The 57,671-nt window shown below is 42.5% G+C and carries 41 protein-coding genes, 6 rRNA genes and 2 pseudogenes (2 of these 49 cut by a window edge); 29 read left to right on the top strand and 20 right to left on the bottom strand.

What is annotated here, in order from left to right; translation table 11 throughout:
- Positions 1-60 carry the 5' portion of a response regulator transcription factor gene (locus RCG21_RS30600; RefSeq protein ID WP_308914195.1) on the bottom strand. 621 nt of this gene lie to the left of the window's left edge, so only the first 60 of its 681 coding nucleotides appear in the window; the start codon lies at positions 58-60; the stop codon falls past the left edge of the window.
- 157 nt (positions 61-217) lie between these two features.
- Between RCG21_RS30600 and RCG21_RS30595 the strand changes: the two genes are divergently transcribed.
- Both RCG21_RS30595 and RCG21_RS30590 read left to right on the top strand, forming a co-directional pair.
- Positions 218-1,231, top strand: a complete 1,014-nt coding sequence (locus RCG21_RS30595) for an ATP-binding cassette domain-containing protein (RefSeq protein ID WP_133340009.1) — start codon at positions 218-220, stop codon at positions 1,229-1,231.
- On the top strand, positions 1,228-2,040 hold the full coding sequence (locus tag RCG21_RS30590) for an ABC transporter permease (protein ID WP_133340011.1): 813 nt from the start codon (positions 1,228-1,230) through the stop codon (positions 2,038-2,040). Before RCG21_RS30595 ends, RCG21_RS30590 begins: the two co-directional genes overlap by 4 nt.
- 123 nt (positions 2,041-2,163) lie before the next feature.
- Here RCG21_RS30590 and RCG21_RS30585 read toward each other — a convergent pair whose 3' ends face one another.
- Positions 2,164-3,033, bottom strand: a complete 870-nt coding sequence (locus RCG21_RS30585) for a 3D domain-containing protein (protein ID WP_133340013.1) — start codon at positions 3,031-3,033, stop codon at positions 2,164-2,166.
- Between the two features lie 456 nt (positions 3,034-3,489).
- Positions 3,490-3,807, bottom strand: a complete 318-nt coding sequence (locus RCG21_RS30580) for a hypothetical protein (protein WP_133340015.1) — start codon at positions 3,805-3,807, stop codon at positions 3,490-3,492.
- 441 nt (positions 3,808-4,248) lie between these two features.
- On the opposite strand from RCG21_RS30580, the gene RCG21_RS30575 reads away from it, so the two are divergent.
- From RCG21_RS30575 to RCG21_RS30545, 7 genes are all read left to right on the top strand, one after another.
- Positions 4,249-5,797: ribosomal RNA gene (locus tag RCG21_RS30575) — 16S ribosomal RNA — on the top strand.
- 190 nt (positions 5,798-5,987) lie between these two features.
- Positions 5,988-8,923: ribosomal RNA gene (locus RCG21_RS30570) — 23S ribosomal RNA — on the top strand.
- Positions 8,924-9,003: 80 nt separating this feature from the next.
- Positions 9,004-9,120, top strand: a 5S ribosomal RNA gene (gene rrf / locus RCG21_RS30565).
- Between the two features lie 317 nt (positions 9,121-9,437).
- Positions 9,438-10,986: ribosomal RNA gene (locus RCG21_RS30560) — 16S ribosomal RNA — on the top strand.
- 301 nt (positions 10,987-11,287) lie between these two features.
- Positions 11,288-14,225, top strand: a 23S ribosomal RNA gene (locus RCG21_RS30555).
- Positions 14,226-14,305: 80 nt separating this feature from the next.
- Positions 14,306-14,422: ribosomal RNA gene (rrf, locus tag RCG21_RS30550) — 5S ribosomal RNA — on the top strand.
- Together the 16S, 23S and 5S rRNA genes form the textbook arrangement of a ribosomal RNA operon.
- 353 nt (positions 14,423-14,775) lie before the next feature.
- Positions 14,776-14,919 carry a hypothetical protein gene (locus RCG21_RS30545; protein WP_308914194.1) on the top strand — a complete coding sequence of 48 codons (144 nt, stop codon included), beginning with the start codon at positions 14,776-14,778 and terminating at the stop codon, positions 14,917-14,919.
- 151 nt (positions 14,920-15,070) lie between these two features.
- Here RCG21_RS30545 and RCG21_RS33785 read toward each other — a convergent pair whose 3' ends face one another.
- Both RCG21_RS33785 and RCG21_RS30530 read right to left on the bottom strand, forming a co-directional pair.
- A complete protein-coding gene (locus tag RCG21_RS33785) occupies positions 15,071-16,063 on the bottom strand; it encodes a DUF3231 family protein (RefSeq protein WP_504928518.1) in 993 nt (330 codons plus the stop codon).
- Between the two features lie 181 nt (positions 16,064-16,244).
- Positions 16,245-18,155, bottom strand: coding sequence for a BglG family transcription antiterminator (locus tag RCG21_RS30530; protein WP_308914192.1), 1,911 nt, complete (start codon positions 18,153-18,155; stop codon positions 16,245-16,247).
- Between the two features lie 190 nt (positions 18,156-18,345).
- Between RCG21_RS30530 and RCG21_RS30525 the strand changes: the two genes are divergently transcribed.
- From RCG21_RS30525 to RCG21_RS30510, 4 genes are all read left to right on the top strand, one after another.
- On the top strand, positions 18,346-18,657 hold the full coding sequence (locus RCG21_RS30525; protein ID WP_308914191.1) for a PTS sugar transporter subunit IIB: 312 nt from the start codon (positions 18,346-18,348) through the stop codon (positions 18,655-18,657).
- A gap of 27 nt (positions 18,658-18,684) precedes the next feature.
- Positions 18,685-19,926, top strand: coding sequence for a PTS sugar transporter subunit IIC (locus RCG21_RS30520; protein WP_308914190.1), 1,242 nt, complete (start codon positions 18,685-18,687; stop codon positions 19,924-19,926).
- Positions 19,927-19,947: 21 nt separating this feature from the next.
- Complete coding sequence (locus RCG21_RS30515) at positions 19,948-20,304, top strand: PTS sugar transporter subunit IIA (RefSeq protein WP_308914189.1); 357 nt, start codon at positions 19,948-19,950, stop codon at positions 20,302-20,304.
- Positions 20,305-20,402: 98 nt separating this feature from the next.
- Positions 20,403-21,827, top strand: coding sequence for a glycoside hydrolase family 1 protein (locus tag RCG21_RS30510; protein WP_308914188.1), 1,425 nt, complete (start codon positions 20,403-20,405; stop codon positions 21,825-21,827).
- A gap of 206 nt (positions 21,828-22,033) precedes the next feature.
- Here RCG21_RS30510 and RCG21_RS30505 read toward each other — a convergent pair whose 3' ends face one another.
- Complete coding sequence (locus tag RCG21_RS30505; protein WP_308914187.1) at positions 22,034-22,933, bottom strand: VanW family protein; 900 nt, start codon at positions 22,931-22,933, stop codon at positions 22,034-22,036.
- 487 nt (positions 22,934-23,420) lie between these two features.
- Here RCG21_RS30505 and RCG21_RS30500 point away from each other — a divergent pair, with 487 nt between their 5' ends.
- The 8 genes from RCG21_RS30500 (at position 23,421) to RCG21_RS30465 (ending at position 31,182) form a co-directional block, all read left to right on the top strand.
- A complete protein-coding gene (locus RCG21_RS30500) occupies positions 23,421-24,860 on the top strand; it encodes a GntP family permease (protein ID WP_133339955.1) in 1,440 nt (479 codons plus the stop codon).
- 40 nt (positions 24,861-24,900) lie between these two features.
- A complete protein-coding gene (locus RCG21_RS30495) occupies positions 24,901-25,686 on the top strand; it encodes a 3-hydroxybutyrate dehydrogenase (protein ID WP_308914186.1) in 786 nt (261 codons plus the stop codon).
- Positions 25,687-25,811: 125 nt separating this feature from the next.
- The gene (locus RCG21_RS30490) at positions 25,812-27,233 is read left to right on the top strand and encodes a sigma-54 interaction domain-containing protein (protein ID WP_308914185.1); all 1,422 of its coding nucleotides are present in this window, start codon (positions 25,812-25,814) and stop codon (positions 27,231-27,233) included.
- Positions 27,234-27,275: 42 nt separating this feature from the next.
- A complete protein-coding gene (locus RCG21_RS30485) occupies positions 27,276-28,232 on the top strand; it encodes a 3-hydroxyacyl-CoA dehydrogenase family protein (RefSeq protein ID WP_308914184.1) in 957 nt (318 codons plus the stop codon).
- Between the two features lie 196 nt (positions 28,233-28,428).
- Positions 28,429-29,130 (top strand): CoA transferase subunit A, encoded by a 702-nt coding sequence (locus tag RCG21_RS30480; RefSeq protein ID WP_133339947.1) that lies wholly within the window; start codon positions 28,429-28,431, stop codon positions 29,128-29,130.
- Positions 29,131-29,157: 27 nt separating this feature from the next.
- Positions 29,158-29,811, top strand: a complete 654-nt coding sequence (locus tag RCG21_RS30475) for a CoA transferase subunit B (RefSeq protein WP_133339945.1) — start codon at positions 29,158-29,160, stop codon at positions 29,809-29,811.
- Between the two features lie 204 nt (positions 29,812-30,015).
- Positions 30,016-30,270, top strand: a complete 255-nt coding sequence (locus tag RCG21_RS30470; protein WP_133339943.1) for a hypothetical protein — start codon at positions 30,016-30,018, stop codon at positions 30,268-30,270.
- Between the two features lie 369 nt (positions 30,271-30,639).
- Positions 30,640-31,182, top strand: a complete 543-nt coding sequence (locus tag RCG21_RS30465) for a hypothetical protein (RefSeq protein ID WP_308914183.1) — start codon at positions 30,640-30,642, stop codon at positions 31,180-31,182.
- A 350-nt stretch (positions 31,183-31,532) separates the two neighbouring features.
- Here the strand turns inward: RCG21_RS30465 and RCG21_RS30460 are convergent, their stop codons facing one another.
- Positions 31,533-32,222 (bottom strand): response regulator, encoded by a 690-nt coding sequence (locus RCG21_RS30460; RefSeq protein ID WP_308914182.1) that lies wholly within the window; start codon positions 32,220-32,222, stop codon positions 31,533-31,535.
- A gap of 2 nt (positions 32,223-32,224) precedes the next feature.
- Positions 32,225-33,811: an ATP-binding protein gene (locus RCG21_RS30455; protein WP_308914318.1), complete on the bottom strand. Its 1,587-nt coding sequence runs from the start codon at positions 33,809-33,811 to the stop codon at positions 32,225-32,227.
- Between the two features lie 280 nt (positions 33,812-34,091).
- Here RCG21_RS30455 and RCG21_RS30450 point away from each other — a divergent pair, with 280 nt between their 5' ends.
- The 4 genes from RCG21_RS30450 (at position 34,092) to RCG21_RS30435 (ending at position 38,017) form a co-directional block, all read left to right on the top strand.
- A complete protein-coding gene (locus RCG21_RS30450) occupies positions 34,092-34,919 on the top strand; it encodes an ABC transporter ATP-binding protein (RefSeq protein WP_133339967.1) in 828 nt (275 codons plus the stop codon).
- Positions 34,882-35,739, top strand: coding sequence for an ABC transporter permease (locus tag RCG21_RS30445; protein ID WP_133339935.1), 858 nt, complete (start codon positions 34,882-34,884; stop codon positions 35,737-35,739). Before RCG21_RS30450 ends, RCG21_RS30445 begins: the two co-directional genes overlap by 38 nt.
- A 56-nt stretch (positions 35,740-35,795) precedes the next feature.
- Positions 35,796-36,851, top strand: coding sequence for an ABC transporter substrate-binding protein (locus RCG21_RS30440; protein ID WP_308914181.1), 1,056 nt, complete (start codon positions 35,796-35,798; stop codon positions 36,849-36,851).
- Positions 36,852-37,288: 437 nt separating this feature from the next.
- Positions 37,289-38,017 carry a YwaF family protein gene (locus tag RCG21_RS30435; RefSeq protein WP_308914180.1) on the top strand — a complete coding sequence of 243 codons (729 nt, stop codon included), beginning with the start codon at positions 37,289-37,291 and terminating at the stop codon, positions 38,015-38,017.
- Between the two features lie 179 nt (positions 38,018-38,196).
- Here RCG21_RS30435 and sstT read toward each other — a convergent pair whose 3' ends face one another.
- The 4 genes and pseudogenes from sstT to RCG21_RS30410 all read right to left on the bottom strand — a co-directional run bounded on the left by sstT (position 38,197) and on the right by RCG21_RS30410 (position 43,783).
- The gene (gene sstT / locus RCG21_RS30430) at positions 38,197-39,435 is read right to left on the bottom strand and encodes a serine/threonine transporter SstT (protein WP_308914179.1); all 1,239 of its coding nucleotides are present in this window, start codon (positions 39,433-39,435) and stop codon (positions 38,197-38,199) included.
- 538 nt (positions 39,436-39,973) lie between these two features.
- Positions 39,974-41,139, bottom strand: a pseudogene (locus tag RCG21_RS30425) (Ger(x)C family spore germination protein).
- 4 nt (positions 41,140-41,143) lie between these two features.
- Positions 41,144-42,244 (bottom strand): GerAB/ArcD/ProY family transporter, encoded by a 1,101-nt coding sequence (locus RCG21_RS30415; protein WP_208025438.1) that lies wholly within the window; start codon positions 42,242-42,244, stop codon positions 41,144-41,146.
- Between the two features lie 13 nt (positions 42,245-42,257).
- Positions 42,258-43,783 (bottom strand): annotated as a pseudogene (locus RCG21_RS30410) (spore germination protein).
- 233 nt (positions 43,784-44,016) lie between these two features.
- On the opposite strand from RCG21_RS30410, the gene RCG21_RS30405 reads away from it, so the two are divergent.
- Together RCG21_RS30405 and RCG21_RS30400 are read left to right on the top strand one after the other, a co-directional pair.
- Positions 44,017-45,096 (top strand): RelA/SpoT-related domain-containing protein, encoded by a 1,080-nt coding sequence (locus RCG21_RS30405; protein ID WP_165976409.1) that lies wholly within the window; start codon positions 44,017-44,019, stop codon positions 45,094-45,096.
- Positions 45,097-45,521: 425 nt separating this feature from the next.
- Positions 45,522-45,992, top strand: a complete 471-nt coding sequence (locus RCG21_RS30400) for a hypothetical protein (protein ID WP_133339920.1) — start codon at positions 45,522-45,524, stop codon at positions 45,990-45,992.
- A gap of 43 nt (positions 45,993-46,035) precedes the next feature.
- Here RCG21_RS30400 and RCG21_RS30395 read toward each other — a convergent pair whose 3' ends face one another.
- The 6 genes from RCG21_RS30395 to RCG21_RS30370 form a co-directional block, all read right to left on the bottom strand.
- Positions 46,036-47,136 (bottom strand): site-2 protease family protein, encoded by a 1,101-nt coding sequence (locus RCG21_RS30395; protein WP_308914177.1) that lies wholly within the window; start codon positions 47,134-47,136, stop codon positions 46,036-46,038.
- Between the two features lie 42 nt (positions 47,137-47,178).
- Positions 47,179-47,739 carry a M15 family metallopeptidase gene (locus RCG21_RS30390; RefSeq protein WP_372512777.1) on the bottom strand — a complete coding sequence of 187 codons (561 nt, stop codon included), beginning with the start codon at positions 47,737-47,739 and terminating at the stop codon, positions 47,179-47,181.
- A 302-nt stretch (positions 47,740-48,041) separates the two neighbouring features.
- Positions 48,042-49,406 (bottom strand): glutamine synthetase family protein, encoded by a 1,365-nt coding sequence (locus RCG21_RS30385; RefSeq protein ID WP_235824952.1) that lies wholly within the window; start codon positions 49,404-49,406, stop codon positions 48,042-48,044.
- On the bottom strand, positions 49,400-50,599 hold the full coding sequence (locus tag RCG21_RS30380) for a M20 metallopeptidase family protein (protein ID WP_133339914.1): 1,200 nt from the start codon (positions 50,597-50,599) through the stop codon (positions 49,400-49,402). Before RCG21_RS30380 ends, RCG21_RS30385 begins: the two co-directional genes overlap by 7 nt.
- Before the next feature lie 16 nt (positions 50,600-50,615).
- Positions 50,616-51,986, bottom strand: a complete 1,371-nt coding sequence (locus RCG21_RS30375) for an APC family permease (protein ID WP_165976408.1) — start codon at positions 51,984-51,986, stop codon at positions 50,616-50,618.
- On the bottom strand, positions 51,965-53,155 hold the full coding sequence (locus RCG21_RS30370) for an amidohydrolase family protein (RefSeq protein ID WP_133339912.1): 1,191 nt from the start codon (positions 53,153-53,155) through the stop codon (positions 51,965-51,967). Before RCG21_RS30370 ends, RCG21_RS30375 begins: the two co-directional genes overlap by 22 nt.
- 301 nt (positions 53,156-53,456) lie before the next feature.
- Here RCG21_RS30370 and RCG21_RS30365 point away from each other — a divergent pair, with 301 nt between their 5' ends.
- On the top strand, positions 53,457-55,211 hold the full coding sequence (locus RCG21_RS30365; RefSeq protein WP_133339910.1) for a sigma 54-interacting transcriptional regulator: 1,755 nt from the start codon (positions 53,457-53,459) through the stop codon (positions 55,209-55,211).
- A gap of 12 nt (positions 55,212-55,223) precedes the next feature.
- Positions 55,224-56,552, top strand: coding sequence for an aspartate aminotransferase family protein (locus tag RCG21_RS30360; protein ID WP_133339908.1), 1,329 nt, complete (start codon positions 55,224-55,226; stop codon positions 56,550-56,552).
- 99 nt (positions 56,553-56,651) lie between these two features.
- Here RCG21_RS30360 and RCG21_RS30355 read toward each other — a convergent pair whose 3' ends face one another.
- Positions 56,652-57,107, bottom strand: a complete 456-nt coding sequence (locus RCG21_RS30355) for a hypothetical protein (protein ID WP_133339906.1) — start codon at positions 57,105-57,107, stop codon at positions 56,652-56,654.
- 15 nt (positions 57,108-57,122) lie between these two features.
- Positions 57,123-57,671 carry the 3' portion of a hypothetical protein gene (locus RCG21_RS30350; protein ID WP_133339904.1) on the bottom strand. The gene runs 216 nt beyond the window's last position, so the window shows 549 of its 765 coding nt (coding positions 217-765); its start codon lies beyond the right edge, outside the window; it ends in the stop codon at positions 57,123-57,125.

The raw sequence follows: 57,671 nt of genomic DNA, 5'->3' as shown, positions 1-57,671 counted from the left end.
GATGACACCAACCAATTTGCGAATATGAGAGTCGTCGTCAACTATTAAGATTTTTGTCATGACATTCCATCCTTTACAAAGAAAAAATCTATAATTTACGTCTTTTTAGTATACTCCTTCTTTATGAACTGAATATGAATTAGAGAATTGATTAAAAGTTCATATTCAGTTCATAATGGCCTGTTACGATGTATGCAGTGAAAGAGGAGGAATGCATATGGAACCTATATACAGGAAAATGCCAAACAATGGGGATTGGGCTGTTGAGGCTCAAGGGCTATTTAAAAATTTTGGTGAAAATCGTGCTGTTGACGGCGTAAATCTAAATGTGCGTGCAGGTACGATTTATGGCCTGCTTGGTCCGAATGGGGCAGGTAAAACCACTACAATTAGAATGTTGGCAACCTTGCTTCGACCTGATGCAGGTTCGGCACGCATCTTTGGTCATGATGTAGTGAAGGAGTCCCAAATCGTACGTCAATTGATTGGGGTTACAGGTCAGTATGCCTCGGTTGACGAGTCGCTTAGTGCAACCGAGAATTTGGTTATTTTCTCCCGGCTGCTCGGGTTGGGAAGGGCAGAGTCCAAGCGGAAGGCAGCGGAGTTACTTGAGGAATTTGGATTAACGGAAGCAGCGAAGCGTCCGTTGAAAAATTTCTCAGGCGGTATGCGTCGCCGGCTGGATCTTGCGGCAAGTCTTATTGCACAACCGCCGCTTATCTTTTTAGACGAACCAACTACAGGGCTTGATCCTCGCACGCGAAATCAAATGTGGGATACCATCCGCCGATTGGTGCGTACTGGCTCAACAGTCCTTTTAACAACACAGTACTTGCAAGAAGCTGATGAACTGGCTGACAGGATTGCGGTGATCGATCGCGGCATCGTTGTCGCGGAGGGCACCGTGGATGAGTTGAAGGCATCAGTTGGAAAAACTTCGTTGCATCTTAGAATTCAAAATCCACTGGACAGCGAGAATGCCCGTCAAACCGTTGAACATGTGCTAAAGGCCAAGTCCAATGTGTCGTCGGAAGGCGGAAAGATTATTGCTCCGATGACGGATGCCGACCGGGTCACGGATCTCCTGATCGCTCTTCGCAAGGCGGGAATCCAGCTGGCGGAATTGAGTGTGCAGAAACCGACTCTTGATGAGGTCTTTTTGACGATTACAGGGCATGATGCGAATAGTACGCCTGAAAATTTCAATGAGGTAAGGGAGGTAGGAGTATGAATACATCCACTAAGCCTTTTGCCGATCGCCAGTTAAAAAACTATACCAGTTTGGGTCAGACCGTGCGAAATACTTTTACAATGGCCTATCGTGGTCTATTGAAGATTCGGCGAACACCCGAGCAATTATTTGACGTCACACTCCAGCCAATCATTTTTACTCTTATGTTTACTTACATCTTTGGAGGGGCCATCTCAGGAAATGTGAAGAGCTATTTGCCCGTTATCATACCCGGCATCCTTGTGCAGACCGTGATTACGACTTCCATTGTTACTGGGGTCCAGCTGCGTGAGGATATGGATAAAGGCGTATTTGACCGGTTCAAGTCACTTCCGATTGCGCGGATTGCTCCGCTGGCGGGAGCGTTGTTGGCAGATACAATCCGGTATACCATTGCGACCGTACTTACTTTTACCATGGGGTATATCATGGGTTATCGTCCGGATGGTGGATTGGGTAACGTTTTCATTGCAGGGGTGCTTGTCATTGTATGTTCCTGGGCCATCAGCTGGATATTTGCCTTTTTCGGTGTGATTGCACGTACTGCTTCAAGTGTTCAGGGGATATCAATGCTCGCCCTGTTCCCGCTTACGTTTCTTTCTAATGCTTTTGTGCCGGTTAAGACTATGCCAGACTGGCTCCAATGGTTTGTGAAAATGAATCCAATCTCACATCTTGTAACTGCCGTCCGTAATCTTGCCAACAATGGAAAAATTGGTTGGGATTTTACAATATCTCTTATTGGAGCTGCGGTAATTTTAGCAATCTTTGCACCAATCACGGTCCGCGCCTATATGCGGCGGACGTAGATACTCGAATCTTTGCTAGATTATTTTAGGTAAATAAAAAAACACTGCAACCCTTGGTACATAAAAGAGTTGCAGTGTTTTGCATAATAATGGGTATACTATAGATAAGTTGTTTAATATGTTTTAGTTTAATATGGTTACCTTTAGGTGTTTTACCCCAAAATTGATTGCATCGTGTTCAGAAGGGATAAAGACATCAATTCGATTTCCTTTAATCGCTCCGCCAGTATCTCCGGCGATCGCTTCCCCATAGCCTTCTACATACACTTTACTACCAAGTGGGATAACCGATGGGTCAACGGCGATGACCTTTTGATTTGGATTTGCTTTAATGTTCATTCCAGTTGCCGTAATGCCGGAACATCCCTCACATGAGGCTGTATAAGCTGTAGCTTTCACTGTAATTTCTTTAGAACTTGAATCACTTTTTGTTTCAGCTTGTACCGCAGGTGCGCTTTCTTTTGGTTCAGGTGCAGCTTTTACTGCAGGTGCGCTTTCCTTTGGTGCTGGTGCTACTTTTACTGCAGGTACACTTTCCTTTTGTGTTGATTCAGTTTTAAATACAGGTGCATTTTCCTTAGAATCTTGTAAAGCAAGGTCCATTGTTTTTCCTGTTACAGCAGTATTATTCGTATTTATGCCATCAAAGATTAATAGATTTAATCCAGGATGGATGAGATCGGTATTTAAATGGTTCCATTCTTTAATTAACGAAACCGATGTATGATGCTCCGTGGCGATATCCCATAATGTGTCATCTTGTTTAACTATATAATGTTTCTCTGGTGCAATGGCTAGTTTATCTCCAGGATAAATAAGATCGGTAGTAAGATGGTTTAACATTTGAATATTTTCTACTGATGTATTATGTACGCGTGATAGATCCCAAAGGGTATCCCCTTTTTGTACAGTAATGGTTGCAGCTGACACATTAGCACTTACAGTTACTGAGAGTACAGCAACTGCTATCAATGATATAATTTTTTTAAGCATTCTTTTACCCTCCGTTTTCTTTGGTTGCTAAGTTTTCATAATCGTAACATGAAATTTTCTGAAACAAAGAACAGAGAGATGTTAATTAGATTACCAACGTGGCATTTATATTGCGATAATATGTCGGAAATAGTTGAATAATCTGAAAGTGGTGATTTTTGAAGGCACTTAATGCAAAAAGCCCAATTGAGGAAATAGGAATGATAAAGATAAAGTTATTGAGAATTTGGAACGAAGTGATAAATGGGCAAAAAAATAAAAGGTATTCTTCTATTTGTTTATTAGAAAAATATCCTTTCATCTATTTAACCACTCTTTCAGTGATAATCTCATGATCAAAAGTATAACAAATAATAAATTCCTTCAAACGAATTTCCCTTTCTATCATTAAGTTTGTGTAATAAGTTATTGATCGATGACACATCCAGGTCTGATTCAAGGGGGCATCTGGTAAAATTATTTCTTCTCGACTTTTACGATGCCCTTTCCCAAATTATCCTTTTCAAAATAACATATGACCTCATCATGAACTTTTATCTTTTCACCCGAAACGATGTTTTTAGAAGAAAAACGAATCCCTGTCCCGTTATCGCCTTTTCCGTAGTAGTTATTCCCTTTAATATTGGTAATCTTGTATTCCTTTGTAATGTACTGAGAGGAACCATTACCTTTAGAAATTGAATTGTTAACTGGATTGGCTGTGTGAACTTTAACGAATAGTAATGCTACTAAAATGGATGAGAGCACAACAAGAATGATAGCTTTTTTAAACATGGTATCTTACCTCCATTATGTATTTTAAGATAGGAAAGTGGAAAGTAAATCCTACTTTTTTCCTTTGTCCTTATACCTACCTCAATCCTATTATCCATCATAGCAGTTTCTTAAGAAGGGGGATAAGTTATTTTTAAACTGTTGACATAAGTGAATTAATCTAGTAATATTACTTCTTGTCACTAACAGAAAATATTAAACTTCAAAAAAACAGTTGAATTAATTAAATGTTTCTGTTATCATAGTTTATGTTGCTTTTTTAAGAAATTTTTCTTAGAAAAGTAATTGACGCTTTATGGGTGAGATGGTATACTATAAACCTTCTCGAAAAAAATGCTCTTTGAAAACTAAACAAACAAAAACGTCAACAAACAATAATAATCATGTTTCTTCTATTATATAAAGAACATGAGCCAACGTAACAAATGAGCTATATCAACTTTCTTGGAGAGTTTGATCCTGGCTCAGGACGAACGCTGGCGGCGTGCCTAATACATGCAAGTCGAGCGAATCAATAGGAGCTTGCTCCTGTTGGTTAGCGGCGGACGGGTGAGTAACACGTGGGCAACCTGCCTGTAAGACTGGGATAACTTCGGGAAACCGGAGCTAATACCGGATAATCCTTTTCCTCTCATGAGGAAAAGCTGAAAGTCGGTTTCGGCTGACACTTACAGATGGGCCCGCGGCGCATTAGCTAGTTGGTGAGGTAACGGCTCACCAAGGCGACGATGCGTAGCCGACCTGAGAGGGTGATCGGCCACACTGGGACTGAGACACGGCCCAGACTCCTACGGGAGGCAGCAGTAGGGAATCTTCCGCAATGGACGAAAGTCTGACGGAGCAACGCCGCGTGAGCGATGAAGGCCTTCGGGTCGTAAAGCTCTGTTGTTAGGGAAGAACAAGTATCGGAGTAACTGCCGGTACCTTGACGGTACCTAACCAGAAAGCCACGGCTAACTACGTGCCAGCAGCCGCGGTAATACGTAGGTGGCAAGCGTTGTCCGGAATTATTGGGCGTAAAGCGCGCGCAGGCGGTCCTTTAAGTCTGATGTGAAAGCCCACGGCTCAACCGTGGAGGGTCATTGGAAACTGGGGACTTGAGTGCAGAAGAGGAAAGCGGAATTCCACGTGTAGCGGTGAAATGCGTAGAGATGTGGAGGAACACCAGTGGCGAAGGCGGCTTTCTGGTCTGTAACTGACGCTGAGGCGCGAAAGCGTGGGGAGCAAACAGGATTAGATACCCTGGTAGTCCACGCCGTAAACGATGAGTGCTAAGTGTTAGAGGGTTTCCGCCCTTTAGTGCTGCAGCTAACGCATTAAGCACTCCGCCTGGGGAGTACGGCCGCAAGGCTGAAACTCAAAGGAATTGACGGGGGCCCGCACAAGCGGTGGAGCATGTGGTTTAATTCGAAGCAACGCGAAGAACCTTACCAGGTCTTGACATCCTCTGACACTCCTAGAGATAGGACTTTCCCCTTCGGGGGACAGAGTGACAGGTGGTGCATGGTTGTCGTCAGCTCGTGTCGTGAGATGTTGGGTTAAGTCCCGCAACGAGCGCAACCCTTGATCTTAGTTGCCAGCATTCAGTTGGGCACTCTAAGGTGACTGCCGGTGACAAACCGGAGGAAGGTGGGGATGACGTCAAATCATCATGCCCCTTATGACCTGGGCTACACACGTGCTACAATGGATGGTACAAAGGGCTGCGAAACCGCGAGGTTTAGCCAATCCCATAAAACCATTCTCAGTTCGGATTGTAGGCTGCAACTCGCCTACATGAAGCCGGAATCGCTAGTAATCGCGGATCAGCATGCCGCGGTGAATACGTTCCCGGGCCTTGTACACACCGCCCGTCACACCACGAGAGTTTGTAACACCCGAAGTCGGTGGGGTAACCGTAAGGAGCCAGCCGCCTAAGGTGGGACAGATGATTGGGGTGAAGTCGTAACAAGGTAGCCGTATCGGAAGGTGCGGCTGGATCACCTCCTTTCTAAGGATAATGCAGTCCTTATGGACTGATAAGATGTTGATCGTTTCTTGTTTGTTTAGTTTTGAGAGTGCAATTTTCTCTCAAAACATTGTTCTTTGAAAACTAGATAATCGTAAGAAGAAGTAACCAAGTAAAAACCGAGTAATCGCCATTTTAGTTTTTCTCTCTAATTTTAGAGTAAAACCTTTTAGGTTAAGTTAGAAAGGGCGCACGGTGAATGCCTTGGCACTAGGAGCCGATGAAGGACGGGACTAACACCGATATGCTTCGGGGAGCTGTAAGTAAGCTTTGATCCGGAGATTTCCGAATGGGGGAACCCACTGTTCGTAATGGAGCAGTATCTTTATCTGAATACATAGGATAATGAAGGCAGACCCGGGGAACTGAAACATCTAAGTACCCGGAGGAAGAGAAAGCAAACGCGATTCCCTGAGTAGCGGCGAGCGAAACGGGAACAGCCCAAACCGAAAGGCTTGCCTTTCGGGGTTGTAGGACACTCAACATGGAGTTACAAAGGAACGGGGTAGATGAAGCGATCTGGAAAGGTCCGTCATAGAAGGTAAAAACCCTGTAGTTGAAACTTCGTTCCCTCCTGAGTGGATCCTGAGTACGGCCGGACACGTGAAATCCGGTCGGAAGCAGGGAGGACCATCTCCCAAGGCTAAATACTCCCTAGTGACCGATAGTGAACCAGTACCGTGAGGGAAAGGTGAAAAGCACCCCGGAAGGGGAGTGAAATAGTTCCTGAAACCGTGTGCCTACAAGTAGTCAGAGCCCGTTTATGGGTGATGGCGTGCCTTTTGTAGAATGAACCGGCGAGTTACGATTACATGCAAGGTTAAGTTGATGAGACGGAGCCGCAGCGAAAGCGAGTCTGAATAGGGCGTTTGAGTATGTGGTCGTAGACCCGAAACCAGGTGATCTACCCATGTCCAGGGTGAAGTCCAGGTAACACTGGATGGAGGCCCGAACCCACGCACGTTGAAAAGTGCGGGGATGAGGTGTGGGTAGCGGAGAAATTCCAATCGAACTTGGAGATAGCTGGTTCTCTCCGAAATAGCTTTAGGGCTAGCCTCACGAAGTAAGAGTCTTGGAGGTAGAGCACTGTTTGGACTAGGGGCCCTCATCGGGTTACCGAATTCAGACAAACTCCGAATGCCAATGACTTATCCGTGGGAGTCAGACTGCGAGTGATAAGATCCGTAGTCAAAAGGGAAACAGCCCAGACCACCAGCTAAGGTCCCAAAGTATACGTTAAGTGGAAAAGGATGTGGAGTTGCTTAGACAACCAGGATGTTGGCTTAGAAGCAGCCACCATTTAAAGAGTGCGTAATAGCTCACTGGTCGAGTGACTCTGCGCCGAAAATGTACCGGGGCTAAACGTATCACCGAAGCTGTGGGTGGACACCATTAGGTGTCCGCGGTAGGAGAGCGTTCTAAGGGCGTTGAAGCTGGACCGTAAGGACTGGTGGAGCGCTTAGAAGTGAGAATGCCGGTATGAGTAGCGAAAGATGAGTGAGAATCTCATCCACCGAATGCCTAAGGTTTCCTGAGGAAGGCTCGTCCGCTCAGGGTTAGTCGGGACCTAAGCCGAGGCCGAAAGGCGTAGGCGATGGACAACAGGTTGATATTCCTGTACCACCTCTTTATCGTTTGAGTGATGGGGGGACGCAGGAGGATAGGGTAAGCGCGCTATTGGATATGCGCGTCCAAGCAGTTAGGCTGAGAAGTAGGAAAATCCGCTTCTCGTGAAGGCTGAGCTGTGACGGCGAGGGAAATTTAGTACCGAAGTTCCTGATTCCACACTGCCAAGAAAAGCCTCTAGCGAGATAAAAGGTGCCCGTACCGCAAACCGACACAGGTAGGCGAGGAGAGAATCCTAAGGTGAGCGAGAGAACTCTCGTTAAGGAACTCGGCAAAATGACCCCGTAACTTCGGGAGAAGGGGTGCTCTTTGAGGTGAATAGCCTCGAAGAGCCGCAGTGAATAGGCCCAGGCGACTGTTTAGCAAAAACACAGGTCTCTGCGAAGCCGCAAGGCGAAGTATAGGGGCTGACGCCTGCCCGGTGCTGGAAGGTTAAGAGGAGGGGTTAGCGCAAGCGAAGCTCTGAATCGAAGCCCCAGTAAACGGCGGCCGTAACTATAACGGTCCTAAGGTAGCGAAATTCCTTGTCGGGTAAGTTCCGACCCGCACGAAAGGCGTAACGATCTGGGCACTGTCTCAACGAGAGACTCGGTGAAATTATAGTACCTGTGAAGATGCAGGTTACCCGCGACAGGACGGAAAGACCCCATGGAGCTTTACTGTAGCCTGATATTGAATTTTGGTACAGCTTGTACAGGATAGGTAGGAGCCGTAGAAGCCGGAGCGCTAGCTTCGGTGGAGGCGTCGGTGGGATACTACCCTGGCTGTATTGAAATTCTAACCCGCACCCCTTATCGGGGTGGGAGACAGTGTCAGGTGGGCAGTTTGACTGGGGCGGTCGCCTCCTAAAGAGTAACGGAGGCGCCCAAAGGTTCCCTCAGAATGGTTGGAAATCATTCGCAGAGTGTAAAGGCATAAGGGAGCTTGACTGCGAGACCTACAAGTCGAGCAGGGACGAAAGTCGGGCTTAGTGATCCGGTGGTTCCGCATGGAAGGGCCATCGCTCAACGGATAAAAGCTACCCTGGGGATAACAGGCTTATCTCCCCCAAGAGTCCACATCGACGGGGAGGTTTGGCACCTCGATGTCGGCTCATCGCATCCTGGGGCTGTAGTCGGTCCCAAGGGTTGGGCTGTTCGCCCATTAAAGCGGTACGCGAGCTGGGTTCAGAACGTCGTGAGACAGTTCGGTCCCTATCCGTCGTGGGCGCAGGAAATTTGAGAGGAGCTGTCCTTAGTACGAGAGGACCGGGATGGACGCACCGCTGGTGTACCAGTTGTCTTGCCAAAGGCATCGCTGGGTAGCTATGTGCGGACGGGATAAGTGCTGAAAGCATCTAAGCATGAAGCCCCCCTCAAGATGAGATTTCCCATAGCGTCAAGCTAGTAAGATCCCTGAAAGATGATCAGGTTGATAGGTCAGAGGTGGAAGCATGGCGACATGTGGAGCTGACTGATACTAATAGATCGAGGACTTAACCATAGTCTTAAGGTGAACTCGTTTTTACTAAAACTTCTTCTGTATTATCTAGTTTTGAGGGAATGATACCTCAAACAAAATAGTCTGGCAATAATGGCGAGAAGGTCACACCCGTTCCCATACCGAACACGGAAGTTAAGCTTCTCAGCGCCGATGGTAGTTGGGGGCTGTCCCCCTGTGAGAGTAGGACGTTGCCAGGCGAAAGACAGGAAGTTTCTTCTTAGTCTTTTTAAATCCCTTTAAGAATTAAAAACTTTCTCTTGCATTAAAACACCGAGGGTGTTAATATAAGAAAGTTCCTCAAAAAAGGGAAGTCAATTAATAAGATCTTTCGAGATTTTTTTTAAAAAAATAATTGACATTGTTTTTGAAAAGTGGTAAGATAGATTTTGTCGCTTTTAAAAAAAGATTGTTCTTTGAAAACTAAACAAACAAAAACGTCAACAAACAATAATAATCGTGTTTCTTCTATTATATAGAGAACATGAGCCAACGTAACAAATGAGCTATATCAACTTTCTTGGAGAGTTTGATCCTGGCTCAGGACGAACGCTGGCGGCGTGCCTAATACATGCAAGTCGAGCGAATCAATAGGAGCTTGCTCCTGTTGGTTAGCGGCGGACGGGTGAGTAACACGTGGGCAACCTGCCTGTAAGACTGGGATAACTTCGGGAAACCGGAGCTAATACCGGATAATCCTTTTCCTCTCATGAGGAAAAGCTGAAAGTCGGTTTCGGCTGACACTTACAGATGGGCCCGCGGCGCATTAGCTAGTTGGTGAGGTAACGGCTCACCAAGGCGACGATGCGTAGCCGACCTGAGAGGGTGATCGGCCACACTGGGACTGAGACACGGCCCAGACTCCTACGGGAGGCAGCAGTAGGGAATCTTCCGCAATGGACGAAAGTCTGACGGAGCAACGCCGCGTGAGCGATGAAGGCCTTCGGGTCGTAAAGCTCTGTTGTTAGGGAAGAACAAGTATCGGAGTAACTGCCGGTACCTTGACGGTACCTAACCAGAAAGCCACGGCTAACTACGTGCCAGCAGCCGCGGTAATACGTAGGTGGCAAGCGTTGTCCGGAATTATTGGGCGTAAAGCGCGCGCAGGCGGTCCTTTAAGTCTGATGTGAAAGCCCACGGCTCAACCGTGGAGGGTCATTGGAAACTGGGGACTTGAGTGCAGAAGAGGAAAGCGGAATTCCACGTGTAGCGGTGAAATGCGTAGAGATGTGGAGGAACACCAGTGGCGAAGGCGGCTTTCTGGTCTGTAACTGACGCTGAGGCGCGAAAGCGTGGGGAGCAAACAGGATTAGATACCCTGGTAGTCCACGCCGTAAACGATGAGTGCTAAGTGTTAGAGGGTTTCCGCCCTTTAGTGCTGCAGCTAACGCATTAAGCACTCCGCCTGGGGAGTACGGCCGCAAGGCTGAAACTCAAAGGAATTGACGGGGGCCCGCACAAGCGGTGGAGCATGTGGTTTAATTCGAAGCAACGCGAAGAACCTTACCAGGTCTTGACATCCTCTGACACTCCTAGAGATAGGACTTTCCCCTTCGGGGGACAGAGTGACAGGTGGTGCATGGTTGTCGTCAGCTCGTGTCGTGAGATGTTGGGTTAAGTCCCGCAACGAGCGCAACCCTTGATCTTAGTTGCCAGCATTTAGTTGGGCACTCTAAGGTGACTGCCGGTGACAAACCGGAGGAAGGTGGGGATGACGTCAAATCATCATGCCCCTTATGACCTGGGCTACACACGTGCTACAATGGATGGTACAAAGGGCTGCGAAACCGCGAGGTTTAGCCAATCCCATAAAACCATTCTCAGTTCGGATTGTAGGCTGCAACTCGCCTACATGAAGCCGGAATCGCTAGTAATCGCGGATCAGCATGCCGCGGTGAATACGTTCCCGGGCCTTGTACACACCGCCCGTCACACCACGAGAGTTTGTAACACCCGAAGTCGGTGGGGTAACCGTAAGGAGCCAGCCGCCTAAGGTGGGACAGATGATTGGGGTGAAGTCGTAACAAGGTAGCCGTATCGGAAGGTGCGGCTGGATCACCTCCTTTCTAAGGATAATGCAGTCCTTATGGACTGATAAGATGTTGACCGTTTCTTGTTTGTTTAGTTTTGAGAGTGCAATTTTCTCTCAAAAAAAACATTGCTCCTGCGCCGCAGTAGTTCGAGGAAGTTATCCCTCAGCTCGTCGCATGGCAGCATGAAGTAACGCTCTGATGTTTAATCATGATGTGATTGAAATCAGTAGCCACGTTCCTTGAAAACTAGATAATCGTAAGAAGAAGTAACCAAGTAAAAACCGAGTAATCGCCATTTTAGTTTTTCTCTCTAATTTTAGAGTAAAACCTTTTAGGTTAAGTTAGAAAGGGCGCACGGTGAATGCCTTGGCACTAGGAGCCGATGAAGGACGGGACTAACACCGATATGCTTCGGGGAGCTGTAAGTAAGCTTTGATCCGGAGATTTCCGAATGGGGGAACCCACTGTTCGTAATGGAGCAGTATCTTTATCTGAATACATAGGATAATGAAGGCAGACCCGGGGAACTGAAACATCTAAGTACCCGGAGGAAGAGAAAGCAAACGCGATTCCCTGAGTAGCGGCGAGCGAAACGGGAACAGCCCAAACCGAAAGGCTTGCCTTTCGGGGTTGTAGGACACTCAACATGGAGTTACAAAGGAACGGGGTAGATGAAGCGATCTGGAAAGGTCCGTCATAGAAGGTAAAAACCCTGTAGTTGAAACTTCGTTCCCTCCTGAGTGGATCCTGAGTACGGCCGGACACGTGAAATCCGGTCGGAAGCAGGGAGGACCATCTCCCAAGGCTAAATACTCCCTAGTGACCGATAGTGAACCAGTACCGTGAGGGAAAGGTGAAAAGCACCCCGGAAGGGGAGTGAAATAGTTCCTGAAACCGTGTGCCTACAAGTAGTCAGAGCCCGTTTTATGGGTGATGGCGTGCCTTTTGTAGAATGAACCGGCGAGTTACGATTACATGCAAGGTTAAGTTGATGAGACGGAGCCGCAGCGAAAGCGAGTCTGAATAGGGCGAATTTAGTATGTGGTCGTAGACCCGAAACCAGGTGATCTACCCATGTCCAGGGTGAAGTCCAGGTAACACTGGATGGAGGCCCGAACCCACGCACGTTGAAAAGTGCGGGGATGAGGTGTGGGTAGCGGAGAAATTCCAATCGAACTTGGAGATAGCTGGTTCTCTCCGAAATAGCTTTAGGGCTAGCCTCACGAAGTAAGAGTCTTGGAGGTAGAGCACTGTTTGGACTAGGGGCCCTCATCGGGTTACCGAATTCAGACAAACTCCGAATGCCAATGACTTATCCGTGGGAGTCAGACTGCGAGTGATAAGATCCGTAGTCAAAAGGGAAACAGCCCAGACCACCAGCTAAGGTCCCAAAGTATACGTTAAGTGGAAAAGGATGTGGAGTTGCTTAGACAACCAGGATGTTGGCTTAGAAGCAGCCACCATTTAAAGAGTGCGTAATAGCTCACTGGTCGAGTGACTCTGCGCCGAAAATGTACCGGGGCTAAACGTATCACCGAAGCTGTGGGTGGACACCATTAGGTGTCCGCGGTAGGAGAGCGTTCTAAGGGCGTTGAAGCTAGACCGTAAGGACTGGTGGAGCGCTTAGAAGTGAGAATGCCGGTATGAGTAGCGAAAGATGAGTGAGAATCTCATCCACCGAATGCCTAAGGTTTCCTGAGGAAGGCTCGTCCGCTCAGGGTTAGTCGGGACCTAAGCCGAGGCCGAAAGGCGTAGGCGATGGACAACAGGTTGATATTCCTGTACCACCTCTTTATCGTTTGAGTGATGGGGGGACGCAGGAGGATAGGGTAAGCGCGCTATTGGATATGCGCGTCCAAGCAGTTAGGCTGAGAAGTAGGAAAATCCGCTTCTCATAAAGGCTGAGCTGTGACGGCGAGGGAAATTTAGTACCGAAGTTCCTGATTCCACACTGCCAAGAAAAGCCTCTAGCGAGATAAAAGGTGCCCGTACCGCAAACCGACACAGGTAGGCGAGGAGAGAATCCTAAGGTGAGCGAGAGAACTCTCGTTAAGGAACTCGGCAAAATGACCCCGTAACTTCGGGAGAAGGGGTGCTCTTTGAGGTGAATAGCCTCGAAGAGCCGCAGTGAATAGGCCCAGGCGACTGTTTAGCAAAAACACAGGTCTCTGCGAAGCCGCAAGGCGAAGTATAGGGGCTGACGCCTGCCCGGTGCTGGAAGGTTAAGAGGAGGGGTTAGCGCAAGCGAAGCTCTGAATCGAAGCCCCAGTAAACGGCGGCCGTAACTATAACGGTCCTAAGGTAGCGAAATTCCTTGTCGGGTAAGTTCCGACCCGCACGAAAGGCGTAACGATCTGGGCACTGTCTCAACGAGAGACTCGGTGAAATTATAGTACCTGTGAAGATGCAGGTTACCCGCGACAGGACGGAAAGACCCCATGGAGCTTTACTGTAGCCTGATATTGAATTTTGGTACAGCTTGTACAGGATAGGTAGGAGCCGTAGAAGCCGGAGCGCTAGCTTCGGTGGAGGCGTCGGTGGGATACTACCCTGGCTGTATTGAAATTCTAACCCGCACCCCTTATCGGGGTGGGAGACAGTGTCAGGTGGGCAGTTTGACTGGGGCGGTCGCCTCCTAAAGAGTAACGGAGGCGCCCAAAGGTTCCCTCAGAATGGTTGGAAATCATTCGCAGAGTGTAAAGGCATAAGGGAGCTTGACTGCGAGACCTACAAGTCGAGCAGGGACGAAAGTCGGGCTTAGTGATCCGGTGGTTCCGCATGGAAGGGCCATCGCTCAACGGATAAAAGCTACCCTGGGGATAACAGGCTTATCTCCCCCAAGAGTCCACATCGACGGGGAGGTTTGGCACCTCGATGTCGGCTCATCGCATCCTGGGGCTGTAGTCGGTCCCAAGGGTTGGGCTGTTCGCCCATTAAAGCGGTACGCGAGCTGGGTTCAGAACGTCGTGAGACAGTTCGGTCCCTATCCGTCGTGGGCGCAGGAAATTTGAGAGGAGCTGTCCTTAGTACGAGAGGACCGGGATGGACGCACCGCTGGTGTACCAGTTGTCTTGCCAAAGGCATCGCTGGGTAGCTATGTGCGGACGGGATAAGTGCTGAAAGCATCTAAGCATGAAGCCCCCCTCAAGATGAGATTTCCCATAGCGTCAAGCTAGTAAGATCCCTGAAAGATGATCAGGTTGATAGGTCAGAGGTGGAAGCATGGCGACATGTGGAGCTGACTGATACTAATAGATCGAGGACTTAACCATAGTCTTAAGGTGAACTCGTTTTTACTAAAACTTCTTCTGTATTATCTAGTTTTGAGGGAATGATACCTCAAACAAAATAGTCTGGCAATAATGGCGAGAAGGTCACACCCGTTCCCATACCGAACACGGAAGTTAAGCTTCTCAGCGCCGATGGTAGTTGGGGGCTGTCCCCCTGTGAGAGTAGGACGTTGCCAGGCACCAAAAAAGACAACCTGATGAAGGTTGTCTTTTTTGATGATTAAGGAGAAATGATGCATTTTATGCTTATATCTGTAATTGCTATGGATAAAGCAAATAATTTAGATTGGGTTTCAAAATTAAACTAAGGTATTTTAATTTACCGGCAAAAGGCTTGGAGGGATTCCGGCTGGACTGCATATTTCTTTTATATTTAGATTATGACCGTCTGAGTTTACTGAACGGTTTTTTTTATGCTTTACGCGAAGGAGAAAGGTTTCTCAATAGTGATATGATTTTTTATCAGATTGTCCAATCCCTTTTGATATATTGGCATAGTATGTACTAACACTAAAACTAAGAAGGGACTATTATGAAGTTGTTAACTAGCTTTTTTAAAATAGGGATTGGCTCGAATCTGGTTGTATTTCTAGCGATGATGCTTCTTCCTGTTTTCATTGTTACCGATCAATTGGATGTTTTTGAGAAAATCATTTCGAATATTTCAGAAAGATAAAGCTGCCTATAAAATTGGGCAACTTTTTTTTATCATGGTTTTCATATAAGCATGGATTGTATTTGGCAATTAAAAAAGGCTGTTTATGGGAGTATTCCTAAGGATATAAAAAAGTTCTTACCCCTTTAAAGTCTTTAAATGTGAGTTATATTTACTTATTTCTTATTAATTCATCTCTATCGGATGCCATTGGGGGCTGTTCCAACCATCCATTTTTTATCATGATATTTGCCCCATCTTCGGAATACAGCTGAACTTCTAAGGATAGCCTGTTATACATTGCAGTTATATCGCCTCTTGGACTTTGACTGACAGCTGTACCATAATACCCGATGCTCAAACCAATTAAACCTGATGTGAAGAACATCATAAGTTTATCGGAAAATGTGTAAGCTGTACTATTTGTTATTTCTGAATCCCACCCCATTGGTGCAGGTAGTTTACTTTCCTCTAACTTACTTCTAAATAATTTAATATGTTTATTCCCAATTTCTAATCCTTTTAAAAAGAATTGTTTTACATCCTTATGTTGTGTGACCTGACTAAATCCAGTAAGTGCAGCAACTCCCAATGCGTTTCTTTGGAGATTGGTAAATAAATTATCTACTTCAGCTGCTGTTAATGGTCTTTTCTCGCCAAACACATCTAACATAAACCATTGCTTTTTCACAAATTCAACCTTCTCTAAATTAGGCAGGCTGGGAGATCGAATAAACAATCCTTTTGACAATAATAAATCCGTTGATTTTTTAAATAATTGCATTGTTTCAGTAAGGCAGTCCATGTAATAGCTTTTAATGTCATCCCTTACAGATGCTGAAACACTACCAGCGTATGATGTAAGACCAACCTTAGACATTTGGTTTATAAAGTTAAGTACAAAACTGTCAGAATAAAGTCTAGGGGCAGCTAAGTCTACATCTTCTTTTATACTAAAACCATATGGAACGACATGTTTTTCCTCAGTTAAAATGGCTTTAATTTTTTCAATATGTGTCTTAGTGAGCTCTAGTGCATATTGAATTATTGGCTTAATTTCTTCATCCTCTGCTTTTTCTAAAAAATACGAAAGAACACATTTGCTAGAGCTGTCATTTAAGTATTGAATCCAAAGTTGAGCAATCTCACCTGCTGTCAGCCTGATCTGGTTTCCCTTTTCCTACATAAGTAACCTCCAAAAAAGATATACTAAAAAATACCTTTCCCAAAAATCACCTATGGTATGTATTAGCTATAGTTATAATGAATACCCCACCGTATAAAATATGAGCTCAGCAATCGCTAAAGTTCATACTATTTCTTAATCTGTTTTTTCTCAACTAAACTCAGTTCTCCATTAATGATAAAAGGGTTTCAATAAAGGCTTCATAATTTTTGGATTGCAATAGTCGATGGACGTTTTCGGGTTCGGAGATGATTCTGATAAAGCTATCGTAAACGTCTCGAAAGATTTTTCGTTCGTTTTTATTGATGGCGATAAGTGCTACGATTTGTACGGTGTCTTTTCCCCATTTTAAAGATTTCTCGTTAATCAAAATGGAAATGGAGGATCTAATGGCATCCATATGCAAAGAATGTGGGACGGCTACATTATTATTGAATGCAGTGGAGGACATTTTTTCTCTTTCCATTACATCATCAATAAACTCATGCTCAATAAAGCCAAGCTTCACCATCTTTTCTCCCATATATTTGATCATCGCAAATTCATTCTCTAAGTAAACATTTTGTTGAAAGAGATGGGGGTCGAAAAGGTTGATTAACTGGTCTCTTAATTTAAAACGGCTTTGCCTCTTTTTCACCCGTAATATAAATTGATAGATTTCTCCGATATCTTCTTCAGTAAGAAACGGGTTAACACGAATGATTTCACGATTGGGTTCTCTTGGTATATCAACTGTGGTAATGATTAAATCTGACTCAATCACACTTAGATCCACATTTGCACTCGTCATGACTTTGTCGATTTCCAAGTACTTTTCAAATGAGTGGTTCAGCTTTCTTACCATTTCAATGTGCATATTATAATATTGGGGACAAATAACAGTACATGTTAGTTTATTCTGCAAGTCATTTTGCCGTTCAAAAAAAGAGCCAATATGAAAAGCAATATAGGCGATTTCGTCTTCATTAATGGTGATTTGTTCCCGCTTTTGAATCTGGTTAGAAATAAAGACAGCCAAATCATAGATTAATGGATAGGTCAATTTAATTTGATTCGTCAATGGATTTTTTGATAAATAATTAAGCTTGGCCCGATTAATCAAATTCCGAATATGCAAGGTGAATTTAATCAGGAATTCATCATCATGGAAGTCGATCAAATAATATTCATTTACTTTTTGGATTACTTCTTCCACTAAATCAATATAATGCTCTTCAATATATCGATTCAGGTTATTCCTAGTTAAATTATCATACTCTAAGAGAGTGGTATTACTGATTAATAACATATTTAAGTAATATAATTCAATTTCATCAAATTGAACACCGTATTGCGTGTAAATGAGTTGGGCAATTTCAATGGCTGCTTTATGTTCCTCTGTATGATTCAGCGAATTCATGTGAGTTTCTTGAATTTTATAATGATTTTTAACTCGTTCGATGGCAATGACAATATGAAGCAGGATATTTCCTACTGTGTACTCGTTAATATTTAGATTGTAACCTTCCAATATGGTTTGAAGCTTTTCCTTAAAAGGAGTTAAATCATAATCGAAAGCCTCTTGAATTCGTTTTATGATTAAAAATTTATTGTTGGTCTCATTATAAAAGATTTGACTCATCAATTTTCGCTTATTCCGTTCAGACCCGTTTAATAGAATTAAGTTTCCATGCCTCTTGATCGTTAAGTTAAATGGGTCTAAAAGGTTTTTTGCCTTTTTTAAATCGCTTTCAATTGTAGGAACACTTACAAAAAGCTCCTCGCTTACGTCAAAAATGTCCATTCCTTCATCGTGTAAAACAGCTTGTTTTAAGATATTGTACAGCCTTTCCTTAGGTGTTATCGTATACTCGGCAGCTTTCGTTGTGTCAATTTTTGATTTAAGATTTATCTTATAGCCGAGCTTAGAGGAAAGAATCCGTTCATAGGAAGAATCATAGGAGTTAATGGCATTTACATATTTTCTGATTGTCCGTGTCGAAACGGAGAAATGGGTGGCTAAAATATCGGCCTTTACCCAATCATTTTTTTGAGATAAAAGTTGAATGAGTGCCTTTTCTCTTTCATTCATTAAAATCACTTCCAGTACTTCTTCAAGTAGATATACTTTTTCCCTATTATAGATTTTATATGAATATGGAATTTGCCGAAAATATTTATTGTTCCTAGTTGTAGGAACTTTTTTTATTGGAAGCGGATTATTTAAAAAGGGGATAATGATGGTGTAGATCAGCAAATACACCTTTGGAGGGGAATTAGATATGACAGAAAAAAATGTGTTATTGGTATGTGGCGGTGGAGCATCCAGCGGCTTTTTGGCTCAAAATATTCGCAAGGCTGCCCAAAAAAGAGATATGAGTATCGAAATTAAGGCAAGAAGTGAATCTGAAATTGATGAGTATCTTGATGAGATGGATGTTCTTTTGATTGCTCCGCATTTGAGGTATATGGAGTCAGATATTAGAGATCGAGTTCAATCAAAGAATATTCCGGTTGCTGTCATCGATCAAACGATTTATGGCATGCTCGATGGAAATAAATGTCTTGATTTGATTATAGGCTTACTTGATTAATAACTTTAAAGGGGGGTGCTGTTCTTTATGGAAGTATTTATTAAATGGATGAACGAAAATTTTGCACCTAAAATGAATAAAATAACGAGAAATGCTTGGGTTTCCGCAATTCAAGATGCGATCATGGCAGCCTTGCCATTGATTCTTGTAGGATCACTCATCACCATGATCTCAATTTTAAATAATATTTTTCCGAAAATGCCTGACTTCTCACCAATCAGTTCTTTTTCTTTCGGGTTGTTTAGTATTTTTATTGCCTTTCTTACACCATATTTCATTATGGAAAAGAAGAAAAAGAATGATCGGAAAATCATCTCCGGCTTAACTGGACTATGTTTATTTCTTATCTTAGTCATGCCTACATTTTCAAAAGATGGGGCAACCGTTAAATTCATTTTTGAACGTTTCGGTGGAAACGGGATGTTTGTTTCACTTATTGTCGGGATATTTGTTGGCGCTGTGATGTATTTATTTAGTAAGTTTTCATTTTTCAAAAACTCCAGCTCTCTTCCTGATTTTATTATTGTTTGGTTTGATACCGTTATTCCTATCACGATTTTATTATTAATCGGCTGGTTGTTTTCGTTTCAATACCATGTGGACTTATATGATTTAATCCTTAAGATTTTCCATCCGCTTTCGCTCATTGGTCAAAGCTTTGTGGGATTTGTGTTGTTTACTTTTGTTTGTGTGTTTTTATATACATTGGGGATTAGTCCCTGGGCATTATATCCGATTATTTTTCCAGTGTGGATGGCCGGAATTCAAGCGAATAGTGACGCGGTATCCCATGGGTTACAGCCTCATAATATTCATACCTTTGAAACGCTTATGGGGTGGGTATGGATCGGCGGCATGGGTACAACTTTGCCATTAGTCATTATGATGTTATTCTTGGCGAAATCCAAACATTTGAAAGCAATAGGTAAAGTAACGATTGCACCTGGTATTTTTAATATTAATGAACCTGTCGTATTTGGGGCGCCGATTGCCTTTAATCCTATTTTAATGGTTCCGATGTGGTTAAATGGACTGATTGTACCGGCAATCACTTATATTGTGTTGAATCTTGGGGCAGTGACCATGCCGGCTAAGCTTTTCCAACTATGGTATCTACCTGTAGGAGTTTCGACGTTCCTCGTAAACTCTGATTTTAAAGGTCTAATTTTATTGGTTGTTATTATCGTTATTTCTTGGCTGATTTGGTATCCATTTTTTAAAGTGTATGATATGCAGCAAATGAAGAAGGAAGCAGAAATAGCGGATTAGAAGGAATATGGAGGCAGAAACATGACTGAAGATGTAACACGAGAAAATAAGTTAAACGAAATATCCATGCAAATCATATTGCATGCGGGCGATGCACGTGTAGTGATTAATGAGGCTTTAGAATGTGTAGCCGGCAGCCTTTTTAAAGAGGCGGAAGAAAAGCTGACAGAAGCGAAAAAGAAGATTACCTTTGCGCATTCCTCTCAAACCAAAACGATTCAGGGGGAAGCGCTTGGTGAAAAAATTCCATTTTCATTATTGTTTGCGCATGCACAGGATACTTTGATGACGATTATGAGTGAATGGAATACGGCTAAACAACTCGTAAATCTTTTTAAAGTGTACGATGCACGTTTGAAGAAATTAGAAGAAAAGTAAAGAGTGTTGTGGATGCCAGATTGCAGATTTGTAATCTGGCATTTTCGCAGGGTATTTTAAACCCCTAGAATAAGATTAAGTATAGGAGTTGTTATCACTTGAACTATAAAAAGGATTATTCATTCCCGGAGGGCTTTTTATGGTCAGCTGCTACTGCTGCTTACCAGTTTGAAGGAGCTTATCTTGAAGATGGGAAAACGATGTCGATTGTAGATAAAAATATTAACCCTAGCTTTGCGAATACCAGTGTTGCATCGGATCATTATCACCGTTTTAAAGAAGATGTTGCACTTATGAAGGAGTTAGGCTTGAAGGCATATCGATTTTCCATTTCCTGGCCGCGGGTTTTGCCTAAAGGCCGGGGAGAGGTAAACCAAAAGGGTTTGCAGTTTTATCAAAATCTTGTAGCGGAATTAAAGGCAAATGGCATTGAACCGTTAGCCACCATTTATCATTTTGATCTACCGGCCTGCCTTCAAGAGGAGTATGGCGGATGGTCATCCCGTCAAATCATTGATGATTTTGCTTATTTTTGTAAAGTTCTATTCGAGCACCTGGGTAACCAGGTTAAATATTGGTTTACGATTAATGAGCAAAGCAATATGTTTCTTTTGCCGTATTTAATGGAATTTGATGATCAAATCCCAATCGAAAAACAAAAATATGAAATGAACCATATAATGACGCTAGCCCATGCTAAGGCGATTACATTATGCCGAGAAATGCTCCCAGACGCCAAAATTGGCCCAGCTATTGGTCTTTCTCCGAATTATCCTGAATCCTGCCGGCCTGAGGATATCCAGGCAGCTCGTGAGGCGGATGATTTCCGAAATTATTTATTTACAGATTTATATGTCCACGGGCGCTATCGGGAAAATATATGGAGATATATGAAGGAGCGCGGGATTACTCCCACCATTGATGAAGGAGATATGGAGCTACTGAAATCGGCAAAGCCGGACTTCCTTGGGATTAATTATTACCAAAGCAGAGTGGTAAAATATGCTTCGGAGTCGACGATAGTAAGGGATATGAAGGTGAATGCTGACGGCCGTAAAGGGGAAACGGAGTTTGAAGTTGTCCCAGGCGTTTATGAAGGATGTAATAATCCTTATCTTGAAAAAACGGATTGGGATTGGGAGATTGATGCGATTGGTCTTCGTACGCTCCTTAATGAATTAAATGATCGCTATCGTTTGCCGATTATCATTACCGAAAATGGCATGGGGGCTGTAGATAAATTAACAGCTGATGGCAAGGTTCATGATGACTATCGCATTGATTATTTAGCAAAGCATCTGGAACAATGCCACTTGGCGATTGGAGACGGTGTTCAATTATTCGGTTACTGCCCATGGTCCTTCATGGATCTAGTAAGTACAACAAGCGGCTTCCGAAAACGCTATGGATTTGTCTACATCAACCGAACCGATGACAACCTAAAAGACCTCCGGCGAATTCGAAAAGAAAGTTTTTATTGGTATCAGGGTGTTATTAGGACGAATGAGGGAGTGGGGGGCTGACCCCAATTAGGCTTATCTATTTTTTTTGCTAAGTAAATCAACGGAAATATTTATGGAAAATTGATTTGGTTGGTCTAGGGGATTCTATTACAATTTCAGACGATCTATAAAAACATGCCACAAGGGTCAGGCGTGGCAATCATAAATTCAATTTGACAAAATTCGGGTGGTGCCTGTCACCACTCGAATTTTGTCGAATAAGAAGTTTACTTGGATAGACTATCTTGTCCATTTGGAAGGTACGGGACCTTTTTAGGCCGATAGGTAATCACATCGGAGGAGTAGATCTCAATGATCAGTTTGTTCTCAGATGTTTTTGCTTGTATGAGAATCGGTTGATTATATTTATTTTTAAAAACTAGGTCCGGTCCATCCCAGCTAACTGTGGCATCTCGTCCAGGCGGAACGTAGGAAACTTCTCTACTGTGTGAATTACGTTGAATCACGTTTAATCCCGCATTATCTACTGCATTAAAGAGGGTAGTGGATACTTGACAAATTCCACCGCCAATATCTTCGGAAAATTCCCCCTTAATAATCACAGGTGCAGCCATATATCCTTTTCCTGCAGTTCTTTTTCCAACTACTTTATTAAAGGAGAATACTTCACCTGGGAACAAAACATAGTTATTAATCGCTTTAGTAGCAAGAGAAATATTTCTGTTCCGCTCTTGATTAAAGTTATTAAAGGTTGTTACATATCTCCCGATCTTTTCACTTCGAATCGTACCAAGCAATTCGCTGTCCACTCTTGGATAAACTTTCTGTAGAGGAACCTCTAATTTGGATGAACCCTTATTAAAATAATAAGCATAAACTTGTTCGATAAAAATAGTACGATCTAACTTGTAACCTACTTGTTCAGGTATAATCGTTCCTTGATAATTAATAATGGCATTTTTAGGCTGTTTCGAAACAGTTTTGTCGATTTCATCCATTACCTTATTAAACCTTTCAAGGTCCATGGGTAGTTCGGGTATGTTCATTGAAAGGTCAGAACGATTAACAACGGACAATGGCTGCCCATTGTTAGTGAGGAACAAATTTCCTGGCATAAACACTTGTTGAGATAATATAGCTAGCCCAAGCAACCAATTTACATTCATTTTATGAGACCTCCCTTATTTTATTATGAGTTGAAATCGTTCTTTCTATGTAAAAAAGGAAAATGTCCATTCCTCTCTAAAGATTCCGAAAATCAGGAATATTTGAAATCTATTTCCGAAAATCAGGAATTTTCCGTTTTTCCGGAATGAACAAATAAGGCTGTTTCTGTAAGTATCTAGCTTTTAACATTGGCACGATACTTGCAAATTATTGGAATAGCGGACAAAATTTATGAACATCTTAGGGGGTGCATGAAGTAGAACAATCGTTTCACTAAGAAGAAGTTTCGTCCATTTATAGAGGCGGCAGAAGGATTTATGGGGATCACAAAAAGAACTTGGTGTCCGCATTTCTAAGGAAGTTGTATGAACCAAAATGATACCGTTTTCATAGAAACTGGGGTGGGATCTATGATAGACAAGAAAAATAATTATAGGTTCATGAAGAATTTGAAAAGAGAAGGAACAAACTAAAAGGGGGATTTATATGGATTTGTTCGTCATTTTATTAGCGCTCGGGCTGTTAATGTTTGTTGCTTACCGCGGTTATTCTGTTATTTTATTTGCTCCGATTTGCGCACTCTTAGCGGTTGTTCTCGTTGCTCCGAGTCATGTTTTACCGTTCTTTTCCGGTGTGTTTATGGAAAAAATGGTCGGCTTTATTAAGTCGTATTTCGCTGTCTTTTTATTAGGTGCTATTTTTGGAAAGGTAGTCGAAATGTCGGGGATTGCCGAATCCATCGCCAGGACGATTGTCCGCCTGCTTGGAGCCAAACGGGCAATCGTAACAATTGTCCTATTGGGGGCCATTTTAACTTATAGCGGTGTCAGCTTGTTTGTAGCTGTGTTTGCCATCTATCCATTTGCTGCGCAAATGTTCAGACAGGCAAATATTCCAAAAAGGCTTATTCCAGGTACGATCGCACTCGGTGCCTTTACGTTCACGATGGATGCTTTACCAGGAACACCTCAAATTCAAAACGTTATTCCAATCGCATTCTTTAAAACTAATATTTATGCTGCACCAACATTAGGGACGATTGGTGCCATTTTTGTTTTTATTGTCGGTTTGTTGTATTTGGAGATGAGAAGAAAACAAGCGGAAAAAGCGGGCGAAGGCTATTACGGGTTTGAAGCTGAAACCGCAGCTGCATTAGAAAAGGCGAAAGAGGATCCAAACGAAGCTGCTGTTCCCGATTTAACGGCAAAGCAGCCGCTTGGAAAACAAATCTTTGCATTTGTGCCGCTAATCCTTGTCGGGGTTATGAATAAGGTGTTTATTACCTATATTCCGAAATGGTATCCAAACGGATTTGATTTTTCAGCTATCGGCTTGAAAACGTATACAGTGGATGTGACTACGACTGCAGCGATATGGGCAATTATTATGGCACTGATCGTGGGAATTCTCACTTCGCTTCTTTATGATTGGAAAAAGGTAACGAAGAATTTGAAAGAGGGACTAAACACATCCATTGCCGGTTCTCTCTTAGCCACGATGAATACAGGTGCGGAGTACGGGTTCGGTGGAATTATCGCGGCACTTCCAGGCTTTGCTAAGATTAGTGGAGGAATTTCAGGTACATTCCATAATCCGCTTGTCAATGGCGCGGTGACCACGAGTACGCTTGCCGGAATAACGGGGTCGGCATCCGGCGGTATGGGGATTGCCCTTGGTGCGATGGCTGATAAGTATAACCAGGCGATTGCAGCTGCTAATATTCCTCCGGAAGTTATGCACCGTGTTGTAGCAATGGCATCCGGCGGTATGGACACCCTTCCGCACAACGGAGCAGTTATTACCTTGCTTGCTGTTACAGGGTTAACACACAAGCAATCTTATAAAGATATCTTTGCCGTAACGATTATTAAAACCATCGCTGTGTTCTTTATCATTGCCCTTTACACCCTCTTTGGCATTGTTTAAGGGGAAGACTATTATACTCGTAAACTAAGGAGAAGCTATCATGACAAAAGCATTAGAAGGAAAAACAGCATTTATTACCGGCTCCGCAAGCGGGATTGGGCTCGAAATTGCCAAGACATTTGCCCATGAAGGTGCAAATGTAGTGATTTCAGACTTGAATGCTGAAAAAAGTGAACAAGTGGTATTGGAATTAAAGGAGCAGGGATTTGAAGCATTAGCTGCTCCATGTGATGTGACCGACGAGGAAGCTTTTAAGAATGGGATTGAATTGGCACAGAAGACGTTTGGAAAAATTGATATTTTAGTCAATAATGCCGGGATGCAGTATGTTGCCCCCATTGAAGAATTCCCTACGGAAAAATTTAAATTACTGATTGACATCATGCTGACGGCTCCTTTTATCGGAATCAAAAACGTATTCCCGCTCATGAAGGAGCAAAAGCTTGGGAGAATCATCAATATGGCTTCCATTAATGGAGTTATCGGGTTTGCTGGCAAAGCCGCCTACAATAGTGCCAAGCATGGGGTGATTGGTTTGACAAAGGTGGCAGCATTGGAGGGGGCCGAGCATGGAATTACGGTCAATGCTTTATGCCCGGGCTATGTGGATACGCCGCTTGTCAGAAATCAATTAGCTGATTTAGCGAAAACAAGAAATGTAAGCTTGGACAGTGTGATCGGAGAAGTCCTCTTGCCGCTTGTCCCGCAAAAAAGGCTATTATCAGTGTCAGAAATTGCCGACTATGCCGTCTTTTTGGCGAGTGATAAAGGAAGAGGCGTAACGGGTCAAGCCGTGATTTTGGATGGCGGGTATACAGCACAATAATTCGTCCGGAAGCTGGAAGATGTTTTAGTAAAATTTTGTTAGAAATGGATAGCCTTCTTTCCTATCTTCGAGGGTCTGCCTTTTTGTTATAATAAGGTAAAAAAGGTGACGGGGTGGGAAAGAAAGTGAATCCAGGATTTGAACGAGTTCCTTCTAGTTGGCATGAGCAAATTATTAATCTACTAGCTGAACGAGTCGTCATCGTCGATCGTGAGGGCATTATTCTATATATCAATGAAGCCTATTGTGAGTTTATCGGAACAACGGTTGAAAAAGCTCTGGGACGTCCAGCAATGGAAGTGATTGAAAATTCACGAATGCACATCGTTGCGAAAACAGGGGAAAAGGAACTAGCTTCCCTTCAACCCATTAACGGTAGTGAAATGATCGCCAATCGTTTTCCGCTTTTTGAAAATGGGGAAGTAGTTGGGGGCCTTGGAACGGTGATGTTTCGCAACCCTGAGGAGTGGCGGATGTATCAAAGCAAAATTCAGCATCTTGTGGAAGAACTGAAGTATTATCAGACCAAAATTCAAAAAGACATGAGAAGTAAATACAGCTTCCAAGATTTAATTGGGACCAGTTCCGCATTCCTTGCGGCAAAAGAACTTGCCAAAAGAATTTCCAACAGTAATTCATCTGTCCTACTGATTGGCGAGTCTGGAACGGGAAAGGAATTATTTGCTCATGCGATGCATGATAACAGCGTTCGTTGTTTCTCCCCGTTTGTGGCGATCAACTGTGCCTCTATTCCCGAGCATTTACTTGAGTCGGAGCTTTACGGGTATGAGGAGGGCGCGTTTACCGGAGCAAAAAAAGGCGGCAAGAAGGGGCAGTTTGAACATGCGAACGGGGGAACCCTTTTTCTTGATGAAATAGGAGACATGCCTCTTTCGATGCAAAGCAAACTGCTAAGGGTTCTACAGGAGAAAGAAGTGCGGCGTGTGGGCGGACATAAATCCATTCCAGTGGATGTCCGAATCATTGCTGCCACCCATCGAGATTTAGAAAAGTTGGTAGAGGAAGGAAACTTTCGTCAGGACCTATACTATCGCTTAAATGTCATAAAGATTCAAATTCCTCCGCTCAGGAAGCGAAGTGAGGATATTCCTTTGATTTCGAGGAGCCTGCTGAAAAAGTTGGAAAAGAGGTTCTACCGAAAAGGAATCGAACTATCGAATGAAGTGCAGGAAAAACTCATGGAGCACACATGGCCAGGCAATATTCGTGAGCTTGAGAATGTGCTGGAGCGCTGCATTAATGTGATCGACGGCAAAACGATTCAACTGAATCACTTGCCATTGTATTTACGCGACCAAGAGCCTAAGCGAGATCGTCAAGACCATTTAAAACCAGTGATTAACGCGAAGACTGACGTTACGTCTTTACCTGTTCAACCCTTAAAAGAAACCATAGCCTTGGTTGAAAAACAAGCTATTCATCAGGCACTGGCGGTCACGGACGGAAATAAATTAGAAGCTGCCAAGCTGCTTGGAATTAGTAAAACCAGTTTTTATGAAAAATGCAAATTATATGATGTCAAATAGCAATGCCACCTAGATGGAAAGGCCTCGGGAGGGAAGTCAAAAATGATTCAACAAATTTCCATTATTGGTTCGGGTGTAATGGGGAGCAGTATTGCCCAATCTTTTGCTGCTAGCGGTTATTCTGTTATGATCCATGATTTAAATGAAGAGTTGTTACAAAAAGCAAAGAAGCGGATTCTTGAAAATGTTTCACTGATGGTGGAAGAAGCAGGGCTGAATGAGGGGCAAAAGCATACTGTTTTAGCGAATATTCACTATACAGCAGATTTAGAAGAAGCGGTCAGGGAAGCGGATTTTATCCTTGAAGCGATTCCAGAAGTGATTGAGTGGAAGTGGGAGCTTTACGAAAAATTGGAAAGAATTATGAAAACAGATGCAATTGTGGCCTCCAATACGTCGACGTTTCCCATCTCGCGTTTAATGGAAAAGGCAACTTTTGCCGATCGGATGATGATTACGCATTTCTTTAATCCAGGCCATTTAGTCCCTCTTGTTGAACTGGTGAAGCATCCTCAAACAAAAGAGGCGGTTGTCGATGCGACCATGGATCTGATTCGCCAGATCGGTAAATCTCCGATTCTCTTAAAGAAAGAGATTTCCGGCTTTATTGCCAACCGTTTGCAGACTGCCTTAATGCGGGAAGCCTTTTATTTGTTAAAAGAAGGCGTAGCCAGTGCACGGGATATCGATACAGCGATCACTGCCGGACCAGGATTTCGCTGGGCGTTTACAGGGCCGATTGAAATTGTTGATTTCGGCGGACTTGATACCTGGCAGCGTGTGTTTGAAAATGTAGCTCCTGATTTGGATCAAAGTGTAGAAGCCCCTGAAGTTATTCAAGAGTTGGTTGAACAAGGAAAGCTTGGAACAAAATCAGGGGAAGGCATATTTCCATATGACGATCGGCTCGTTTCCCAAAAGCTAAATGAACGCGACCGTAACTTTATTAAACTAGGAAAAATGAAAGCCCGGGGCATTCCACAACAGGCAAAAGTTTAAAGGATTCGTAAATATTGTTGTCTTTATCCGGAAATTTACGCTAAAAGGGGTTGGAAAGTATAAAATTTCACTCCATAAGTGGGCTGCCAGCTTTTATCCGCGAATTCAGCCGCTTTATCCGCGAATTGAAGGATTTTATCAGCGATTCAATTTTAATAGCCTATAAGAAAATAAGATTGAAAGGTGATGATTTTTAATGGAAAAGTATAAGACGATTGATTCAATTGAAGAAGCTATTCAGGATATCCAAGATGGAGCAACGATCATTGTTGGCGGCTTCGGTCTATCTGGTATCCCGGAAAAGGCCATTCTCGCTTTACGTGATAAAGGAACAAAAGATTTAACGATTGTGAGCAATAACTGCGGTGTAGACGATTGGGGACTTGGCCTCCTATTAGAAAATCGTCAAATTAAAAAAATGATCTCCTCTTATGTTGGAGAAAACAAACTTTTTGAGCGCCAATTTTTGAGTGGTCAGCTTGAAGTAGAATTAGTGCCACAAGGGACACTCGCTGAGAGAATTCGTGCTGGCGGTGCTGGAATTCCCGGATTTTATACGGCAACGGGTGTAGGGACACCGATTGCAGAAGGAAAAGAACATAAAGTGTTTAACGGACGAACCTATATTTTGGAAGAAGGAATTGTCGGAGATTTTGCCTTTGTAAAAGCGTGGAAGGCAGACCCGCTTGGAAATCTTATCTATCGAAAAACAGCCCGCAATTTTAACCCGCTTGCCGCTATGGCCGGAAAGGTCACCATTGCGGAAGTGGAGGAAGTCACTCCGATCGGCGGGTTGGATGCAGATCAAATTCATACCCCTAGTGTTTTTGTTCAAAGGGTCTTCCTTGGAACGAACTATGAGAAGCGCATTGAAAGGCTTACGGTTAGCAAGGCATAGAGAAACGATTTGGGAGGAGAATACGCGATGAGTGAAATGAGACAAAGAATTGTAAAACGGGCGGCACAAGAGATCCAAGATGGGATGAATGTGAATCTGGGAATTGGAATGCCAACGCTTTTGGCAAATGAAATACCGACGGATTATAATGTATTGCTTCAATCAGAAAACGGATTATTGGGGATTGGACCGTATCCGGTTGCTGGGGAAGAAGATCCAGATTTGATTAATGCAGGAAAAGAAACGGTTACGACCGTGCCAGGTGCTTCCTATTTTGATAGTGCGGAATCGTTTGCGATGATTCGGGGCGGGCATATTGACCTTGCCATTCTTGGCGGGATGGAGGTTTCTGAAACCGGGGATTTAGCCAATTGGATGATTCCAGGTAAAATGGTCAAAGGAATGGGCGGTGCAATGGATCTTGTACATGGTGCCAAACGAGTAGTGGTAATCATGGAACATGTAAATAAACATGGTGAATCAAAGGTAAAAAAGACATGCTCTCTTCCATTAACAGGTCAACAGGTGGTTCACCGCTTAATTACGGATCTGGCCGTCTTTGATTTTACATCGGAAGGTATGGTCCTAGTCGAAACACAAGAGGGAGTTTCGGTAGAAGAAGTAAAGGAAAAAACAGAGGCGGCTTTTTCTGTTCGTCCGGAATTGCTTTTAACAAAATAAAATCATCATCCTAAGAAAAGTGTTTACGCACTTTTCTTTTTTTATTTCAGAAAAACATTTGAATACCGAATGTCGAAGTTTGACGAAAAATATATTTTCTTGTATCCGCTTTCAGTTGTTAAGATAGTTTAGGTTAAAAATTTATAATATTTAGTTTTCCGTAATTAATTTGAAAAGTCTTTTATTCTAACGGGAGGTTCCATCATGCATCAAACTAGCACAGAAAAAAAGGAGAAGGAAGTAAGCACCAAAACGGTTCGATTGAGTATTGAGGTTCCCGAATGTATTCGTGATGAATTTCGCGATGCAGTTGAGAAAAATGGAAAGTGTATGAAGGATGTTCTTAGGCTGTATATGCAGAAATACATATGGAAACAAAGCGAATTACAAAGAAATCGGGAAAAACGTCGTCAAAGTATTGTTAAAAATAAAAAAGGTTTGGCCCTTATCAAGGATTGATAAGGGTTTTTTTGTTAAGTTTAATTTTGTGATGAGTTTTAGCGGCTGATTTGCAGATATCAACAAATTTTTGAGAGATATCAACACAAAATTAGATCATATCAACACACTTTGCCCGGATATCGACACAGATTCAGATTATATCAACAAATTTTCGCAGGATATCAACACTTTTTGGGGATATATCAACAATTTGGCAGGTTATCAACAAGAAATATTCGAGGAAACAGGACAATGTTCGTTTTCCAAAATGGTTTGTGGTGATTTTAATCAAACGTATGAAATGAATCGAATTGTGTCTCTTTTAATACTTATATGTCAAAGATTATCGTGTGATGTATAATATTCTTTAAGAAGGAGGTGAGTGGAATGAATGCGGGAAAAATGGAAGAAATGTTATCTAACCTAGTGACGATAGTAGGCGGTATGAATGAAACGTTGCAAGGCGTCCAAGGAGAAGTACAAGGGCTAAAAGGAGAAGTGCAGGGCTTAAAAGGAGAAGTACAAGGCGTCCAAGGAGAAGTACAAGGGCTAAAAGGAGAAGTGCAGGGCTTAAAAGGAGAAGTACAAGGCGTCCAAGGAGAAGTACAAGGGCTAAAAGGAGAAGTGCAGGGCTTAAAAGCAGAAGTAAAGGGTGTCCAAGAAGAAGTACAAGGCCTAAAAGGAGAAGTACAAAGCATCAAAGAGGAAATCCAGGTTGTGAAAACGGAACAGCTATCTATGAGTAAAAAACTGCAAATTATTGTAGAAGACCAAGCTGCTGTCCGTGAAAATCAAACGATCATGGATGGAAAGTTGACTAAAGTGATAAATAAATTGACTGATATACAAGCGGACCAAGACCTTATTTGGAAGAAGTCGGTCCAGAATGAAAGAGATTTAGGAAAACTCAAAATGCATCTTCAACTTTAACCTCAGTTTTTATCTCCACATTGTTATTTTCATATGAGAACTGAACGTCAATCCCATGACGTATTGGGGTTGGCGTTTTTTATTGGGTTTAGAGCAGACTTAGTGGCTCCACTTTTTAGGATATCAACATTTTTTTGCCGGATATCAACACAAAATTAGATCATATCAACACTTTTTGCCCGGATATTGACACAGATTCCGATTATATCAACAAATTTTCGCAAGATATCAACACTTTTTTGGGATATATCAACACTTTAGCAGGATATCTCAAAAGTGAGCAAAAGAAAATGACGTGGAAAGTTCACCACGTCACGATTTTATCACCAATTTTTTTGAAAAATCCAATCCTACTCCACTAGCCGGTATAATCTCAATGGCCGGCCCACGGTTCCGTATTGCTGTTCTTCAATCAATTCATGTTCTTCTACCAAATGAGAAAGATACGTTCTTGTCGTGGATAGACTAACACCGGCTAATTTGGCAATTTGGTCGGCGCTTAAGGGACTGGCTGAGTTGGAGAAGCATTTTTTTATTTTTTCCAATGTCCTTAAATCAATCCCTTTTTGATAGAGTGGGAGTGCGGTTGATTCCGAGATTCGCAGCTTTTTTAAATCATCTACGGTTCCTTGGTCCAAAAGGGTGGAACTTGAGAGGCGTGATTTAAATTTTAAATACTTATTTAAGGAGGTTTTCAGCTGGTTCAAGTCAAAGGGCTTGATTAAATAATCGATAATGCCAAAGCGAAAACCGTCCTCCACCACTTCTAGCTCTTTTGCAGCCGTTATCAAGATCACGTCACAGCGTTTATTTTGTAAACGAATGGCGCGAAGTAATTCAATTCCGGAAGAATCGGGAAGATAGACATCCAGCAGCACTAAATTCGGTTCCACCGATTCAAGCATCATAATCGCTTCTTCGTAGTTATGGGCAGTCCCCGCCAACTGATAACCTTTCTGGGCAGAGATAAATTTACCATGCATCCTGGCAATCATGAAATCATCATCCACCACCAGTACCCGCAATTCTTGGTCAGCCATTCTTATCCCTCCTTAGGTAAGCTAACTTGTAATACTGCTCCTTCTGATGAAGAATTCATCACGACACTTCCCTTTAATCGTGAAACCAAGCGGGAAACTAATGCTAAGCCAAATCCACGGCCTTCTCCTTTTGTTGTACCGCCATCAGCAAAAATTTGATCGCCGAGTTCCGGGTCAATCCCTGGCCCATTGTCGCTTACTTGTAAAATCAGCTGGTCTCGTTCTTCTTTGATGTAGACCGATATCACCGCTGCGTCATTTTCTGTTGCCTTCGTGGCTATAGCTTCCACTGCATTTTCAATCGCATTTCCCAAAATAGTTAAGACCGTTTCCCGATGAGGACAAATCTCCGATACCTCGGAATATTCACTGATGGTAAGCCCGATTCCTAATTCTTTTGCCCGGTGCATTTTTCCAATTAGAACACCGACAATTGCGGGGTCACGCACCCTCGCTAGAAAAAAGTTAAGGACACTTTGCTGTTCATGATGAACATCCTCAATAAGGTCCTTTACCAAATCAAATTCCTTCATATGAATCAGCCCTGAAATCAGGTGGAGCTTGTTCATAAATTCATGGCGCTGACTTCTTAGGGTATCGACATATTGTCCGATATCGGCCAAGCGCTGATCCAACTGATCGAGCTGCAGTTTATCACGAAAGCTAGCGACAGCCCCGATTACTTCCCCATTCAGTTTCACAGGAATTCTGTTAACCACCACTAATGAATTCCCCATAATCATTGGCTGGTCATAGTGGGAAGTTCCTTCCTCTATGATTTCATGCAGCCTAGAGTTAGGTAGGATGGATTTTATCGATTTCCCAATGAAATCACCTGTATTTTTCTCTAGCATGCTTTTCGCTTCCTGATTGAAGGTCATGATTTTACCGTTCGTGTCAATGGCGACTATTCCTTCCCGAATCGATTCGAGAATCGCCGCTTGCTGTTGGGTGAGAAACGCAATTTCGTAAGGCTCTAAATTGAGAATTTCTTTTTTAATATGGCCTGAGAGGAGCCAAGCCCCTATTAAACCAACAACCAATGCGATGAAACCGATTCCAATTATTTCGAGAATGAGAGAGGTCAGTTTTTTCCAGATATTCTGCATTAAAAAACCTACAGAAACTACGCCAATTTGTTGATGCTTTTCATTAAAAATAGGGTATTTCCCGCGGATGGAAAGTCCGAGAGTCCCCTTTGCCATCGTAATACTCCCATGACCCGAGAGAACCTGTTTGTCATCATCGCCCACCATATGCTTGCCAATTTGGGATGTGTCGGGATGGCTGTAGCGAATTAAATTCATATTGGAAACTACAATAAATTGTGCCCCCGATTCTTTTCGGATTTCTTCCGCGATGGGCTGGATGGTGGAAGCGGGATTCGGATTTTTAAAGGCTTGAACCACTTCCGGCAGGCCCGCTACTGTTTTGGCTTCAGACAAAGCATTACTCCCTATCTCACCATACTCCCGGTGAACCATAATCAAGGATAGAGTCACGATAAAAAGAACAAGGACAAAAAGAAGATTTAATAAGATGAGAAGATTCATTTTCGTTCGTAACTTCACTTGTCTTTTTTTACCCATCAAGCTCATACACATCCTAGTTAGCTTCAATGAAGATAATTTTCAGAAAAATAAAACTATATTTATTTTAAAGTAAAAACGGAATGCCAGTCTATATCAAACTAGTATTTTTTCGCGTTGTTAAAATCATTTAAATTGTTTTTATTGTGTTTATTCAGGATATTGTGTAAATGTTTTCGTAATGTTACGAATTTTCTATAATCATGTTTGTAAACGTTACCAAGAAATCAAGAAATGGGGGAATCAAGTGGGTGCATTGGAGAAAAAGGTGTATCGGGCTATGACCGATTCAACTCCAACCATGATGGAGTTAAACGGCGTGACAAAGGAGTTTGTTAAGCCAACTGGAGAAGTCCATACCGTATTGCGCAATATTGATTTGAAAATACCAAAAGGGGAGTTTGTTTCCATTGTGGGACCAACGGGTTGTGGGAAATCGACCACCTTAAGCTTGATCGCCGGGTTCGAACCGCCATCTGCCGGAGAGGTTCTGATTTCTGGTGAAAAATTAGAGGGAATTAACCCAAGGGCCGCCTGTGTTTTTCAAACAGAAAATGCCTTTCCGTGGAAAACGGTCATTGACAATGTTTCGCTCGGACTGCGAATGCGGGGCAGATCCAAAGCGGATGCCTATGAGGAGGCAAGGAAATGGATTGCCCGTGTCGGACTTAAAGGCTTTGAGGGCCATTATCCTTCCCAGCTTTCCGGGGGGATGCGTAAGCGGGTTGCTTTAGCACAATGCCTCATTGTTCAACCCGAGATTCTTCTAATGGACGAATCCTTTTCGGCTCTTGATGTCCATACAAGACATTTAATGGAAGATGAGTTGCTAAGGATTTGGGAAGAAACCTCTGCTTCCGTCTTTTTTATCACGCATGATTTAGAGGAAGCGATTGCCTTAAGTGATCGAGTGATTGTTCTGACAGCAGGACCGGGGGCAACGATTAAAGGTGATTATCGGATTGATTTGCCGAGACCGCGTAATGTAGCTGAAATCAGTTTTGATCCAGCTTTTATGAGAATCCATAAGCAGATTTGGGAAGATTTGAAGGACGAGGTGATGATCAGTTATGAGAACGCAAACAAACTCCATTCCAAATCCAGTTAATGAGGAAGTGGTTTCTCGAAAAGCGGAAATGCGGAGAAAGGCATTAAAACTTCGGGCGAGAAATCTATGCCTGCAACTTGCGCTGTTTATCCTTCTTATGGGTGCTTGGCAATATCTATCCAGTCGGAACATCATTGACCCATTCTTTTTCTCGAGTCCGTTTGATATTGCAAAGCATATCTGGGGATGGGCGGTGAATGGAACAACGGCGGGTCCGCTTTATAAGCAATTCATCATTACCTTCGAAGAAACGATTCTTTCTTTTATATTGGGGGGGATTGCCGGAATTATTTTTGGCTATGCACTGGGAATGAACGAACTGCTATCCGTGATTTTAGGACCTTATATTAAGATGATCAATGCGATTCCACGGGTGGTCCTTGTCCCGATCTTTATCTTATGGTTTGGTCTTGGTATGTCGTCAAAAGTTGCTTCGGGATTAGTGCTTACGTTCTTCATCGTATTCTTTAATGCTTTTCAAGGGGTTAGAGAAGTTGATCGTAATTTAGTCAACAATGCTCGATTATTAGGTGCTAGCAAACGTCAATTAGCTAGACACGTCATTATACCGTCTGCACTAACATGGATTCTTTCAAGTTTACACTCAAGCTTTGGTTTTGCCTTAATTGGGGCTGTAGTAGGGGAGTTCATTGGCGCTACGGAGGGTCTAGGATACTTAATTGCCCAAGCACAGGGGGCATTTGATACCACTGGGGTATTTGCTGGAATGGTCATTCTATCCATCACCGCCTTGATTGCGGATTGGGGAGTGTCAAAACTGGAAAAACGGTTTATCGCATGGCGGCATATCCGTCAATAAATCGCAGCTAAACATGTAGGGAGTTTTATTTTTACAAAAATAAGGGGGAATTACGAATGGGTAAGACAATGAAAAGATTAAGTATCGGGGTTTCAGGTATGGCCGTTGCAGCCATGCTTCTCACTGGTTGTTCTTCCAATTCTTCCACAGCTGCATCAAGCACACCGAAAAACACCAGCAGTACAAAGGGTACACCAAAAGTTTCGATTATGGTGGGCGGTTTAGAGAAAATTATTTACCTGCCTTATATGCTTGCTGAAAAACTGGGGTATTACAAGGACGCAGGAGTGACAGTTACACTTGTCGAGGAAAGTGCTGGTCAGGATGCGGAATTAGCCCTACTAGCAGGTCAGGTGGATGGTGCAGGCGGTTTTTATGATCATACTCTCGATTTACAGACAAAAGGGAAAAAGGTGGAAGCCGTTGTCACGATGGCCGACGTTCCGGGCGAACAGCTGATGGTCGCCAATCGCTTAAAGAATAAGGTAAAAACATTAGCGGATTTGAAAGGACTTACCATTGGTGTCACGGGGCTTGGGTCATCAACCAACATGCTTGCTAGCTATAATGTCGTCAAAGGCGGCAATAAAGAGAGCGATTACAAGCCGCTGCCTGTAGGAGCCGGTCAAACGTTAATCGCAGCGATGCAAAATAAACGAATTGATGCTGCTGTTACAAGTGAACCAACTGCTTCCCTTCTTAAAAATAAACATTTGGCCTACACCTTTGTGGACATGAATTCAAAAGAGGGCACAGAAAAAGCATTAGGGGGAAGATATGCTGCAACTAGTTTATATATGACGAACGATTATGTGAAGGCGCATCCGGATGTTGTTCAAAAACTAGCCAATGCCTATGTCCGAACATTGAAATGGATGAGTACCCATACACCTGAGGAAATAGCCGACAAATTGCCTGAAGAGTATTACGCCGGGGATAAAGCCCTGTATATCCAAGCATTAAAAGGCCAGCTTCCAATGTTTACAACGGACGGAAAAATGCCGAGCGGGGTACCGGAAAATGTAAAAAAAATTCTTTCTTCCTTTAAACCGGTACAAAATGTCGACCTCAGCCAAACTTATACGAATGATTTTGTGAATAAAGTGCAATAAGTCATGTCTGACCGGGAAGCCGATATATGGTTTCCTGGTTTTTTTAATGTATTTGCGGCCTGTTTTGTAGATATCAACATTTTTCAACCGGATATCAACACCAATTTGATTATATCAACAAATTTTGGCCGGATATCAACACAAATTCCGACTTTATCAACAAATTCCCGTAGGATATCAACAAATTTTGGGGATATATCAACAATTGGGCTGAAAATTCACATAAATTATTAACTTATCCACAATAAACGTTCCAAATAAATTCGGAAAATTACTGGTCGTATTGATTGGCCGCAAGTTCTAGTCTCTCTTATTTAAGCTTACTTGGAATTTCAAATAATGTTCCATTACAGGTAGTGTGTTGGCCTTTACCTTGTATGACACATCATTTAAAGCACAAACTAAAAGGATGAAATTTAATTAATGAGGATCTTAAGATGCAAAAATACTTTCAATTTCCTTCAAAACTTGATCCATTTCGCCTTTTTTCCGTACAGCACCTTGTAACAATCGGGATTATTTTTGTACTCTGTATTCTTCTGTTTGTAATGCAGAAGGAGCTAAAGGAAAATTGGAAACAAGGGATTGTGCGTTTTTCTCTCGCTGTTCTCTTAGTAGTTTCTGATGTTTCATATCATCTTTGGTTGATCGAAGAGCATGCATGGTCCATCAGGAGGGATTTGCCGCTGCATCTTAGTGACCTTGTTGTCATCCTTGCCGTTGTCATGTTGCTTTTGAGAAGCGATAAACTTTTTCAATTCATGTATTTTGCTGCGCTTGGCAGTTCCATTCAGGCCATCTTGACGCCTAGCCTTGATAAATTTTCGTTCCCTCATTTTCGCTATATTGAGTTTTTTGTTTCACATGGAGGGGTGGTTTTGGCTTGTTTGTTTATGGTCGCAGCGTTCTATTATCGGCCAGCCATCTCATCCATGTGGATAACTATTCTGCTCGTGAATCTATATGCACTATGTGTTTTTTTTCTTAATATGTTACTTGGCGCAAACTACCTGTATATCATGAAAAAACCTGAATCTGCTTCTCTTTTAGATTACCTGGGTCCATGGCCGTGGTATCTTCTTTCATTGGAGCTGGTGATGATTCTGAGTTTTTACATTCTCTATAGTCCATTTTGGATTAAAAGAAGATATCAACATAAATCTTGATTATATCAACACACTTTGGCCGGATATCGAAACAGATTCCGATGATATCAACATATTTTCTCCGGATATCAACAAATTTTGGGGATAGATCAACAATTGGGGAGCACATCTACATAAATTAGGAACTTATCCACAAATACAAAAACCACACTGAAATTTTCAGTGTGGTTTGTTCCATTTTACGCTGCTTTATTAATATCAATCTTTTTGCCTTCTTTACGCCACTTGTTAAATTCAGCTGTTGCTGTAAATAGAACGTCTGTGGAAGAGTTGAGTGCTGTTTCACAAGAATCTTGTAAAACCCCAACGATGAAACCTACACCAACTACCTGCATCGCAACATCATTTGAAATTCCAAATAAGCTACACGCTAGCGGGATCAATAATAGGGAACCGCCGGCAACTCCTGAAGCACCGCAAGCACACACAGCTGATAAAACGCTAAGGATGATTGCTGTTGGAATATCCACATGAATACCGAGTGTATGAACCGCTGCAAGCGTTAAAACAGAAATCGTTACGGCCGCACCTGCCATGTTGACGGTAGCACCTAATGGGATTGATACAGAATACGTATCTTTATCCAAACCTAGTTTTTCACATAATTTCATATTAACCGGGATGTTTGCTGCTGAGCTGCGTGTGAAGAATGCTGTAATTCCGCTTTCCTTTAAGCACTTTAATACAAGTGGATACGGGTTTTGACGGATTCCCACGTATACGATCAATGGATTTACCACAAGTGCGACAAAGAACATGCAGCCGATTAACACGACTAGTAATTTTCCATAGCTTAATAAAGAGCCAAGTCCGTTTGCGGTAATCGAATCAAATACAAGTCCCATGATGCCAAGTGGGGCAAATTTGATGACCCATGTAACCACTTTCGAAATTGCGTCGGAAAAATTGGCAATCACGGTTTTGGTTGAATCGGAAGCATTTTTTAACGCAAAGCCTAGAACGACTGCCCAAGCTAAAATACCGATATAGTTGGCATTGAAAATGGCTTTAACCGGGTTATCGACCACGTTCATCAGTAAGGTTTTAAGGACTTCTGATACTCCGCCTGGCGGTGTAAGGTCCTGGGCGCCCGTTCCGAGTTTTAGACCAACCGGGAAGATGAAGCTAACAATAACAGCAATCAGTCCTGCTAAAAAGGTTCCTAACAGGTAAAGTACGATAATGGATTTCATGTTGGTTTTGTGACCGCTTTTGTGTTGTGCAATAGCAGACATAACTAAGAAGAGTACGAGTACAGGTGCAACGGCTTTTAAGGCACCGACAAATAAGGAACCAAAGATTGCAACTGGTTTTGCTGTATCAGGAATCGCTACCGCTAGGATTATCCCAATAATTAATCCGATAATAATTTGTTTTACTAGACTTAATTGATTCCACTTTTTCAGTAGATTTTTCATCGATTCGACCTCCGCTAGTGTAAGATGAAATGCAATAATTCAGAGCCGTTCTTTCCTTTGACCTTGGGTTACCCTTGCAGTTAGAAGGCGATTATTATCGTAAGTTCATTCTATAAAACTATTCAATTAATAATATTATAATGAAAATTTAGATATATTACAATAGCATTTCAGGTGGGAATCGATGGGGAGGTAGTGTGATAGCAGGAAATTCTTTTTTTAGATGACCTTACTGAAAAAAGCATTCTGGTCTCCACCTGAATGCTTTGCTTACTTCCTCGAAAAAACAGTACTATTTTGCCAACCACTTCCCCAGCGGTTCATACATCCAGCTCACAAACTGCGTGGGGCCTGGAAGATCGGGAAAAAGATTAGCAAAATCGCCAAAATCCATCCAAGAATAGACAGGGACAGAAAAGCAAACTTATCCCTTTTTTGATGCTGGTGTAGTTTTGGCCATTGGTAGAGAATCATGGTTAAAATGATCAGTAGACTTCCTAACAAAACTCCCCATTTCATTTGTAGCCCCACCTTTCGTTTAAGAACTCATGCCCTGTCTACGGATTTTACTTTTTATTTGGAACGACACCTCTACATTCGGAAAAATTTTATCCCAATGATTTTTTTCCTTGTTCCATCTGTCGGGATATTTACGGTGGAAGGCTTCCGCAAAGCCAAACACATCTGCTTTCATGTCCTTTTGAACATGTTTCAAGGCGAGCCTCATTCTGTTTTCAATGGCTTTATTTACTTGCTTTTCAATCATTTTCCCTACTTCAGGATTGGATACATCCAATTTTGTTGTATTTTGGACAATATCACTATTTGATTCGGCTTGGAGCGTGATCTTCCATTTACCGTTCTTAATTTTAGGCATTAGCTTTGAACTGGCCTGCGTTAAGTTCACCGAAATATATCCTTCCGTATGAGGCGGATTAATCGTAACAATGGCTAAGCGAATTTCATCTCTCAGCCACAGCACGCCCCTTGTGACAGAAGAGTCAATCACGCCAACCATTTTATCCTTCTTGAAAATCGCAGTACCCGTGATATAGGCGATTGTTTGTTCTTGCTTTTTCCCTTTCTCCGGGGGCAGGATTTTAATCCAGGGCAGGGCACAATCTCCCGAATCGCTAATCAACATTTGCGCTAATTTTTTTGTGGTTACATCCATTCCGACTTTATGTTGAACTAATTCATTCAACACCTCAGACAAGTCTCGTTCAAGCGGTGGCATTAGCTCCAAAATATCTTTAGCTTTTTGTTTACTGACAAAGATTTCACCGCGTTCTCGAAGCTGCGGATGCCGCATAATAAAATCAATATGGTCACGAATCCCGTCTTTTGCCAGCGCTTCATTAAAAATAAACACTTCACTATCCCCAGAAAAATCGTCCGCGGCAGTTTTTCCTGCAGTTTTGACATCGCATCGGCAATGGTGGTTCCTTCCGCCGACCGGACCAAAACGTTGGAGCTATTACCACTGCTGTTGATATCCATTGACTGCTGGCTCCCGCCGCCTTTTGGGATAAAGACGAGGACGCTTAGTTCAATTTTATTATTCGCTTTTTTATCAATTCCCGTAGCCGTTACTAAAGCTAAATCATTTACTTCCTCTCGATCCCAACAGGCTGATAAAAACAGAACGGTAAAAATAAAGAGAATGGCCAATGCACTTTTTTTAATGATTTGCTGGGGAATCATTCTGTTAAGATCCTTTCCGTTGTTGAGCTTTCATTCGAATAATGGCAATGAGCCATAATAGAAGTGGAATCACCACTTGAATCGATAGAATATAAAACGCCCCTGAGGTTGCAAGAAAGTGGGACAGTTCCTGTAAATCACTGGCCGACCATATCCCACAAAGGATGACCAAGAAGCCAATGGGTAAAACGATGGGACGAAAATCAGAAAGCTTAAGCCATTGAGCTGTGCCAAGTGTAAGGATATAGTAGAAAACGGTAATTTTAATAAAGGTTCCTGCAATCCAAATTGCCATGACAATCGACTCTAAATGCTCCAGAAAGTCGGAAATGCTAATATAGCGGGCGGCCACCATGACCGGATAGGTTAAGTGAGAGGTCAAATTTCCAAACAGCATTAGATTCATGATATTCGTTAGTACCATTAAAAATAAAACGCTGCCGACTGAAATCATTCCCCACTTCATTCCTTTAGACCTTTCTGACAAATATGGTAAGAAAAACGAGACAAGGATGAATTCGCTAAACCAGCTTTGTGGGACGATGGAGCCCATTAAAGAAGGTTTGATTCCTTTTTCCATAATGGGAAACATATTTTTTATTTCTAAATCCTTAATCAGCATGACGAAAATTAATAGATACAAAAGAGTCACAAACGGGACAATCATTTCGGCTGCCCTTCCAATGACTTCGATTCCCCCCATAACCGCAAAGGAACAAACTAGGACCATTGTTCCAATGATAATGACCATGGGCGTTTGATGCAGGAAGGTCCCGGAGACAAATTCCCCATATTCCCGAACGATGATGCCGGTTATGTGCATATAAAAAAGAAGGAAAATGGCTCCGACTACTTTTCCGAAAAATTTCCCGAGGATCTGTTCACTATATTCAATGATGGTATCTGTTGGATAAAGCTTGTTCAATTGATGGGCGACAAAAAGGACTAAAAAACCAATAACGGAGGCCCAAATGGGTGACAGCCATAAGTCTTGATGCGCTATTTTTGCCGTGATAGCGGGTACGAGAAGGAGAACCGTCGCTGAAATAGCCGGGTTCATCATGAGAGCCATTTGGGTTGGTGAAATTTTTCCGCGTTCGATCATGTCTCATCCACTCTTATTCGTTTTCATTGTTAGGAGAAGGTTTTTGGTTGCTTGACTGTCGAAATTGATTATATTCACTGCTCCAGTTTGGGCGTTTTTTTAGCGACCACCATGGAGCTCTGATTAAAATATCCTTCATATCGGATTTTTTCATCGGTGCCATTGGCTGAAGATAGGGAATGCCAAAGGAACGGATGGTACACATATGAACAATAATGGTAAGAAGCGCAAGCATAATTCCTACGAGTCCGAGTGTCCCGGCTAGAAACATAATCGGGAAACGAAGAATTCTTAGGGCGATCGAGGCACTGTAACGTGGGATTAAAAAGGATGAAATCCCTGTAATCGCCACTACGATGACCATTGGTGCAGATACGAGACCCGCGGAAACCGCTGCTTGACCGATGACCAACGCTCCGACAATGCTGATCGCCGAACCAATATTCTTAGGTAGACGAATTCCTGCTTCTCTTAAGGCTTCAAAGGTAATTTCCATCAGGAGTGCTTCGATAAGGGCTGGAAATGGAATTTGCTCCCGAGACTTGGCAACACTGATCAAAAGTGAGGTAGGAATCATTTCTTGATGGTACGTAAGAATGGCCACATAGACAGAAGGAAGCAGCAAAGCAATTAATAAAAAGATATAACGAAGCCAGCGAATCAATGTGCCGCTGATAAATCCTTCATAATAATCCTCTGCCGATTGCAGCAAGGAATAGAAGGTAGTGGGGGCAATCAGGGCGAAAGGTGTGCCATCTGTTAAAATAACCACATTTCCTTCCAGCAGACCTGCTGCCGTAACATCGGGCCGTTCGGTATTTAATACTTGTGGGAAAGGGGAATAAGGATAATCCTTTATAAATTCCTCAAGGTATCCACTTTCTAAAATCCCATCAATATCGATCCGGGTTAAACGTTTTTGGACCTCTTCAATGATTTTTTGATCCGCAAGCCCCTCCATATACAGGATGACGACTTTTGTTTGGCTATATCTTCCTACTTGAATGGTTTTCGTTTTAAGGTTTGGGCTCTTGATTTTTCTGCGGATCAGCACAATATTGGTACTGATTGTTTCGATAAAGCCATCTCTTGGACCGCGAACGACGGTTTCAGCAGTTGGTTCCTGAATCGAACGTTGCTCCCATTTGGATAGTCCGGTAGAGAATCCCGCTGTTTGCTGATCGATTAAAACAACCGGGTTTCCTGATGAGACCTCTTTTACGACATCATTGAAGGTTCTAACCTCATTTACACCTGAAATCGTTAGCTTTTTTTAAGAATAGATTGTACATCTGGATCCGTTTCCTGTCCCATTAAGGGGTGAAGGACATGCTGATCAATTTCTTCGGTATTTGCCATCCCGTCCACATAAATTAGAGCGGCATTCGTTTTGTTACCAATCAAAAAATGACGAAAAATGATATCGGAGCAATCCGTGTAGATGGATTGCAGGCGTTCGATGTTTTCGGTTAAACAAATGGATAAGGACCTTTGGTGATGGATTTTTGTGTCTATGCCCTGGTGGTTGTTTTGTTCCATGTTCTTTTGTAATCGTTTTTTTCCAAAAAACATAGTCCATTTCTCCAGTTATCGGATTCAATCAGTTGAAATCCCATTTTTTATCTGTTTTAGTATGAATTAGAAGGCGAAATTTTAATCAAAAATATTTTGAATCTATTTTGATTTGGCTAATATTTCCTTAGAACAACAGGAAGAATAGAGCATTATAGAGTTTGTTGGTGGGAAAATTGGCGTTAAAAGGGGAAATGCATATGTCTTTAGAAAACCAGCAGCAACCGTTTTTCAAATCTTATAATATTGATGAAGGAGAATTCAATGAGGCTGGCCTTGTTTGGTCGGAGGTTATTCAGATCTACCAAGATTTTCTGGAGTTTATCCCTACCTTAAAGGCAGCCACTTCTCCCTTGCTATCCATTCTTCAAAGTCATCCGGATGTTCATTCAGTTCGGACACGGGTGAAGGACCCAGAGCATTTAGTGGAAAAAATCATACGGAAGACGATTAGCAAAAAGAAGTTAAATCGGGATTATAAAATTACCGTGGGGAATTACAGAACAGAGGTAACGGATTTACTAGGAATTCGCGTTCTCCATTTATATAAGGATCAAGCGATTCATATCGATGAAAAAATAAGAGATACATGGAATCTCCATGAGCGGGCGAAGATTTATTTTCGTAAAGGGGATTATAATGATGCCGAGATTCGAAAGTACAGCGAGCATTTTGACTTTGAAGAACATCCGGCCGGATACCGTTCGTGGCATTATTTGATTGAGAGCCAAATTACGAAGGAAATGACGATTGCCGAGATTCAAGTACGGACGATTTTTGAAGAGGGCTGGAGTGAAGTTGACCATCAGCTCCGCTATCCGTATGATTTGGAGAATGAGTTATTGACGAAGCAATTGATGGTATTAAACCGGTTGGCGGGTAATGCTGATGAAATGGTTAATTCGATTCGGGAAACGAAAACGAATTTGCATGATCTTTTGGAGGAGAGAAGGAAACAGGAAGGGATTATTCATGATCTCAGTAATGAGTTAAAGGAGTTAAAAAATGAGCTGGAGGAAGTTTACCATAAGAAGGAGATTCAAGAAGAGGATTTAAATTCTTTACGAAAAAAAATAAAGTCTTTGGAAGACTCACAAAAGAAATTGACCTATTATGATTTTTCTCTTGCAGGCAAGGGAGCGGATGGAGGGACTTTGCCTGTTGTCGAGGGTGGAGATTATGTGAACACGGTAAAAGAAGTGGAGAAGATTCAATTGACTTCTGATCAGTTGAAACTCCATAATCCGCTGCTTCGGGGGCTGGATACAACGAAACAATAATCTTGTTTTGGAGAGGTGTTTGAGGCACTTCTCCTTTTTTATTTGTTCCAGTTCTCGACAATTTTTTTAGGGTTTTGGCTCTGTTAAACCTGGTTGTTGATTTCCGCTCCAGGCACAAGCGGTTCGTGGGCGGTTCGGGGAGCCTCCTCGTCGCTTCTCTCCTGCGGGGTCTCCCCTGTCCCGTACTCCCACAGGAGTCTTCGTGCCTTCCGCTCCAATCAACGCTGTTTAAAAATTAACAGTGTCCTTTAACACAGCCATTGTTTTAAAGATGGAAGGTCTTGTTTAGCAAGTATTGTATCGTTTCTAATCAAACGTTTGGTTAAACATGAAAAAAGGGGAAGGGTGTCGTTCCATGGAAATTATACTATCAGGACAGGTTGGTGCATATTCTAGATTGATTAGTTTTTTAAAAGGAGATTTTCATGTATAGAAGATCCGCTCAATTTAGAAGGATTGTTGTTGGAGCTTTGCTGGTTGTGGGTGTGTTTGTTGTTTTTCAGGTGATTCGCTGGAGTTTTTCTTCAGAGGATAGCCAGGTAAAAGGGGTGGTAGAGGATTTTTATCATTACGAGCAGGATAGCGATTTTGCCGGTTCGTGGGGGTTGTTTCATTCATCGATGAAAGAGAAGTTCAATAAAAGTAATTATATTCAGACGCGAGCGCATGTGTTTATGAATGACTTTGGAGTGGATACTTTCACGTATAAGGTCGGCAGCCCGGAGGAATTGGGGAAATGGCAGATGTCGCAAAAAGGGCCATCGTTCCAGCATGTCTATAAGGTCCCCGTCGTCCAAAGCTTCAAAGGGAAATTTGGCAATTTTGATATTCACCAAAATGTATTTGTTTTAAAGGAAAAGGGTGAATGGAGGATTGTTTGGGATTATGCGAAATGATTTTGAAAAAATAGGTCAGACACCCGTGGGGCTGACCTGTTTTTTAACGGTTCAAGGCATTTCGTATTTCCGGATGGTTCATAAGAATTTCGTTTCCAAAAAAATAACTAATTGACAGGGCAACGATTAAACCAAGATAGATTAAAAATAATTGCCACTTCGTTTTCTTATCTGTTTTGTAATAGGTTTCCGTTATTTGTACATCTTTTTTATACTCTTCTATGACTTTTTCGAATTGGATTAGCGTTTGTTGAATCACTTGTTCATTTTCGTTTTGCGCTTCTTCGCTTAGATTAGGGACACCGGATAATTGCTGAAGGTAAAAATTCTTGCTCATTTTTTCAATTTCAGACACCAGTGTATCAAAAGCATTTTTCACTTCCGGTTGAGACATGTTCCAATTTACTTCTTTCAGAATCGGTTGAATGGATCCTACATGGTTCGATGTTTGCTTTAATTTGTTTAATAGGAGACCAAGTTTTTCGGCTTCTTCTTTGCTGGAATTGAGATTCTTTTGTTTTCTATAGGTTTTGTACCATTCAATCGAACCCAAGATGACAATCAAAAAGCCTATAAAGCTTCCTAACTTAATCGAAAATGCCACTAACAACACAATCCCTAAGCCCCAAAGCTTGGTGCTGATTCCGGCGGCGATTCTTCCGCCATCTAATGGTGTGATCGGGATTAAATTAAATAAATTAATGGTCCCGCCTAAAATGATGCAAAGCGCCCAAAATGGTTCGTGTGTGAGAAAGTATAAGGGAATGGCCGGCAAAAAGGATAATAATCCAAAAAGGGGTCCCATGTAAGCCAAGTATCCTTCATCTTTTGCGCTTTTTGGCATTTCCTTTAGTCCAATCGCTGCACCGATAAAGGGAATAAATACGGCCGGGCTGACGGACAGTTTTAGCTTTTTGGCCGCATATAAATGTCCCATCTCATGAACAAACAGCAAGTAGACGAGGGCTGCGGCAAACTTCCAGCCAAAAATTAAGGCGTATGTTCCAAGCGTTATGAACATGCTGATCAGTGTTTGGAGTTTAAGAATTTTAAAAGCGACCAAAAGATATTTTAGTTTGCCGAGTAATAGTAATCCTAATGTGCCCAATATGCCCCAAGAGGATTTCTTCACGCTTTTTTTCAAAAAAGCACCTCCTATTATAAAACTTCCTGCTTATCGTTTATTTTATTTACTGGTTAAGGATGATCCAGGTGGTCTCTGGCCGTTCTGTAAATCGGCAAGTGTTAAGCCAAAGTCCATTTGTAAATGGGGATAATCTTTAAATTGGGGCCAATCACCGCCCCATTGAAATCCTAAACCTTTTGCGATGGCCACTACCTCGTCCCAATCCGGCAAGCCATTTTGATTTCCATCATAGTTCCGATCCCAAATCACATTGGCGGATGGAGTTTTTAGCGCAAAATCAACGGCAAGTCCATAATTGTGAAAAGACTCTCCGCCCTTGGCATACGTTACAATGGTCCCGCCGGCTGTACGCCCTTTTTTATAAAGTTGATCCTGGTCTTCTGCGCTGCGGAAGCCATCGGTAATCACAACCGTGATGCCTTTTTTCGCAGTTTGCTGGATTAATTGATTGGTTGCTGCTTTTACCATTGGGTTGAGCCCAGTTGGTAGGGAAACGGGTTGTTTCTTTGTTTGCATTTGAGACGCAATATATAGATAAACGAAAATCGCTAGAAAAAGTATAAACATAAAGCTTCCAAATCGTTTCAGTTTCAAAACCATATTTCCTTTCATTAAAATCATTTTGACATTAACTTATACGTAAAATATAGAGTTATTGTTTCATAAGTTTATCTAAATTTCTATTCCCGTGCATTCGAGTCGTTTTATCAACTCATTTTTGGGGGATATCAACACAAATTTTGATTTTATCAACACTTTTATAGAGTATATCGACATAGATTCGGATTATATCAACACTTTTTCGCTGGATATCAACACAAATTGCGATTTTATCGACAATTTGAATGGAAATCTCCAATAAAAAAGGAAGCATGAAAACATCATGCTCCTCGATCAATTGGTTAAAACCGCGATGCAAACAGGTTCCTTTCCCAATCACTTACATATTTTGAATACTTGTCCCATTCGGTTCTCTTGATATTGATAAACTCTTCCCAGATGGTGCGGCCGATGGTTTGTGCTAGGACTGAATCTTCGGCTAAGGCGTTAATGGCTTCATTTAGGCTTCTTGGTACCCATTTGATGCCTCTTTCTTTCAATTGGTATTCACTTACCGTGCTCACATCAAACTCAACTGGCTCACCTGGGTCAAGTTGATTCTGAATTCCGCGAAGACCTGCTGCCACAAGGCAGGCGGCAAGCAGATACGGATTACAAGTCCCATCAGCGCCCCTGAATTCGAAGCGTCTTGTCCTTCTTTTTTCAGGAATCCGCACTAATACCGAACGGTTTCCTGAACCATAACAAATATGTGCAGGCGCAAAGGATCCAGGTTGCATCCGCTTGTATGAGTTAATACTTGGAGCACCAATCGCGATGAGCGAAGAGGCATGCTTTAACAGTCCGCCAATAAAGTGGTAGGCTTTTTCGGACATATCCAAACCGCGTTGATCCGTGGAGTCTTCAAAAAGATTCTCACCTTCATCAAATAAACTAATATGAACATGGAGACCACTGCCGGCATGGTTTTGAAATGGCTTTGGCATTAGGGTGCCTATTAATCCTTTGTCACGGGCAATTTGCTTATATAGATGCATGAACGTAACCTGATCGTCAGCGGCTTTTAAGGCATTTGTATATTTTAAATTGATTTCAAGCTGGCCGGGGCCATATTCACTTGATAATTGCTCGGTTTCAACACCCATTGCGTCAAGGGCGTACACAAAGTCTTGAATGAAATCCTCCTGAATATCTGCTCCTTCGATCGAAAAACAATGGCTATTGTCGGCGGGTACGAGTTGACCGTCGACTTCTTTTAATAAATAAGCTTCTTGTTCAAAGGCCATATTCATTTTTCCGCCAAGAAGGGTTTCGACCTCATTGAGAAGCCGTTTTAAAGCACTTCTTGGGCAGCCATGCCATGGTTCCCCGTTGATATCGACTAAATCACAAAGCATCCGGGCTGTGTTTTTTCGATAGGGAAGGATGGCAAAGGTTTGTGGATCCGGGATGGCAAAGAAGTCCCCATCGTTTGCCCCAAATGCCGGGTTCGGAATATATTCATCAAACACATCGAAGCTCATAATCGCCGTACTAAAATTGATTCCCTTTTCCATTGCATCTTTTAGTTGAAGCGGACGAATCGTCCGGCCGCGGGTGATGCCGGCATAATCGAGAAACTCAACACGGATGAATTCGATGTTTTTCTCTTTCACGATTTTTAATACGGTATCTTTTGTCATCATTTCTTTATCTTGTACTAACATTTTTCTTCAACCCCTCTTGATAGTTTCGTTAATACGGTTGAGGTAAATAACTGCACCCCGATTGGAATGATGGATTCATCAAATTCAAATTGCGGGTGATGCAAATCAAATGCCTGTTTTCCTTCGAGCGCTGTACCGAGTCTGAAATACGTACTTGGGACGATTTGGGCAAATGTCCCAAAGTCATCTGCGCCCATTGATGGTTCCTTTAACTGAACCACTTTTTCCGAACCAAATAGTTCAGCTGCACACTCCTCAACTGCTTTCGTGACCCACTCACTGTTAATGACTGGTGGATGACCATCTTTATAGTGAACATTGGCTTTTCCGCCAAAGCTTTTAGCGATACTTTCACATAAATTAATCAGCTGTGATTTTAATTTTTTCCTTGTTTCAAAGGTTACGGCACGGGTTGTTCCTTCCAAAACCACTTTGTCGGCGACGATGTTGCTTGCAGTCCCACCGTTAATTTTTCCAATATGAACGACGACCGGTTCTACCGGGTTACTAGATTTTGTTACGAGTGTATGAAGGGCTTGGATAATCTGCGAGCTGATGGTAATGGCATCAATCGCTTGATGTGGTCTCGCACTATGACCGCTCTTTCCTTCAATTTCTATCGTAAAATCATCACACGAGGCTGTAATGGCCCCATATTTAATTCCAATCGTTCCATGTGGCAGGTGCGGCCATAAGTGCAGGGCCAGCATTCCATCTATGGAAGGAGTTTCAAGCACGCCAAGATCTATGAGTTGCTGGGCAGCACCGTCCGCCTCCTCGCCGGGTTGAAAAATGCAGCGAACACGTCCTGAGATTTTGTCTCTTAATCTATGAAGCTGGTAAACGGTTCCGAGGAGAATGGTCGTGTGACCATCATGTCCGCATGCGTGCATGACTCCTTGGTTGGCGGATGAAAAAGGAAGCCCGGTTTGTTCTTGAATGGGAAGGGCATCGATATCAGCCCGAATGCCGATATGAGGGCCCTGTCTGTTCCCGCCTATAATATCAACAAAAATTCCAGTTTCTCCAATTCTATTATAAGGGATTCCCCATTCTTCTAATACTCTAGCAATATACCCGCAGGTATTGTATTCCTGAAAGGATAATTCAGGATGTTGATGGAGATGTCGGCGTATCTCAATTAACTTTTGTGTGACCTCTTCGCTTACTTTAATTTGCTCTTTTATGATCATCCTAAAATCCTCTCACTTACATAGATTCTTTTTTTCTATCCGAAGTAGAAATGGTTCTCGATTTATTGAAAACTTTAAACAGAAGAAAGAGTACGCCCATCCAGATGACGCCGCGTAAAAGGGTCATTGGAGTTCCGATGAAACTGCCGTAAAAGACAATGGCAATTCCAATAAAACCTAGAATCGGAAACAAAGGATAGAGCGGCTGTTTCCATGGGAGCTGGAGAACCTCTGATTTTGCATTTTTTCGATAAAGAACACTTGCAATTAAGGCTAATGTCCAGGAAACCAACCATGCAAATACCAATTGGTTCGATAATTCTACGTAAAGGAAATCCGGATTGATCATCCCTAAGATAATTAAGGCAACCGATGCCGCCCAGACAACGATAATCCCATTGACTGGAGTACCTGTTTTTGGATGAAGACGTCCGAAGAACGCAGGGAGGTATCCGCTTTTTGCCTGTGCGTAAAAAATCCGGGAAGCGGCATATAAGGTACCCATGAGCAAACAAGTTGCTGCAGCAATCCATGCTGTCATATTCATGATATAAGCACCGGCAATTCCGAATACTTGATTGGCTGCAATGGTAAATGGCGAATCATCAATGGTCACTTTATTCCACGGGATAATGCCCTGTAAGACAAACTGTGCTGCTGTGTACAAAACTAAGAAGGTAATACTAGACCATACCAATGCTTTCGGAAGATCCTTTGGATTTTTCACCTCGCCGCCAGCGGTTGCTAAGGTTACAGCACCCAAGTAGGCATAGGTGCCTAATGGAATGGCTGCCCAAAACCCTTTTGATCCGTGTGGCATGAATGGCGTGAAATTATGGATGTTAATATCTTTTAGTCCGATGATGGAGAAAAGAGCCATTACCACAGTCATAATGATGACTAATAGAAGCTGCGTTTTGGCTGCAATTTCGGTTCCAAGAATATTTAATGCCGCGAAAATCGTCAAGAACAGGATGGCAAAAAACGCGGGCCATAGATCCCCTTTTAGCTGCGGGAAAAACCACATGGTGATTCTGCCGATTGCGATTCCGACGCTGCCGCCGCAAATGACCCAGCCAAGTGCAAAGGCAAATCCGGACAAAAATCCCCACCAACTTCCCATAAACCGTTCGACCCAATGGGACATGGCCCCGGCATTTGGCATTCCTACCGCTAGTTCACCAAGTGCAATCATAAGGAAAAGTTGTGATAATCCAGCAATTCCATAGGCAACGATGGAGCTTGGACCTGCTGTGGCAATCCCTTGCCCCATCAGGAGGAAGATTCCGTCCCCGATCACGGACCCTACTCCAAGAGCCCAAATCGCCCAAAACCCAAGTTTCTTTTGCGGAATCATCTCTGTCACTATTTGCTTATTGTTTGACATACAGCAGCCTCCTTCATGTACTTTTGATAAACATTTTCATAGTTTCGGTATAGGACCATTTCTCCAATGGTCTGTGCGGTTTCGACATCCATGTAATCTGAATCAACCCAGGAATTTAATACTTCTTCAAAGGACTCTTTAAACAGATGGACGCCCATCCAGTTCATTTCCGGCACGGTAAAGGCATCAGAGCCGTACATTACCTTATCAAATGGCGCAAATTCAAATACTTGAGATAAAATACGTTTCACCCCGTGGCCGCTGAAAGGATTTTGCAAAGAGATATCCATATAGACATTCGGCAGGATGCTGACAATAAAGGCAGCTTCCTCCATCCATGGATAACCGCCGTGAACGAGATGAACTTTGGTATTTTCATATTTTTGATCGCGGAGCATGTCGATGAGGAAGCTGGGACTTGCTTTCGAAAGGACGACTTCTCCGTCACCGACACCAGTGTGAATATGCATGACTTTGTCCGTCTTCGTACATTCTTCCATTGCTATATGTAGGCAATAGTCACGGAATTTTTTTACAACGGCACGGGTATTGAATTTAAATTCCGCGTATTCTGCTGCCGCAGCCTGCTCATCCATGGGAGCGATTTCCAATCCGCTTCTGTAGGCAATAATCGACTTTAGTCCAACGATTCCTTTTGTATTTAAGGCCTCTGTCAGATTTGCACGATATTTTTCGTTGAAGTCAGCAAAGGACTCGCATTCTTGACTGAGTTGAACCATGGCAGGTTCGATTCGGTGGATTTCCCAGATACGGGCTCCGCAAAGGTCGGCATATTCTGCTTTGCTTAATGGCGGTTGCGGGTAACCAAAATCACCGACTACTCCGGTCAGTCTTGCATCTGAAAAAAGATCGTGAGTATATTTTTTAAAATCGACTGCCCTCGCATTGCGCTGCTCGACTACCGCTTCAAGGGTTGGCTCGCATGAAAAATATTTTGCTAAACGCTTAACAAGGATTTGCATCCACATATTGGTTCCAGGGAATGGCTGATTGGGTAGTCTCTCGTAATTGGCAGGTATTTGGTTTGGAATAACGGCTAGGGACAGCTTTCTGACAAACTCTTCTGGAGTGTATGGTTCTGTGTTTTTTGTGTAGGGGTGTGCATGAACGTCTATTGCTTGAATATTTTTTAAAGAAACTTTCATCATTTGTTAATTCCTCCTTTACGGTTTCATTAGAATAGTAGCAAGTTTTATGCCAATCGGTTTTGAATATTCAGAATTGGGTAAAATCAAGGCTATTGTAGGAAAAGTTGAATTCTATTAGCCGCAAAAAAATGTTGAAAGAAAAATATTTTTCAGAAAAATATTTTTCTATTTTTAATACTATACCGAATTTTCTGTTTTATATATCTTTTAATATGTTAATATTTTGGTAGAAAGAGCTTACATTTTAAAGGGTGACAAATTTTTTTCGCTTAGAAATTTTTCGGAAAGGGTGGTGATCAAAGTGGATGAGCAGTTTCGTTTATCATTTTTAGATGTTTGGAATCATTCGTTCGAAAGTATCATCCTGTTTAATGAACAAGGGACGATTTTGTCCTTAAACCGTCCGGCGGCGCGTTTGTTTTCGGAAAGTCCTTCTACGCTTAATGGTGCTTCGATATATGAGTTGATTCCATCCGAGGATTTTAAAAAATGCCTTCAAAAGAAGGGGAAAACAGGAGTTTCTATTCTTTTGGGGACCAAACAATTAGTAGCCAATATCTCATTTTTTGAAAATAACGAGTTGTACCTGCTATTTTTGAAGGATATCTCGCAAGTTCAGTTACTGCAGCATCAAATTCAGGAATTGAAGAAAACGAAGCAATTATTTAATTTGATTCTGGATCAGTTAGAAGAAGGGATCTCTGTCATTGATGAACAGGGAAGGCTTCTCTTTTATAACCTTAAAGCAGGTGAGATGGATACATTGGAACCTGAGGCGGTTCGAAATAAAAGGGTACAGGATGTTTGGAATGTCGATGAAAATACAAGTACCTTATTAACCTCGCTGCGAACGAGAAGGACGCTTCATCACAGAGAAACGAAATTTTCCTCACACGGGAAGGCGATTACCACATTAGCCAGAACGGTTCCGTTGGTGCTGAATGAAAATGTTTCGGGAGCCATTGAAATATTAAAAGATATCACGGAACAAAAACATCTTTCCGATACTATCTTACAGCTGCAAAAACAGGGCAAAGGTGATTTGGAATCGTCAAATTCTTTCTCTTCGCAGAAAAATAATACCCGGTTTCAGTTTGAGGACATTATCTTTTCAAGCCGAGAGATGGCTCAATCGGTTGAACAGGCACGCCGGTCGGCAAGGTCAAAATCCAATATTCTCATTGTGGGTGAAACGGGAACGGGCAAGGAGCTGTTTGCTCAGAGTATCCATAATGAGAGTCCTAGAAAAGATAAACCGTTTATCGCACAAAATTGTGCAGCACTTCCGGAGTCTTTACTTGAAAGTTTATTGTTTGGAACAACGGCAGGCAGCTTCACCGGCGCTGTCAACCGTCCGGGACTTTTTGAACAAGCGCAGGGTGGGAGTCTCATGCTCGATGAAATTAATTCGATGAGCATTAATCTGCAGGCGAAGCTTTTGCGGGTGATTCAGGAACGGAAGGTGCAGCGCCTTGGTTCGACAAAGGTAATTGATATTGATGTAAGGATCGTTGCTACGATGAATGAGGAACCGTTAGAAGCAATCGCCAACCAACGGCTTCGTGAGGATTTGTATTATCGGCTTGGTGTGGTGAATCTCGTGATTCCGCCTTTGCGCAATCGGAAGGAGGATTTACGGGTATTAATTGATCACTTTATTACCAAACATGCTGATCTATTAGATGTACAGGTGGATGGGGTGGACCAGGATGTTTTTCATTATTTTATGAATTTCGGATGGCCTGGGAATGTCAGACAGCTAGAGCATGTTATTGAGGGCTGCCTTAACCTTGTTTATGATGAGCGGACCATCGGCTTCAATCATTTGCCGCCTATTTTTAAAAATAAAATTCAGCAGGCAGAGAGTACTTTAAGTCATGAACCCTTATCGTCGTTTTCAGGAAGTCTTCCTGAGCAGATTGAAAGGCTGGAGCGTGTCATGATTGAGCAAGCGATGAATCATGCGCAAGGAAATATTACGAAGGCGGCGGAACAGCTGGGGATTTCAAGGCAAAATCTCAATTATAAGCTGAAAAAATTTCAGATTTTCTTTTAAGGGGGAGAGGGTTTGGAAAACACGTTTCTTGAGGCAGAAGGTCAAGTGATTGCGGATAGTTTAAAAATTCGTTTTTACCCTATTGCGGTAAAGGCTGCGAAGGGTACGCGGGTGATAGATCAATCTGGAAAGGAATATTTGGATATAGCGGCTGGTTGGGCGGTTGCGAATATTGGCTATGGACATCCTCGTGTGGGTGAGGCGATTAAAGAAAAATATGATACCTTATCGTTTACTTCACAGCTTTCGGCTCCTGAGTCGACGATGGTTTCTTTGGCTCAGAAATTAATCGAGATAACACCGGGTGATTTTTCAAAAAAGGTTTGGTTTGGCCATTCTGGTTCTGATGCGAATGATTGTATTGCGAAATTGGTTCCGCTTGAAAAGAAGCGTTCCAGAATGATTTCTTTTATAGGTTCTTATCATGGGCAGACGATGGGATCGCTTTCGCTTTCTGGGCATCCCGCCCAAGCAGGTTTTATCGGTAGTGGCAATGTGGTGAAAATTCCTTATCCGAATCCGTATCGACCGCCATTTGGGGTAACGGATCGTCTAACAGATCAGTGTATTGGATATTTAGAGCAGGAAGTGTTTAAGACGATTTGTCCGCCCGGTGATACGGCTGGAATCATTGTTGAGGGAATTCAGAGTGATGGCGGGCTGATTGTCCCGCCAGAGGATTTCCTGCCTCGGCTTGAAGGGGTCTGCAGGCGCTATGGTATTCACCTCATTTTTGATGAGGTGAAAGTGGGGCTTGGACGAACGGGTAAATGGTTTTCGTTTGACCATAGTGGAGTGGTTCCGGATGCTGTTGTGCTTGGTAAGTCGCTTGGCGGCGGACTGCCGATCAGTTCGGTTGTAGCTAGACGCGAAATTCTTGATGCAGGCATGGGGGTACATATGTTTACGATGAGCGGGAATCCTGTCTGTAGTGCGGCGTCGCTGGAAAATTTGCAGATTATTCAAGAGGAACAGTTAGTTGAGAATGCTAGGGTGAATGGGGAATATTTTATTGGTCTGTTAAAGAATCTACAGGAGAAGTATGAGTGGATTGGGGATGTTCGTGGAAAAGGGCTTGCGATTGGTGTTGAGTTGGTGGAGGACAGGGTTACGAAAAAGCCCGCCGCTGAAAAAACGGCCGCTATTTGTTATCGCTGCTATGAGCTCGGTCTGCTCGTTTTTTATGTAGGCATCCACAGCAATGTTATTGAAATCACCCCGCCACTCACCATCACCAAACAAGAAATTGAATTAGCCGTATCTATACTCGACCAAGCCTTTTCAGACTTGGAAAAAGGGAAGATTAACCTGGATTTGGTGAGGGAGTATAGTGGGTGGTAGTTTGGGGTCTAACCTCCGCTCGGTTGAAAGGCGTTATGACAATCTGTAAAAACCAAAAATCAAAATGCCAACAGAGGCTGAGTCTTTGTTGGCATTTGTCTAATTCTTATCTAATTTAGTTAAACCAAGTGCTCCGTTTTCCCATAAAATTTTTTCGACGGTTTTCCATTGATCTTCTTCACAGCGAATCATCAAGACAATTTCGGAACTAATGTTTTTTGACCCTCCTTTCCCTTTTTTTACAATCAATAGTTTCAGTAGAAATCCTAACAAGAGACCAAAGATTGCTCCGATAATTCCCCAAATAATCGGGCCCCATTTTAAAATAAATCCATAGATAGACCCTAGTAGCATGAAACAGGTCCCGAGGATTGCTGCACCGTCAAATAGACTCAATCCATCCGCTCTATGGATGGTATCAAACAGTTGTCTTTTTCCGGCTCTCTTATCAAGTGGAGCAGCAAAGATCTTTTCATGCGATAGGCCGTTTTGTTTAAGTTCTGTAATCGCTAATTCAATAAATATTGAATTTTCGTAGGTAGCAATTACTAACATGGTATTCACAATCCTTTATAGGGGAGTTTTAAAATGAATCTTTTGATAGTTTTTTCGTAAATATGCGGCCATTTCTTTTTCGAACAGTTTATTGTTCTCAACTGCAGAAACATAGGCATCGTAAATGATGAAAAAGTAGATGGATGGAAAATAAAGTGCCCATTGCATATTGATCGTCTCTTTAGCCTGTGTAAAATCACCTAGCATTGATAAGTGGATCGCATAAAGAATATGGCCGTAATAACAAATCCCGACGGTATAAATAAAAATAAAGAATCCTGAAACTACATTATGTAGATAAAGATGACCGAGACCAGGGAACAAGGCTGACCAGACTAATGCTAGCCAAGGCTTCCGTTTATCCAGGTAGTTCATATCCCAAGAGCCCATTTTAATATTCAACATGGGGGCATCCTCACGGTCTGCCAGTACATATTGTTTGTTTAAGTCAATGGTGGTCCGATATCCGTCCCAGATGCTGAACATATAAATGGCTATATAGAGAATTAACCACCTTTCATCTAGAACTTCTTTGGCTCTGTCAAAGTTACCTAATAAGGAATA

Source organism: Bacillus salipaludis, from assembly GCF_030938565.1.
GTDB lineage: Bacteria > Bacillota > Bacilli > Bacillales > Cytobacillaceae > Neobacillus > Neobacillus salipaludis_A.
The sequence above is the reverse complement of the archived record's forward strand: the minus strand, read 5'-3'. Positions and strand labels throughout refer to the sequence as shown.

Coding starts and splice junctions, on each gene's coding strand:
- RCG21_RS30470 (WP_133339943.1), top strand. CDS start 30,016: ATGCATCAAACTAGCACAGAAAAAAAGGAGAAGGAAGTAAGCACCAAA.
- RCG21_RS30355 (WP_133339906.1), bottom strand. CDS start 57,107: ATGTTAGTAATTGCTACCTACGAAAATTCAATATTTATTGAATTAGCG.
- RCG21_RS30370 (WP_133339912.1), bottom strand. CDS start 53,155: ATGATGAAAGTTTCTTTAAAAAATATTCAAGCAATAGACGTTCATGCA.
- RCG21_RS30580 (WP_133340015.1), bottom strand. CDS start 3,807: ATGTTTAAAAAAGCTATCATTCTTGTTGTGCTCTCATCCATTTTAGTA.
- RCG21_RS30390 (WP_372512777.1), bottom strand. CDS start 47,739: ATGGTTTTGAAACTGAAACGATTTGGAAGCTTTATGTTTATACTTTTT.
- RCG21_RS30455 (WP_308914318.1), bottom strand. CDS start 33,811: ATGGGTAAAAAAAGACAAGTGAAGTTACGAACGAAAATGAATCTTCTC.
- RCG21_RS30595 (WP_133340009.1), top strand. CDS start 218: ATGGAACCTATATACAGGAAAATGCCAAACAATGGGGATTGGGCTGTT.
- RCG21_RS30590 (WP_133340011.1), top strand. CDS start 1,228: ATGAATACATCCACTAAGCCTTTTGCCGATCGCCAGTTAAAAAACTAT.
- RCG21_RS30515 (WP_308914189.1), top strand. CDS start 19,948: ATGACTGAAGATGTAACACGAGAAAATAAGTTAAACGAAATATCCATG.
- RCG21_RS30525 (WP_308914191.1), top strand. CDS start 18,346: ATGACAGAAAAAAATGTGTTATTGGTATGTGGCGGTGGAGCATCCAGC.
- RCG21_RS30520 (WP_308914190.1), top strand. CDS start 18,685: ATGGAAGTATTTATTAAATGGATGAACGAAAATTTTGCACCTAAAATG.
- RCG21_RS30445 (WP_133339935.1), top strand. CDS start 34,882: ATGAGAACGCAAACAAACTCCATTCCAAATCCAGTTAATGAGGAAGTG.
- RCG21_RS30505 (WP_308914187.1), bottom strand. CDS start 22,933: ATGAATGTAAATTGGTTGCTTGGGCTAGCTATATTATCTCAACAAGTG.
- RCG21_RS30465 (WP_308914183.1), top strand. CDS start 30,640: ATGAATGCGGGAAAAATGGAAGAAATGTTATCTAACCTAGTGACGATA.
- RCG21_RS30400 (WP_133339920.1), top strand. CDS start 45,522: ATGTATAGAAGATCCGCTCAATTTAGAAGGATTGTTGTTGGAGCTTTG.
- RCG21_RS30545 (WP_308914194.1), top strand. CDS start 14,776: ATGAAGTTGTTAACTAGCTTTTTTAAAATAGGGATTGGCTCGAATCTG.
- RCG21_RS30480 (WP_133339947.1), top strand. CDS start 28,429: ATGGAAAAGTATAAGACGATTGATTCAATTGAAGAAGCTATTCAGGAT.
- RCG21_RS30495 (WP_308914186.1), top strand. CDS start 24,901: ATGACAAAAGCATTAGAAGGAAAAACAGCATTTATTACCGGCTCCGCA.
- RCG21_RS30415 (WP_208025438.1), bottom strand. CDS start 42,244: ATGATCGAACGCGGAAAAATTTCACCAACCCAAATGGCTCTCATGATG.
- RCG21_RS30450 (WP_133339967.1), top strand. CDS start 34,092: ATGACCGATTCAACTCCAACCATGATGGAGTTAAACGGCGTGACAAAG.
- RCG21_RS30375 (WP_165976408.1), bottom strand. CDS start 51,986: ATGTCAAACAATAAGCAAATAGTGACAGAGATGATTCCGCAAAAGAAA.
- RCG21_RS30460 (WP_308914182.1), bottom strand. CDS start 32,222: ATGGCTGACCAAGAATTGCGGGTACTGGTGGTGGATGATGATTTCATG.
- RCG21_RS30385 (WP_235824952.1), bottom strand. CDS start 49,406: ATGTTAGTACAAGATAAAGAAATGATGACAAAAGATACCGTATTAAAA.
- RCG21_RS30485 (WP_308914184.1), top strand. CDS start 27,276: ATGATTCAACAAATTTCCATTATTGGTTCGGGTGTAATGGGGAGCAGT.
- RCG21_RS30440 (WP_308914181.1), top strand. CDS start 35,796: ATGGGTAAGACAATGAAAAGATTAAGTATCGGGGTTTCAGGTATGGCC.
- RCG21_RS30475 (WP_133339945.1), top strand. CDS start 29,158: ATGAGTGAAATGAGACAAAGAATTGTAAAACGGGCGGCACAAGAGATC.
- RCG21_RS30405 (WP_165976409.1), top strand. CDS start 44,017: ATGTCTTTAGAAAACCAGCAGCAACCGTTTTTCAAATCTTATAATATT.
- RCG21_RS30435 (WP_308914180.1), top strand. CDS start 37,289: ATGCAAAAATACTTTCAATTTCCTTCAAAACTTGATCCATTTCGCCTT.
- RCG21_RS30530 (WP_308914192.1), bottom strand. CDS start 18,155: ATGAATGAAAGAGAAAAGGCACTCATTCAACTTTTATCTCAAAAAAAT.
- RCG21_RS30585 (WP_133340013.1), bottom strand. CDS start 3,033: ATGCTTAAAAAAATTATATCATTGATAGCAGTTGCTGTACTCTCAGTA.
- RCG21_RS30500 (WP_133339955.1), top strand. CDS start 23,421: ATGGATTTGTTCGTCATTTTATTAGCGCTCGGGCTGTTAATGTTTGTT.
- sstT (WP_308914179.1), bottom strand. CDS start 39,435: ATGAAAAATCTACTGAAAAAGTGGAATCAATTAAGTCTAGTAAAACAA.
- RCG21_RS30380 (WP_133339914.1), bottom strand. CDS start 50,599: ATGATCATAAAAGAGCAAATTAAAGTAAGCGAAGAGGTCACACAAAAG.